At 65.6% G+C, this 54779-nt stretch carries 56 protein-coding genes and 6 tRNA genes (1 of these 62 running past the window's edge); 27 read left to right on the forward strand and 35 right to left on the reverse strand.

Annotated features, from left to right (window positions below; genetic code table 11):
- Positions 1-22: 22 nt before the first annotated feature.
- Both murA and ramA read right to left on the reverse strand, forming a co-directional pair.
- Positions 23-1282: a UDP-N-acetylglucosamine 1-carboxyvinyltransferase gene (gene murA, locus RIU96_RS00005; RefSeq protein WP_144317885.1), complete on the reverse strand. Its 1260-nt coding sequence runs from the start codon at positions 1280-1282 to the stop codon at positions 23-25.
- Positions 1283-1306: 24 nt separating this feature from the next.
- Positions 1307-2146, reverse strand: a complete 840-nt coding sequence (gene ramA, locus RIU96_RS00010; RefSeq protein ID WP_136648870.1) for an acetate metabolism transcriptional regulator RamA — start codon at positions 2144-2146, stop codon at positions 1307-1309.
- A gap of 286 nt (positions 2147-2432) precedes the next feature.
- On the opposite strand from ramA, the gene cysK reads away from it, so the two are divergent.
- Together cysK and epsC are read left to right on the forward strand one after the other, a co-directional pair.
- Positions 2433-3368 (forward strand): cysteine synthase A, encoded by a 936-nt coding sequence (cysK, locus tag RIU96_RS00015; protein ID WP_144317884.1) that lies wholly within the window; start codon positions 2433-2435, stop codon positions 3366-3368.
- Between the two features lie 116 nt (positions 3369-3484).
- The gene (gene epsC, locus RIU96_RS00020) at positions 3485-4084 is read left to right on the forward strand and encodes a serine O-acetyltransferase EpsC (RefSeq protein ID WP_136648872.1); all 600 of its coding nucleotides are present in this window, start codon (positions 3485-3487) and stop codon (positions 4082-4084) included.
- Between the two features lie 3 nt (positions 4085-4087).
- Here the strand turns inward: epsC and RIU96_RS00025 are convergent, their stop codons facing one another.
- From RIU96_RS00025 to RIU96_RS00045, 5 genes are all read right to left on the reverse strand, one after another.
- Entirely contained in the window at positions 4088-4375 is a 288-nt protein-coding gene (locus RIU96_RS00025; RefSeq protein WP_136648873.1) for a GNAT family N-acetyltransferase, read from the reverse strand.
- A 109-nt stretch (positions 4376-4484) separates the two neighbouring features.
- A tRNA-Phe gene (locus RIU96_RS00030) sits at positions 4485-4557 on the reverse strand.
- 29 nt (positions 4558-4586) lie between these two features.
- Positions 4587-4660: transfer RNA gene (locus RIU96_RS00035), tRNA-Asp, on the reverse strand.
- 165 nt (positions 4661-4825) lie between these two features.
- A tRNA-Asp gene (locus tag RIU96_RS00040) sits at positions 4826-4899 on the reverse strand.
- 32 nt (positions 4900-4931) lie between these two features.
- Positions 4932-5004 (reverse strand) — tRNA-Glu (locus tag RIU96_RS00045).
- A gap of 95 nt (positions 5005-5099) precedes the next feature.
- Here RIU96_RS00045 and RIU96_RS00050 point away from each other — a divergent pair.
- Both RIU96_RS00050 and RIU96_RS00055 read left to right on the forward strand, forming a co-directional pair.
- Positions 5100-5429 (forward strand): metal-sensitive transcriptional regulator, encoded by a 330-nt coding sequence (locus RIU96_RS00050; protein WP_144317883.1) that lies wholly within the window; start codon positions 5100-5102, stop codon positions 5427-5429.
- The gene (locus tag RIU96_RS00055) at positions 5429-6013 is read left to right on the forward strand and encodes a CG0192 family protein (RefSeq protein WP_144317882.1); all 585 of its coding nucleotides are present in this window, start codon (positions 5429-5431) and stop codon (positions 6011-6013) included. The genes RIU96_RS00050 and RIU96_RS00055 overlap by 1 nt, the downstream gene beginning before the upstream one ends.
- On the opposite strand, the gene RIU96_RS00060 is transcribed toward RIU96_RS00055, so the two are convergent.
- Positions 6010-6384, reverse strand: coding sequence for a YccF domain-containing protein (locus RIU96_RS00060; RefSeq protein WP_144317881.1), 375 nt, complete (start codon positions 6382-6384; stop codon positions 6010-6012). The genes RIU96_RS00055 and RIU96_RS00060 overlap by 4 nt on opposite strands.
- 77 nt (positions 6385-6461) lie before the next feature.
- Between RIU96_RS00060 and RIU96_RS00065 the strand changes: the two genes are divergently transcribed.
- The gene (locus RIU96_RS00065) at positions 6462-6941 is read left to right on the forward strand and encodes a hypothetical protein (protein ID WP_144740038.1); all 480 of its coding nucleotides are present in this window, start codon (positions 6462-6464) and stop codon (positions 6939-6941) included.
- 12 nt (positions 6942-6953) lie between these two features.
- A complete protein-coding gene (locus tag RIU96_RS00070) occupies positions 6954-7520 on the forward strand; it encodes a hypothetical protein (protein WP_311205011.1) in 567 nt (188 codons plus the stop codon).
- On the opposite strand, the gene RIU96_RS00075 is transcribed toward RIU96_RS00070, so the two are convergent.
- From RIU96_RS00075 to RIU96_RS00085, 3 genes are all read right to left on the reverse strand, one after another.
- Positions 7517-7933, reverse strand: a complete 417-nt coding sequence (locus tag RIU96_RS00075; RefSeq protein WP_311205012.1) for a hypothetical protein — start codon at positions 7931-7933, stop codon at positions 7517-7519. The two genes, RIU96_RS00070 and RIU96_RS00075, sit on opposite strands and share 4 nt — an antisense overlap.
- Before the next feature lie 108 nt (positions 7934-8041).
- Positions 8042-8114 (reverse strand) — tRNA-Lys (locus tag RIU96_RS00080).
- A 115-nt stretch (positions 8115-8229) separates the two neighbouring features.
- Complete coding sequence (locus tag RIU96_RS00085; RefSeq protein ID WP_136648879.1) at positions 8230-9738, reverse strand: succinyl-CoA:acetate CoA-transferase ScpC; 1509 nt, start codon at positions 9736-9738, stop codon at positions 8230-8232.
- A gap of 185 nt (positions 9739-9923) precedes the next feature.
- Between RIU96_RS00085 and dusB the strand changes: the two genes are divergently transcribed.
- Together dusB and RIU96_RS00095 are read left to right on the forward strand one after the other, a co-directional pair.
- Positions 9924-11093 (forward strand): tRNA dihydrouridine synthase DusB, encoded by a 1170-nt coding sequence (gene dusB / locus RIU96_RS00090; protein ID WP_311205013.1) that lies wholly within the window; start codon positions 9924-9926, stop codon positions 11091-11093.
- Positions 11094-11129: 36 nt separating this feature from the next.
- On the forward strand, positions 11130-11858 hold the full coding sequence (locus RIU96_RS00095) for a phosphate signaling complex PhoU family protein (protein ID WP_311205014.1): 729 nt from the start codon (positions 11130-11132) through the stop codon (positions 11856-11858).
- Positions 11859-11955: 97 nt separating this feature from the next.
- On the opposite strand, the gene pstB is transcribed toward RIU96_RS00095, so the two are convergent.
- From pstB to mshD, 5 genes are all read right to left on the reverse strand, one after another.
- Positions 11956-12729, reverse strand: a complete 774-nt coding sequence (pstB, locus tag RIU96_RS00100; protein ID WP_006840640.1) for a phosphate ABC transporter ATP-binding protein PstB — start codon at positions 12727-12729, stop codon at positions 11956-11958.
- Between the two features lie 41 nt (positions 12730-12770).
- The gene (gene pstA, locus RIU96_RS00105) at positions 12771-13781 is read right to left on the reverse strand and encodes a phosphate ABC transporter permease PstA (protein ID WP_186365393.1); all 1011 of its coding nucleotides are present in this window, start codon (positions 13779-13781) and stop codon (positions 12771-12773) included.
- Positions 13782-13796: 15 nt separating this feature from the next.
- On the reverse strand, positions 13797-14873 hold the full coding sequence (gene pstC / locus RIU96_RS00110) for a phosphate ABC transporter permease subunit PstC (protein ID WP_136648883.1): 1077 nt from the start codon (positions 14871-14873) through the stop codon (positions 13797-13799).
- Between the two features lie 177 nt (positions 14874-15050).
- Entirely contained in the window at positions 15051-16184 is a 1134-nt protein-coding gene (gene pstS / locus RIU96_RS00115; protein ID WP_311205015.1) for a phosphate ABC transporter substrate-binding protein PstS, read from the reverse strand.
- 202 nt (positions 16185-16386) lie between these two features.
- On the reverse strand, positions 16387-17277 hold the full coding sequence (gene mshD, locus RIU96_RS00120; RefSeq protein WP_311205016.1) for a mycothiol synthase: 891 nt from the start codon (positions 17275-17277) through the stop codon (positions 16387-16389).
- A 28-nt stretch (positions 17278-17305) separates the two neighbouring features.
- On the opposite strand from mshD, the gene RIU96_RS00125 reads away from it, so the two are divergent.
- Together RIU96_RS00125 and RIU96_RS00130 are read left to right on the forward strand one after the other, a co-directional pair.
- Positions 17306-18073 carry an LmeA family phospholipid-binding protein gene (locus tag RIU96_RS00125; RefSeq protein WP_311205017.1) on the forward strand — a complete coding sequence of 256 codons (768 nt, stop codon included), beginning with the start codon at positions 17306-17308 and terminating at the stop codon, positions 18071-18073.
- Positions 18074-18094: 21 nt separating this feature from the next.
- The gene (locus RIU96_RS00130; RefSeq protein ID WP_144779345.1) at positions 18095-18742 is read left to right on the forward strand and encodes a heme-binding beta-barrel domain-containing protein; all 648 of its coding nucleotides are present in this window, start codon (positions 18095-18097) and stop codon (positions 18740-18742) included.
- On the opposite strand, the gene RIU96_RS00135 is transcribed toward RIU96_RS00130, so the two are convergent.
- A complete protein-coding gene (locus RIU96_RS00135) occupies positions 18739-19653 on the reverse strand; it encodes an aminodeoxychorismate lyase (protein WP_186365996.1) in 915 nt (304 codons plus the stop codon). The genes RIU96_RS00130 and RIU96_RS00135 overlap by 4 nt on opposite strands.
- Before the next feature lie 22 nt (positions 19654-19675).
- On the opposite strand from RIU96_RS00135, the gene RIU96_RS00140 reads away from it, so the two are divergent.
- Positions 19676-20770 carry a CAF17-like 4Fe-4S cluster assembly/insertion protein YgfZ gene (locus tag RIU96_RS00140; protein ID WP_311205018.1) on the forward strand — a complete coding sequence of 365 codons (1095 nt, stop codon included), beginning with the start codon at positions 19676-19678 and terminating at the stop codon, positions 20768-20770.
- Between the two features lie 147 nt (positions 20771-20917).
- Positions 20918-21115 (forward strand): DUF3073 domain-containing protein, encoded by a 198-nt coding sequence (locus RIU96_RS00145; RefSeq protein WP_136648889.1) that lies wholly within the window; start codon positions 20918-20920, stop codon positions 21113-21115.
- Positions 21116-21180: 65 nt separating this feature from the next.
- On the opposite strand, the gene purM is transcribed toward RIU96_RS00145, so the two are convergent.
- Genes purM through RIU96_RS00160 form a run of 3 tightly spaced genes read right to left on the reverse strand, consistent with a single transcriptional unit; the run spans position 21181 to position 24164 of the window.
- Positions 21181-22260, reverse strand: coding sequence for a phosphoribosylformylglycinamidine cyclo-ligase (gene purM / locus RIU96_RS00150; protein ID WP_311205019.1), 1080 nt, complete (start codon positions 22258-22260; stop codon positions 21181-21183).
- 2 nt (positions 22261-22262) lie between these two features.
- Entirely contained in the window at positions 22263-23753 is a 1491-nt protein-coding gene (gene purF / locus RIU96_RS00155; RefSeq protein WP_311205020.1) for an amidophosphoribosyltransferase, read from the reverse strand.
- An 18-nt stretch (positions 23754-23771) separates the two neighbouring features.
- Positions 23772-24164 (reverse strand): sterol carrier family protein, encoded by a 393-nt coding sequence (locus RIU96_RS00160; RefSeq protein ID WP_311205021.1) that lies wholly within the window; start codon positions 24162-24164, stop codon positions 23772-23774.
- 25 nt (positions 24165-24189) lie between these two features.
- Between RIU96_RS00160 and RIU96_RS00165 the strand changes: the two genes are divergently transcribed.
- The gene (locus RIU96_RS00165) at positions 24190-25194 is read left to right on the forward strand and encodes an acyl-CoA thioesterase (protein WP_144317861.1); all 1005 of its coding nucleotides are present in this window, start codon (positions 24190-24192) and stop codon (positions 25192-25194) included.
- A gap of 5 nt (positions 25195-25199) precedes the next feature.
- On the opposite strand, the gene purL is transcribed toward RIU96_RS00165, so the two are convergent.
- The 3 genes from purL to purS are packed head-to-tail and all read right to left on the reverse strand — an operon-like array spanning position 25200 to position 28396.
- Positions 25200-27491, reverse strand: a complete 2292-nt coding sequence (gene purL / locus RIU96_RS00170; protein WP_136648894.1) for a phosphoribosylformylglycinamidine synthase subunit PurL — start codon at positions 27489-27491, stop codon at positions 25200-25202.
- Positions 27492-27497: 6 nt separating this feature from the next.
- The gene (gene purQ / locus RIU96_RS00175; protein ID WP_136648895.1) at positions 27498-28169 is read right to left on the reverse strand and encodes a phosphoribosylformylglycinamidine synthase subunit PurQ; all 672 of its coding nucleotides are present in this window, start codon (positions 28167-28169) and stop codon (positions 27498-27500) included.
- Positions 28166-28396, reverse strand: a complete 231-nt coding sequence (gene purS / locus RIU96_RS00180) for a phosphoribosylformylglycinamidine synthase subunit PurS (RefSeq protein WP_040422841.1) — start codon at positions 28394-28396, stop codon at positions 28166-28168. Before purS ends, purQ begins: the two co-directional genes overlap by 4 nt.
- 234 nt (positions 28397-28630) lie before the next feature.
- Between purS and RIU96_RS00185 the strand changes: the two genes are divergently transcribed.
- Complete coding sequence (locus tag RIU96_RS00185; RefSeq protein WP_311205022.1) at positions 28631-31303, forward strand: ExeM/NucH family extracellular endonuclease; 2673 nt, start codon at positions 28631-28633, stop codon at positions 31301-31303.
- A gap of 27 nt (positions 31304-31330) precedes the next feature.
- Here the strand turns inward: RIU96_RS00185 and RIU96_RS00190 are convergent, their stop codons facing one another.
- The 3 genes from RIU96_RS00190 to RIU96_RS00200 are packed head-to-tail and all read right to left on the reverse strand — an operon-like array spanning position 31331 to position 35085.
- Positions 31331-32011 carry a DUF2334 domain-containing protein gene (locus RIU96_RS00190; RefSeq protein ID WP_144740064.1) on the reverse strand — a complete coding sequence of 227 codons (681 nt, stop codon included), beginning with the start codon at positions 32009-32011 and terminating at the stop codon, positions 31331-31333.
- Positions 32012-32038: 27 nt separating this feature from the next.
- Positions 32039-34153: a S9 family peptidase gene (locus tag RIU96_RS00195; RefSeq protein ID WP_311205023.1), complete on the reverse strand. Its 2115-nt coding sequence runs from the start codon at positions 34151-34153 to the stop codon at positions 32039-32041.
- 26 nt (positions 34154-34179) lie between these two features.
- Positions 34180-35085: a phosphoribosylaminoimidazolesuccinocarboxamide synthase gene (locus RIU96_RS00200; protein ID WP_144317857.1), complete on the reverse strand. Its 906-nt coding sequence runs from the start codon at positions 35083-35085 to the stop codon at positions 34180-34182.
- A 101-nt stretch (positions 35086-35186) separates the two neighbouring features.
- Between RIU96_RS00200 and RIU96_RS00205 the strand changes: the two genes are divergently transcribed.
- On the forward strand, positions 35187-35888 hold the full coding sequence (locus RIU96_RS00205) for a hypothetical protein (RefSeq protein ID WP_144773159.1): 702 nt from the start codon (positions 35187-35189) through the stop codon (positions 35886-35888).
- A 9-nt stretch (positions 35889-35897) separates the two neighbouring features.
- On the opposite strand, the gene purB is transcribed toward RIU96_RS00205, so the two are convergent.
- Positions 35898-37313 carry an adenylosuccinate lyase gene (purB, locus tag RIU96_RS00210; RefSeq protein WP_375542963.1) on the reverse strand — a complete coding sequence of 472 codons (1416 nt, stop codon included), beginning with the start codon at positions 37311-37313 and terminating at the stop codon, positions 35898-35900.
- A gap of 145 nt (positions 37314-37458) precedes the next feature.
- On the opposite strand from purB, the gene RIU96_RS00215 reads away from it, so the two are divergent.
- Entirely contained in the window at positions 37459-38916 is a 1458-nt protein-coding gene (locus tag RIU96_RS00215; protein WP_259898109.1) for an HNH endonuclease signature motif containing protein, read from the forward strand.
- 8 nt (positions 38917-38924) lie between these two features.
- Here the strand turns inward: RIU96_RS00215 and purD are convergent, their stop codons facing one another.
- Positions 38925-40172 carry a phosphoribosylamine--glycine ligase gene (gene purD, locus RIU96_RS00220; protein ID WP_259898110.1) on the reverse strand — a complete coding sequence of 416 codons (1248 nt, stop codon included), beginning with the start codon at positions 40170-40172 and terminating at the stop codon, positions 38925-38927.
- A gap of 31 nt (positions 40173-40203) precedes the next feature.
- Between purD and RIU96_RS00225 the strand changes: the two genes are divergently transcribed.
- A complete protein-coding gene (locus RIU96_RS00225; protein ID WP_136648904.1) occupies positions 40204-40626 on the forward strand; it encodes an HIT family protein in 423 nt (140 codons plus the stop codon).
- 378 nt (positions 40627-41004) lie between these two features.
- Here the strand turns inward: RIU96_RS00225 and RIU96_RS00230 are convergent, their stop codons facing one another.
- From RIU96_RS00230 to RIU96_RS00245, 4 genes are all read right to left on the reverse strand, one after another.
- Positions 41005-41343 (reverse strand): hypothetical protein, encoded by a 339-nt coding sequence (locus RIU96_RS00230; RefSeq protein WP_259898111.1) that lies wholly within the window; start codon positions 41341-41343, stop codon positions 41005-41007.
- Positions 41344-41399: 56 nt separating this feature from the next.
- Positions 41400-41726: a TipAS antibiotic-recognition domain-containing protein gene (locus RIU96_RS00235; RefSeq protein ID WP_246062838.1), complete on the reverse strand. Its 327-nt coding sequence runs from the start codon at positions 41724-41726 to the stop codon at positions 41400-41402.
- 78 nt (positions 41727-41804) lie between these two features.
- On the reverse strand, positions 41805-43187 hold the full coding sequence (locus tag RIU96_RS00240) for a sensor histidine kinase (protein ID WP_144317851.1): 1383 nt from the start codon (positions 43185-43187) through the stop codon (positions 41805-41807).
- Positions 43188-43191: 4 nt separating this feature from the next.
- Positions 43192-43899 (reverse strand): response regulator transcription factor, encoded by a 708-nt coding sequence (locus RIU96_RS00245; RefSeq protein WP_136648908.1) that lies wholly within the window; start codon positions 43897-43899, stop codon positions 43192-43194.
- Positions 43900-44013: 114 nt separating this feature from the next.
- Between RIU96_RS00245 and RIU96_RS00250 the strand changes: the two genes are divergently transcribed.
- A complete protein-coding gene (locus tag RIU96_RS00250) occupies positions 44014-45366 on the forward strand; it encodes an MFS transporter (RefSeq protein ID WP_311205024.1) in 1353 nt (450 codons plus the stop codon).
- Between the two features lie 4 nt (positions 45367-45370).
- On the opposite strand, the gene RIU96_RS00255 is transcribed toward RIU96_RS00250, so the two are convergent.
- Positions 45371-45446, reverse strand: a tRNA-Thr gene (locus RIU96_RS00255).
- Positions 45447-45671: 225 nt separating this feature from the next.
- On the opposite strand from RIU96_RS00255, the gene RIU96_RS00260 reads away from it, so the two are divergent.
- From RIU96_RS00260 to otsB, 5 genes are all read left to right on the forward strand, one after another.
- Positions 45672-47042: a threonine/serine exporter ThrE gene (locus tag RIU96_RS00260; protein ID WP_246062884.1), complete on the forward strand. Its 1371-nt coding sequence runs from the start codon at positions 45672-45674 to the stop codon at positions 47040-47042.
- A gap of 62 nt (positions 47043-47104) precedes the next feature.
- Positions 47105-47521, forward strand: a complete 417-nt coding sequence (locus RIU96_RS00265; protein ID WP_144823033.1) for a histone — start codon at positions 47105-47107, stop codon at positions 47519-47521.
- A gap of 9 nt (positions 47522-47530) precedes the next feature.
- On the forward strand, positions 47531-48817 hold the full coding sequence (locus RIU96_RS00270) for an alpha,alpha-trehalose-phosphate synthase (UDP-forming) (RefSeq protein WP_144317848.1): 1287 nt from the start codon (positions 47531-47533) through the stop codon (positions 48815-48817).
- Complete coding sequence (locus tag RIU96_RS00275) at positions 48814-49260, forward strand: hypothetical protein (RefSeq protein WP_144779357.1); 447 nt, start codon at positions 48814-48816, stop codon at positions 49258-49260. The genes RIU96_RS00270 and RIU96_RS00275 overlap by 4 nt, the downstream gene beginning before the upstream one ends.
- The gene (otsB, locus tag RIU96_RS00280; protein ID WP_311205025.1) at positions 49257-50015 is read left to right on the forward strand and encodes a trehalose-phosphatase; all 759 of its coding nucleotides are present in this window, start codon (positions 49257-49259) and stop codon (positions 50013-50015) included. Before RIU96_RS00275 ends, otsB begins: the two co-directional genes overlap by 4 nt.
- Here the strand turns inward: otsB and RIU96_RS00285 are convergent.
- Positions 49975-51048, reverse strand: coding sequence for a LacI family DNA-binding transcriptional regulator (locus tag RIU96_RS00285; RefSeq protein ID WP_259916753.1), 1074 nt, complete (start codon positions 51046-51048; stop codon positions 49975-49977). The two genes, otsB and RIU96_RS00285, sit on opposite strands and share 41 nt — an antisense overlap.
- 88 nt (positions 51049-51136) lie before the next feature.
- On the opposite strand from RIU96_RS00285, the gene RIU96_RS00290 reads away from it, so the two are divergent.
- Genes RIU96_RS00290 through RIU96_RS00305 form a run of 4 tightly spaced genes read left to right on the forward strand, consistent with a single transcriptional unit; the run spans position 51137 to position 54419 of the window.
- On the forward strand, positions 51137-52063 hold the full coding sequence (locus tag RIU96_RS00290; RefSeq protein ID WP_311205026.1) for a metal ABC transporter solute-binding protein, Zn/Mn family: 927 nt from the start codon (positions 51137-51139) through the stop codon (positions 52061-52063).
- A 14-nt stretch (positions 52064-52077) separates the two neighbouring features.
- Entirely contained in the window at positions 52078-52767 is a 690-nt protein-coding gene (locus tag RIU96_RS00295; RefSeq protein ID WP_006840603.1) for a metal ABC transporter ATP-binding protein, read from the forward strand.
- Complete coding sequence (locus tag RIU96_RS00300; protein WP_259810013.1) at positions 52767-53609, forward strand: metal ABC transporter permease; 843 nt, start codon at positions 52767-52769, stop codon at positions 53607-53609. The genes RIU96_RS00295 and RIU96_RS00300 overlap by 1 nt, the downstream gene beginning before the upstream one ends.
- 6 nt (positions 53610-53615) lie before the next feature.
- Positions 53616-54419, forward strand: a complete 804-nt coding sequence (locus tag RIU96_RS00305; RefSeq protein WP_144779367.1) for a CE1 family esterase — start codon at positions 53616-53618, stop codon at positions 54417-54419.
- Here the strand turns inward: RIU96_RS00305 and rlmB are convergent.
- Positions 54416-54779: the 3' portion of a 23S rRNA (guanosine(2251)-2'-O)-methyltransferase RlmB gene (gene rlmB, locus RIU96_RS00310; protein ID WP_144317841.1), read on the reverse strand. It continues 581 nt past the right edge of the window; only the last 364 of its 945 coding nucleotides appear in the window; its start codon lies off the right edge, out of view — the gene reads right to left on this strand; its stop codon occupies positions 54416-54418. The genes RIU96_RS00305 and rlmB overlap by 4 nt on opposite strands.

A 54779-nucleotide genomic window follows, 5' to 3' on the forward strand; every position in this document is an offset into this window, starting at 1 on the left:
CCCCCAGGCAAAACAGGGTTTTCTAGCGCCCCGATTCGCGCTGTACGTTCGCTCCTAAGGCCACAAGGTTCTCCACGAACCTGGGGTAGCCGCGGTCGATGTGGGCGACGTCGTGCACCGTGGTGACACCGTCTGCAACCAGTCCGGCAAGCACCAACCCTGCGCCGGCGCGGATGTCGGAGGCCCACACGTCCGTGGAAGACAGCGTGTCCACCCCGCGCAGCACAACGTGGTGCCCATCGACGTTGGCGTCGGCACCGAGGCGCAGCATCTCATCCACAAAGCGGAACCGGGCCTCGAAGACGTTCTCCGTAATCACGGACACACCGTCGGCAATCGAGGCGATACCGATTGCCATGGGCTGCAGGTCCGTGGGGAAGCCCGGGAAAGGAAGCGTCTGATAATCAACTGCCTTCGGGCGCTGATTTTGGCGGATCCGGAAGCCGTTGTCATAGGTCTCGATGTCCGCCCCCGCGGTTTTCAACTTCGACAGTGCCAGGTGGAGGTGGCGCGGGGCGATGTCGCCAACAGTGATGTCGCCCTGCGTCATCGCCGCGGCGTAGGCCCACGTGCCGGCAACAATGCGGTCACCCACCACGACGTGCTCGGTCGGCCGAAGCTTGTCCACGCCGTCAATGGTGATGGTGGAGCTGCCGGCTCCCGAAATGCGCGCGCCCATAGAGTTGAGCATGTCGCACAGGTCGACGATCTCAGGCTCGCGGGCGGCGTTTTCTAAGGTGGTGCGGCCGTCGGCAAGCGCTGCTGCGGTGACGATGTTCTCGGTCGCTCCCACGGATGGGAAGTCGAGCGAGATCGATGCTCCAGTGAGCCTCTCCGCGCGGGCGACGACAGCGCCGTGCTCAATGTGGGTGGTCGCGCCGAGCTTCTCCAGGCCGGATTGGTGCATGTCCAGGGGGCGCGAACCGATCGCGTCGCCGCCCGGCAGCGCGACGTAGGCCTCCTTGCACCGTGCGACCAGCGGGCCGAGGACGGCCACTGAGGCCCTGAACTGGCGCACCGCCTCGAAGTCGGCGTGCGGCGAGACAGCCGCGGGAGTGGTGATGCGGACCACGGGGCCGTCGATTTCTACGCCGCAGCCGAGGCCGACAAGGACGTCGCGCATCAGGGGGACGTCGAGGATTTCAGGGCAGTTGTGCAGGGTGGTTGTGCCCTCGGCCAGCAGCGCGGCCGCCATGAGCTTGAGCACGCTGTTCTTGGCGCCGTCGACACGCACGACGCCCTCGAGCCGAATACCACCGTGGACCAGAAATCGTTCTTTCACGGCCCCTAGCGTACAGAAACGCGGCTACGGCAGAGCGCCGATGCGGCGGGCGGCATTGACCGCCTCGTAGCGGGTATGCGCACCGAGCTTGCGCATCACGCTGCGCAGGTAGGACTTCACGGTTTCCGCGCCAATGCCCATTTCCTCGGCCGCCTCGACGTTGGTGTGGCCGAGTGCCACGCAGGAGAGCACGTCGAGCTCGCGGGCGGAGAGCTTAGTCGTCTGCTTGATCCGCACGGGCGACACCATCTGGTCGCACAGCTGCTCGAGGTCTTTGCGCAGGTCTTCGTCGGTGACGCGGTTAGCCAGCATGCGCAGCTTTGAGTGCGTGGAGCGCACTTGCTCCCACTCCGCGCTGTTCATCACTCGCCCAGCCTTGGCCGCGCCCTTGCCGCCGTCGGTTTGGCGCAGCGCGGCGTTGATGGCCAGGTCCTGCTCCAGACAGCGGGCGGTCATGGTGACCTCCTCGATCACCTTGTCGCCGAGGCGGACCGGCGAGTGCACGCCGACGTAGAGCACGCCGCGGATCTCGCGCTGCACGATCACTGGCACCGCGACGATCGAGTGCAGCCCCTCGTCCTGGATCTGGCGGTCGTACTCATGGGAGATGACGTTGGCGCGTGTGTAGTCAGAAATACCCACGGCCCTGCGGGTGGTGACAACGCGGCCACCGACGCCGGCGCCCGGTTCGATGACCAGGTTCTGCAGCGCCGGGGTACGCAGGCCGATCCACTGGGTGATCTGAATGCGGTTGTCGGCCAGGAGCGTTCCGTACATGGCCACGGGGATCCCGGTGGCAGTCTTCAACGTCGTAAGGGCGGCGCGGATTGCGTCGTCCTCGTCCCTGATCGTTTGAGCGTCCATCACATTCCTCACGGACCTCACCTAAGCATCTAGGCCCACCCGTGTGGGTGTCCCCGCCGGGGGGAGGTGTCCTGCCTCAAGTTGACGTATAACTGTCTGAAGCATATCGCACTTTTGGGGGTAGCCAAATTTCACAACGGTTACGGTGCCGTAGCGCCAATTCCCCCATACCGAGTGGTTCAAAGAGAACATACTGCTTTGTCTACCTAACGAGTGTATAATGGTCTACGATTGACAAAGGATCAGGGGAACCAACCCCCTAGACAAACACTTCGAAGGAGCAATCATGGCAAAGATCGCCGCTAACGTACTCGACCTTGTGGGCGGAACCCCGCTCGTTGAACTGCAGCGCGTGTCCAAGGACACCGGTGCCCGCGTGCTGGCCAAGCTGGAGTTTTACAACCCGGCTAACTCCGTCAAGGACCGCATCGGCAAGGCAATCGTCGAGGCCGCAGAGAAGTCCGGCGAGCTCAAGCCGGGCGGCACCATCGTCGAAGCCACCTCGGGCAACACCGGCATCGCACTCGCGCTCGCCGGCGCAGCCAAGGGCTACAAGGTAATCCTCACCATGCCGGAGACGATGTCCACCGAGCGCCGAGTCGTCCTGCGTGCCTTGGGAGCGCAGATCGAGCTGACCCCGGGCGCCGCCGGCATGAAGGGTGCTGTGGAGAAGGCCAACGAGATCGTCGAGAACACCGACAACGCGATCCTGGCCCGCCAGTTCGAGAACGAGGCCAACCCGCAGATGCACTACGAAACCACCGGCCCGGAAATCTTCAACGACACCGACGGTGAGATCGACATCCTTGTCGCAGGTGTCGGCACCGGCGGCACCATCTCGGGCGCCGGCAAGTACCTCAAGGAGAAGAAGTCGGACGTCAAGCTCGTCGCCGTCGAGCCCGCCGCTTCCCCTCTCCTGACCAAGGGCGAGGCCGGCCCGCACAAGATCCAGGGCATGGGCGCCAACTTCATCCCGGGCACCCTTAACCGCGAGATCGTCGACGAGATCATCACCGTCTCCAACGAAGACGCCTTCGCCGCGTCCCGCGAGCTCGCCCGCGAGGAGGGCATTCTCGGCGGCATCTCCACCGGCGCAAACCTCAAGGCCGCGCTCGAGGTCGCATCCCGCCCCGAAAACGCTGGCAAGACCATCGTGTTCATCGTCTGCGACTTCGGCGAGCGCTACATCTCCACCCCGCTCTACGAGGACATCCGCGACTAAGAGCCGCTTTTTCGCTTATCGACGCCCCTTCGCCGGGCGTCGATTTTCTTTTACTGTGAATCAAAAGCGTTGCGACCCTTCGGGCGTCGTCACGCGCGCTGATAAGCTCGAGCACCATGATAAAGGTGCTGAGAAGGATCACGGCGACGATCAAGGAAGACCTCGACAACGCCCGCCTGCACGACCCGGCCGCGCGCGGCGACGTGGAGAACGCCATCGTGTACTCGGGCCTGCACGCGATCTGGATCCACCGCGTGTGCCATTCGATGTGGAACAAGGGTTTCAAGGGCCCGGCGAGGGTGCTCGCGCAGTTCAACCGCTTCCTGACCGGCATCGAGATCCACCCCGGCGCCACCATCGGCCGGCGCTTCTTCATCGACCACGGGATGGGCATCGTCATCGGCGAGACCGCCGAAATCGGCGACGGCGTCATGCTCTACCACGGCGTCACCCTCGGCGGACAGGTGCTCACACAGACGAAACGCCACCCCACGATCGAGGACAACGTCACCATCGGGGCTGGCGCCAAGGTGCTCGGGCCCATCACCATCGGCGAGGGCTCCGCTGTGGGCGCGAACGCGGTGGTTACCAAGTCCGTTCCGCCCCACTCGATTGCCACCGGGGTCCCCGCGAAGCACCGCAAGCGGATGCAAGGCGAGAAGACGCACCTGGTCGACCCGGACCACTACGTCGACCCCGGCAGCTACATGATTTAACTGCTAGCTGGCGACGAGGTCGCGGTAACCTTCGTTCTTGCTCAGAAAGTGAGCCACCGCCGAGCAGGTCGGGATGATCTTTTTGCCGGCGGTGCGGGTGTCGTCAAGCGCATGCTGGATCAGGGGCGTCGACAAGCCCTGGCCGCGAAACTCGGGCTGGATCACGGTGTGGTTGAAATCGCGCACACCCTCGCCCGTCTCGCGAAATGCTGCGTACCCGGCGACCTTGTCGTCGACGAAAATCTCATAGCGGTTTTGGCCCTCGTTCAGCTTGACGGTCTGATCTGCCATGGTTTGATCCTTTCACTTGGGTGATGTGACACCCACCCTAGTGAACTCCGGCGCAGCGTGCCGTAAATGCAAACATCCCCTCCACCTAGGTGAAGGGGATGTGCAGGTGTGGCCAGAGCCAGGATCGAACTGGCGACCCCACACTTTTCAGGCGTGTGCTCTACCGACTGAGCTATCTGGCCGTAAACCGCCTCATCACAAAGCGATTCGGCGACCCTGACGGGACTTGAACCCGCGACCTCCGCCGTGACAGGGCGGCGCGCTAACCAACTGCGCCACAGGGCCAACTGTGTAATTTTCGCGCTCTTCCGCGACCCTCAAGACCGCGTTGTGCACGAGTGTTCACTCTACACAGAGCGCTTGAGCGAGCACAAATCGCCAGCTCTTCGCGCCTTTTGCCCGACAAACGAAAAACGGCCGAGGTGCTTCCTCGACCGTTTTTGTGTATTGCGACCCTGACGGGACTTGAACCCGCGACCTCCGCCGTGACAGGGCGGCGCGCTAACCAACTGCGCCACAGGGCCGTATTTATTTTGTTCGAACCGTGGGGCTCGAGTACCCCCAACGGGATTCGAACCCGTGTTGCCGCCGTGAAAGGGCGGAGTCCTAGGCCTCTAGACGATGGGGGCCAAGCGCACCAAAACAAAAGCGTTGAGGCAGCCCGATCATCATAAACCAGCGCGAGAACATGGAACAAACCTGCAGGCCATGTAGAGTTTCGGCCATGACTACTCCCGCCACCGAGCACAACCACGGCTACAGCCACGACAGGGACCGTTACTCCGCTCGCCTCAAGCGCATCGAGGGGCAAGTTCGCGGGTTGCAGCGCATGATCGAGTCCGACCAGTACTGCATTGACATCCTCACCCAGATCTCCGCGATCACCTCCGCGCTGGAAAACGTGGGGCTCTCGCTTCTCGACGAGCACCTCAAACACTGCGTCGCGGGGGCCGTTACCGGGGCCAGCGCTTCCGGCGACCAAGTAGCGGCCGACGCTGTGGACGCTAAGGTGGAGGAAGCAATGAAAGCAATCAAGAGAATGGTGAAAAGCTAATGGCTGAAGCAAAGATTTACGACGCAGAACTCAACCCCAGCAAAGACGAAATTGCCCAGAAGTACTCGCTGATTGCGAAGCAACTCGGCTCCTACCGCGCCGTCGACTCCGACGGCAAGGTAGGCATTGAAATTCTTGTAGGCGAAGACTCCGAGGGCAACCTCACGCAGCTCGGCCTGTCCTACCGCGAGGCCGGTGAGGCGCTTGACGACGAGTTGACCCCCATGACGCACTCCGAGCTCGGCGAGCGCTCCGTCGCACAGCTCACGGCCGATCCCGTCGCCGTGCGCGAAATTATTTCGTTGATCCTCACCGGCGGCCACGGCGCAGACTTCTCCACCGGCGAGCCCGTCTTCGACGTCTACGGCACGGGCACGAACCCGGACGCCAAGGTCACCTCCGTCGACGTTCAGGAGCACAACACCTACACCTCCCTCGGCGAGGTCGAGGTCGACGGCGAGGAGAAGAAGTTCCAGCTGCGCATCCAGAAGCGGGTCGTGCCGCAGCAGCGCGCGGCCGAGGACGAGCTGGCCCTGGTTAAGGAAGGCGATATCACGCTGATCCGCCTCGAGCTCTGGCGCTAGCTAACGATCTCCTTGCCAAACGGGAAGCAGGTCACCGGGATGAGCTTCAGGTTCGCCCAGGCCAGCGGGAGGCCGATGATGGTCAGAGCCTGCACCACCGCGGTGGCCACGTGGCCGAGGGCGAGCCACAGGCCAGCGACAACGAACCACACGACGTTGCCGATCGTGCTGGCCGCACCCGCATCCACTTGCACGACCTCGCGGCCAAACGGCCAGAGGACGTAATTGGCAATGCGGAACGACGCCACCCCGAACGGGATGGTGATGATGAAGATGCACGCGATCACCCCGGCGAGGATGTAAGCGATAAACAGCCAGATTCCCGCAGTGATCAGCCAAATGATATTGAGGATTAAACGAATCAGGCCCATATCCTCGACACTACTCGCAGCGCGCGGCCGGTGAATCCGGTTGCGCGCCCTTTCACCAGCGTGCGAGCCTAGATGGCATGGACGTGATCCCCCACTCGCACTTGGGCACCCCCGATAACCCCTCGCCCGCGGCCCACGACGCCGTCGCGGTCTGGGCTGCCGACGAGGCAGCTCAGTTCGGCCACGACGACCTCGCCTACTCCGCGCGGGAGCTGGCGGCGGTCTACGGTGACCAGGTGCGAGCGCAGCGCGCGATGCTACTCGCGTACGAGCACGACCGCTGCCTCGGTCTTGCGAACGTGGAGTTGCCTTTAGCCGACAACCGTCACATGATCGCGGTCGACTTCCGCCTGCGTCCCGAGGCCCACGGAGAGGGCGTGATGGATGCGCTTCTTGCCGCAATAGGCAACCACGCAGACGACGATCGCAGCACGCTTTTGTGCTGGACCCCGCCAACCCGGCTGTCCGACACCGGGTTGACGCCGAAAACGGGAACGGGGACACTTCCCCGCACCCCGAGTAACGATTGGTTTGCAGCGCGCGGGTTCGCTCTCTAGCAGGTTGAGCTCGTGAGCACGCTGCGCGTCGCCGACGTGGTTGAACGGGCGAATGAGGTGGCGGCGAAAAGCCCCGAGTACGACGTCGTCTCCTGGGTCGGCCCGACACCGGAGCGCTGGCGGGAAGCGATGGCGCTGCAACGGGCGTCGATGAGCACGGACGTGCCGCTCGGAGGCATCGACATGGAGCCGGAGGTCTGGGACATCGCACGTCTTCAAGAATTTGAGGCCGTCGAGCGAGCAATGGGCCGGTCGATAGTATGGACGATCGCCGTTGAGCGAGCTACCGGGGAGGTAGCTGCCCACACACTGATCGTGTGTCCGGAGGCTGGCCGCACCGACGTTGGCTTTCAGGGAGACACCCTGGTTCGCCCCGCCCACCAAGGGAAACGGCTTGGCTTGCGGGTAAAGGCCGCGAATCTGCGTCAGCTCGCCGACGCACACCCGGGCGTTGAACGCGTTTACACCTGGAACGCCGGAGAAAACCAGTGGATGCTGGCGATTAACAAGCAGCTCGGCTTCGCACCAACTGCGGCGGTGGGCTGTTGGCAGCGGGGCGTCGACAAGCGAGCGGATTAGTCCCACCAAAAGTCCCAGTCGTCCTGTCCCCTGCGCAAAACGGGCGAATAGTTGTCGACGCTATCCCAGCCTTGCTCCAGAATGTCGGGGGCGAACACGCACGCGGCGAGGCGCCGGAGGACAACTCCACCATCCGGCACGTCGTCCACCTGATCAGGGCTAGAGATCGTGCCTTCGACGACGAGCGGCCAGAAACCGAGCTGCGGGAACCTCCCTTTCAGATGTCGGGCGAGGTCCGCGAGCCTCGGGTCAGGATCGAGGTGAAATCCCGCCGTTACCTCGCGTCGCTCGGGCATGGAGACAACCCGGGGCAGGGGATGAAAGCCGGCGTCAGCGAGCAGCGACGCGAGCGCGTCTATGCTTCCGGGGTGTTGGCAGAACAGTTTCTGAGATGGGTGCGCGTCGCGGGGCACTGTTTCATTCCCCCAAAAACCAAGAAAAGTGCAGGGTGCACAAGGGGGTTTACCCTGCACCCCTCGGAAAAACCCCGCCTACGCTTCGTGGACAAACACGGTTAAAAGTGGGCCCTCCGGGGCTCGAACCCGGGACCTGCGGATTAAAAGTCCGTAGCTCTACCAACTGAGCTAAAGGCCCGACGCACACATGGTAGCGGGTCAGCACAGGCGGGTAGAAATCGGGCTGGCCCAATGCGCGCGCCCCGCTTTTACCGGTTTAGGTAAGCGGGGCGTCGAATAGCGAAGGCGAGCTTTTAGCCCTCGGTCTTCATGGTTCCGGTCTCGAGGGAGCGGATGTGGAAGTCGAAGGCGTGGCGCAGATCGTGCGGGGTCTGCTGGAACTTGGAATTCCCGGCGCGCTCAACGTACTCCTCGAGCAGCGGTCGGTAGGAGGGGTGCGCGATCGAGATCATCTTGGCCACGCGATCGCGCGGGGCCAGGCCGCGCAGGTCGGCCACGCCGTACTCGGTGACAAAGACCATTGCGTCGTGCTCGGTGTGGTCCACGTGCGAGACGAACGGGACGATCGCGGAGATCGCGCCGCCCTTCGCCTCCGAGGGGGAGATGAAGGAGGAGACGAACGCGTTACGGGTGAAGTCGCCGGAGCCACCCAGGGCGTTCATCAGGCGGGAGCCGTTGATGTGGGTCGAGTTGGCGTTGCCGTAGATGTCGGCCTCGATCAGGCCGTTGGTGGCGATCAGGCCGACGCGGCGGATCACCTCGGGGTGGTTCGAGATCGACTGCGGACGCAGGATGATGGAATCGCGGTAGCGCGACGCCTCGTTGTTCATCTTCTCCGCGTACTCCGGCGACAGGGAGAACGAGGTGGCGGAGGCGACGGTCATCTTGCCGGCGTCGATGAGATCGACCATGCCGTCCTGGATGACCTCGGTGTAGGCCTGGATGTTCTCGAACTTGGACTCCATCAGGCCCGCCATCACGGCGTTGGGCACATTGCCGACGCCCGACTGCATGACGTAGCGGTCGTAGGCGAGGCGGCCGGCCTTGACCTCGTTCTCGAGGAAGTCGAGGAAGTGGCCAGCGATCTGCTTGGAGACCTCATCGGGGGCCTTAAACGGAGCGTTGCGGTCCGGGGCGTCCGTCTCCACAATCGCGACGATCTTGGACTGGTCAACCTCGATGTAGGAGGTGCCGATGCGGTCGCCGGCGTTGGTAATCGGGACCGGGATGCGGTTCGGCAGCGGCGGCACGAGCCAGATGTCATGCATGCCCTCGAGTTCCTCCGACTGCCAGGAGTTGACCTCGATGATGATCTTCTTCGCGGCGTTGAGGAACTCCACGGAGTTGCCCACGGACGACGAAGGCACGATGTTGCCGTCCTCGGTGATGCGAACGGCCTCGACGATGGCGACGTCGAGGTCGCCGAAGAAGCCCTGCTCCACCATCATGCCCGAGTGGGAGAGGTGGAAGTCCTGGAACTTGATGGCGCCTTCGTTGATCTTGTTACGCAGCTGCGGGTCGGACTGGTAGGGCATGCGGTAGCGCAGCGCGTCCGCTTCGGCGAGGACGCCGTCGCACTCCGGTGCGGTCGACGCGCCGGTGAACAGATCGATGGCGTAGCCCTGGCCCTTATCGTGGGCCTCCTTCGCCTTTTGCGCGATCGCGCCCGGCAGGGCCTTGGGGTAGCCAGCACCGGTAAACCCGGACATGCCTACCTTGTCGCCGTGGTTGACGAACTGGACGGCCTCCTCAGCGGACATCACCTTGTCGCGCAGCCCGGCGTTAGCAATACGTTCAGTCATAGTTCAATCCCTCATTCGGTTTTTTGTTGGACTCTTTACGCCTCCACCATATGGGGAGTGCGGAAACAATGCTAGGCACTACTTTTCTTGTACTAAATTTTAGTGCAATAGGCAACGTCAAACGCTTTTCAGGGGGTGCTTCGAATTGGACTGTTACGCCACCTGCGTGGACAATGGTGCGTACTATGACTCAGGCACTCTCGGCACCACTCGCGCTGCGCATCGGGGATTTCACGCTCAACTCCCCCGTCATCCTCGCGCCCATGGCGGGAGTGACAAACATGCCGTTTCGCGTGCTCTGCCGCGAGATCGAGCAGGAACTGACCGGCACCTCGTCTGGGCTGTACGTCTGCGAGATGATCACGGCCCGAGCCCTCGTCGCACGCAACCAGAAGACCCTGCACATGACGACGTTCGCCGACGTTGAGACCCCGCGCTCCATGCAGCTCTACACCGTGGACCCGAAATTCACCTACGAGGCCGTGCGGATGATCGTCGAGGAAGATATCGCCGACCACGTCGACATGAACTTCGGCTGCCCCGTACCCAAGGTCACCCGCAAGGGCGGCGGTTCGGCGCTCCCCTACAAGCGCAGGCTCTACGCCAACATCGTCGCGGCAGCCGTGCGGGCCGCGGAGGGATCCGGCATTCCGATCACCGTGAAGTTCCGCATCGGCATTGACGACGCCCACCACACGCACCTTGACGCCGGGCGCATCGCCGCGGAGGAGGGCGCGGCAGCCGTCGCGCTGCACGCCCGCACCGCCGACCAGCGCTACTCCGGCCAGGCGCACTGGTCCGAGATCCGCCGACTTGTCGAGCACATGGAAGGCACCGGCGTCCCCGTCATCGGCAACGGCGATATCTTCGCCGCCGACGACGCCGCTAAGATGCTCGAGACCACCAACTGCCACGGGGTTGAAGTCGGCCGCGGTTGCTTGGGGCGGCCCTGGCTGTTCGCGCAGCTCGGCGCGCAACTGCGCGGGGAAGAGATCCCGTCAGAACCCACCCTCGGCGAGGTCGCCCGCATCATCTACCGCCACGCTGAGCTGCTTGCGCTTCACGACGGTGAGGAGCACGCGTGCCGGGATATCCGCAAGCACACCGGCTGGTACCTGCGCGGTTTTCCCGTCGGCGGCGAGTTCCGCAAGGACCTTGCCCGCGTTGCCTCACTAGCCGAACTCTCCGCTCTGCTGGACACCATCGCCGACTCCACCGAGCGCGCCGAGCACGCCGAGGATGCTCGCGGGCGCCAGGGCTCGTCATCGAAGGTCGCGCTGCCCGACGGTTGGCTCGACGACCCTGAGGACGACACTGTCCCGGAGGGCGCCGAGATGGACAGCAACGGCGGATAGCCCCGCGCGGTGGGTGGTGCTTGTAAGGTGAGCGATATGCGGACCAACTACAGGGAGCACCTGGACGCGTTCTCGCGCGACCTCATTGAGATGTGTCAGAGCGTCCGCGCGCTGATGGATAACGCCACCGTCGCGCTGCTGACACAAAGCCTTGATCACGCCGAGGACGCGCTGTCGTTTTCCGACGGCCTCGACGTGATCCGCCAGCGCTGCGAAACCCGCAGCATGCAGCTCCTCGCCCTCGAAAGCCCGGTTGCGTCCGACCTGCGGCAAGTTGTTTCGTCGATCTACATCGTCGAAGATTTCGAGCGCATGGGCGCGCTGGCGACCCACATTGCCAGGCTCGCCAGGTTGCGCCACCCCCACCCCGTTCTACCTGAGCCCATGGTGGTCCTGGTCGAGGAACTCGCGCGACTCGCCCACGAGCTGGGGTCGCAGACCGAGGACCTGCTTTACGCTCCCGACGCCGATGCCGCCGTGGGGCTGCGCAACGCCGACGACGAGGTTGACACGATGGCCAGCTACATCCTCAACGTTGTCACCAACCGGCACTGGGAGCATTCAACTCGCGAGGCCGTCGACCTCGCGCTTTTGTGCCGCTACTTCGAGCGCTACTCGGACCACTGCGTCAACGTCGCCGCTCGCACGGTCTTTTTGGTCACCGGGATGAAGCCGGAGGCCTACCTAGAGCATCGGCGATCCGGTGATAGCTTTGATATGGATGAGCGCTTCGCCGTTATCGAGCAGCGTTTCGACCGCACCTAGAAGAAGCACCTAGAAACAACGACACCCCGGCTGCCGCGCGCCCCATCCGTACGGGGCGGATGCGGCAACCGGGGTGGACTCGCGGTTGCTTTGGCGATTAGCCGAAGCGGCCTGCGATGTAGTCTTCGGTTTCCTTGCGCTCAGGGTTTTCGAAGATGGTCGTGGTGTCGTTGAACTCGATGAGCTGGCCCGGCTTGCCGGTTGCCTCAAGGGAGTAGAACGCGGTCTTGTCAGACACGCGCGCTGCCTGCTGCATGTTGTGGGTCACGATGACGATGGTGTACTGGTTTTTCAGCTCGTGGATCAGGTCCTCGACTGCCAGGGTCGAGATCGGGTCGAGAGCGGAGCAGGGCTCGTCCATGAGGAGAACCTCGGGGCGCACTGCGATCGCGCGGGCGATGCAGAGGCGCTGCTGCTGACCACCGGAGAGGCCGCCGCCCGGCTTGTCGAGGCGGTCCTTGACCTCTTCCCACAGGTTGGCGCCGCGCAGGGACTCCTCCGCGACCTCCTTGAGCTTCTTGCGGTCACGCTCACCGGAGAGCTTCAGGCCGGCAACGACGTTGTCCTCGATGGACATGGTCGGGAACGGGTTGGCCTTCTGGAACACCATGCCGACCGTGTTACGCACCGACACCGGGTCGATGTTCTTGCCGTAGATGTCGTTGCCATCGAGCAGGATCTCACCCTTGACGGATGCGCCGGGGATGACCTCGTGCATGCGGTTGAGGGTGCGCAGCACGGTGGACTTGCCGCAGCCGGACGGGCCGATGAAGGCGGTCACTGCCTGGGCAGGGATGTTCAGGTTGACGTTCTGCACGGCGTGGAAGTCGCCGTAGTAGATGTTGACGTCGTTGAGTACGAGCTTAGACATCAGTTTCCTCCTGGGAATGTTGGATTCGTGGGTGCGACGATTTACTTCTTGACCGAGAACTTCGAGGCGATGAGGCGCGCGATGATGTTGAGGGAGACGACCATAATCACGAGCGTCAGGGCGGCGCCCCACAGGCGGTCGTTGGCCGCACCCGTCGCGCCGGACTTCCACATGTCGAGCATGAACAGCGGCAGCGAGGACTGCGGCTGGTCGAACATGCCGAACCAGTTGGTCACCGGCGTGGAGCCGACGAGGATCAGCACCGGGGCGGACTCGCCCATGACGCGGGCCACGGCGAGCATGACGCCGGTGACAATGCCGGACAGGGCGGTCGGCAAGACGATGCGCGCGATGGTCTTCCACTTCGGAACACCCAGGGCGTACGAGGCTTCACGTAGATCCATGGGCACGACGCGAAGCATCTCCTCGGTGTTGCGCACCACGATCGGAACCATCAGCAGAATGAGCGCAAGCGACACGGCGAAACCGGAACGCTGCTGGCCGAGGACCGTGATCCACATGGCGTAGATGAACAGTGCGGCGACGATCGATGGGACACCGGAGAGGATGTCCACCATGAAGGTGGTGAGCTTACCCAGGCGGTTACCGTTGGAGTACTCCACCAGGTAGATCGCGGTGAAAATACCGATCGGAATGGAGAAGACCGAGGCGACCAAGGTTTGCATGATGGTGCCGGCAATAGCGTGGAGCGCTCCGCCGCCCTCGGCGCTGTTGCGCACGCCCAGCATGTCCTGGGTCCACCAGTCCACGCTGAAGACGGCGCCAGCGCCACGGGAGATAACCGTGAACAGCAGCCACATCAGTGGGATCAGTGCAATGATCATGCAGGCCCACATGAGCAAGCCCATGATCGAGTTCGTGGTCTTGCGGCCCGAGGAGATTTCGGTAAACGGGGTGCCGTCGCCGGACTCGCCGCGAGCAGGGGTGGTGGTAGCGGTAGCGACGGTCGAGGAACCCGTCGTGGTGCTACGGACAGTCGAAGCATCCACGGACGCGGAGTGGGAGCCGTTGTTTGGTACTGCGGTACTCATTGTGGCCTCTACCTCCTATTTCTTGTTGACGATCGCGCGGGCGATCGAGTTGACGACGAAGGTCAGGATGAACAGCACCAAACCGGCGGCGATGTAGGCGCCAGCACTGGTCGGGTTGTTGAACTCGGCAGACGCGTTAGCAATGTGGGTTGCGAACGTCGAGCCGCCGTCGAACAGCGATGCGCGGAACACCGGCGACGGCGAGACGACCATGTAGAGCGCCATGGTCTCACCGAGGGCGCGGCCGAGGCCGAGCATTGAACCTGCGATATAGCCGGACATACCGAACGGGAGGACCGTCATACGGATCACTTCCCAACGGGTTGCGCCCAACGCCAGAGCTGCCTCGATCTGGCCGGGAGGCGTCTGCACGAAGACCTCACGCGCGGTCGCGGCGATGACCGGGAGGATCATGATCGCGAGCACGATGCCACCGGTTAGCATGTTGCGGCCGGTGTAGTACGAGGGGGTGTTCGGGTACACCGCGAAGAGGAAGAACCCTCCAGCCCAGGAGTGGAGCCAGTTGTAGAACTGCCCGAGGAAGGGGCCGAGCACCTGCGCGCCCCAGAGGCCATAGACGATGGACGGCACCGCGGCAAGCATGTCCACGAGCGTGCCCAGTGGACGGACGAGGTTCTTCGGCGCGTAGTTGGACAGGAACAGCGCGATACCAAGCGCGATCGGCATCGCGATGATCAGCGCGATAAGGGAGATCGTAACCGTGGCGAAGAAGAGGTTCGGGATACCGAACTGCATCGCGTCCAGGTTCGACGTTTGCCACGGGCCGGTGTAGGTGAAGAAGCCCCAGAGGCCGCCTTCGTTACGCGCGAGCGGCGGGATAGCCTGCAGGAGCAGGAACAGGCCGATCGCGGCGATGATGACCGTAATCAGCGTTGCCGAAGCGGTGGAGAAAAATTGGAAAACTCGGTCGCCGGGGCGGATCACACCGGCGCCGCGTTGCGGGTCGCCTGTGTTCGGGGTGCCCTCCAAGGCGGGGTCTTGGCCCTTCTTAATGGGCGTGCCGGTAGAGCTCGGGATCACGGGATCTACCCTTGTCGCGTGGCCGTTACCAGGCAGTTCATTGTCAGCCATGTTCACGAATCCTTATTTATTGAATTGCAGCAGCAAAGTTTCAGCGTGTTTCTATGACATCTGTTAGTCATTGATTGCACATGTCTCGTTAACCGAGCCCATACATGGGTCTGCCCCCACTCGGCGGGGCCGCGAGGGGGCAGACGTTTTCCCTATTGAGGGGAAAGAACAGCTGTGTTAGCTGATGGCGTTGACAGCCTCGCGCAGGCGGTCAGCGTGTGCACCGGAGACCGGGATGAAGCCCTCGGAAGCGAGCTCCTCATCCTGGGAGTCGAGTGCGACGGTCAGGAAGTCCTTGACCATGTCGCGGGTCTGGTCGTCGTAACCAGCGGAGCAGACGATCTCGTAGGTGGTCAGGATCAGCGGGTAGGTGTCAGCACCGTCCATGGCGAAGAGCTTGGCTGCGTCGACGACCATGTTGTGGCCCTCGGTCTTGAACTCGAGGCCGTCGAGTGCGTTGCCCACAGTCTCCTCGTTGAGCTCAACCGGGCCGTTGCCGAAGTCGATGTTGGCAGCCTGGTCAGCGAAGCCAGCCTCGACGTAGGTGATCGCGCCCGGGATAGCCTTGACCTGCTCAGCAACACCGGTGGAGCCGTTGGCGCCAGCGCCGACAGCCTGCGGGAATGCCTTGCCGGAGCTCTCCCAGCGGCCGTCGGAGGCAGCGGAGAGGAACTTCTGGAAGTTGTCGGAGGTGCCGGACTCGTCGGAGCGGTAGATGACGGAGATGTTCTCGTCCGGCAGCTCGGCGCCCGGGTTAGCCTCGGCGATGGCCGGGTCGTTCCAAGAGGTGATGTCGCCCTTGAAGATGTCAACGAGGTTATCAACGGTGAGGTTGAGGTCCTCGACGCCGTCGAGGTTGTAAGCGATGGCAACCGGGCCGATGACCATCGGCAGGTGCCAAGCTTCGTTGCCGCCGCAGCGGTCAGCTGCCGACTGGACCTCGTCGTCCTTCAGCGGGGAGTCAGAACCTGCGAAAGCAGCCTGGTCACCGATGAAGTTCTTGACGCCAGCGCCAGAACCGGTTGCGTTGTACGCCAAGTTTGCACCCGGGACAGCCTCAGCGTAACGGGCGCCGAAGTAATCCATCGCGTTCTGCTGGGAGGTTGCACCCTCAGCGACGAGCTGACCCGTGGTGCCGGTCAGGTTGGAGTCACCAGCAGCGGCGTCGTTGGTGGCCGTATCTGCGTTGGTAGCTGCTGCGGTGGTGTCGTTGGTGGAAGCGTCGTTGGAGTCACCGCAAGCGACGAGGGATGCGGAGGATGCTGCGACGACACCTACGATGGCGGCGGTGCGCTTAAAGTTGCGAATCACGGGGTACCTTTCCGGTGCGAATTCAGATGAAGAGTTCGAGCATCGGATCCTGGTGGAAAGAGAAGCCCAACTGGATTTTCATGGTCCAGACAGACTTCATCCGATTACTCACACTTGGATAAGGTACGTGTCAACGGTTAACCGTTGGTGTCTAGCGCAATGAACAGTAGGTTAACTTTTGCGGATATTCACATCTCCGCAGCTAGGAGGCGTTTTGTTGGTACACAATATGCTTTTGCACTGTCAGGAACCCGAGATTTTCATACCGCGCCACCGCCGCACCGTTATCCGCCTCAACATACAGCTTGACCTCGGAGGATCCCTGGCCCACGAGGTGGTTCAGGCCGATCCTAAGCAGCGGATCTCCTAGCCCCTTTCGGCGGTAACTGGAATCTAACCCCACCACATAAACCTCACCTGTCACGTCCGGGTGCATCTTGGTCCAGTGGAAGCCCGCAAGGGAGTCACCCTCGTAGAGAAACCTCACCCCTTGCGGGTCAAACCACTCGGCCTCCATCCCGCGGTGCAGCCTGTCCAGATCCCAGCCGCCCTGTTCCGGGTGCCATTCGAACGCGTGATTGTTGGCGTCCAACCACGCCTGCTCAACCGTTTCTGTACCCCAGCGCTCTACCGCCTCGGAGTAGCCCAGATCACTAAACCCCTCAGGCAGCTCCACCTTCGCGGCCTCGCGCAGCTCATCGCCGTTAATCGCCATCACCAGCAGCTCACGGGTGACGCCAAGCCCACGGCTCTTCGCCAAGGCGCGAGCGGCCGGCAAGTCCCCGTGTGCCCACAGCCCGGCCTTCGGATTGCGCTCAAGGAGGACGTCGACAAGCTGCGTGCCGATGCCGCGGCCCCGGTGTTCAGGGTCAACGGCGAGCTCTGCGGAGTCGTCCGGGGCGAGCGCTGCGATGGCCACAAGGTCACCGTCGGGGCCCGTGCAGGCGAGGTGGGTGTGCTCCAGGCGGGCGTCGTCAAGCCCTGCGAGAAACTGCTCGGAAAACGCCGCGACCTTATCGTGAGTCTCGACCGTGGTCAGGAGGCTGCGGGCGGAGTCGCCGGGCAATGTCACTTCAGCAATCTTGTTCGTCATAACTTCAGGCTACGGTAGAAATAAAGGCATGAGTGTTCTCTCGCGCGTCCGCGGGATCAAAGTGGCCGCCACGATCACCGTCGTGGTGCTGGTCGTGGCTGCCGTGGCGCTGCTCGTGGACACGGCGGCGGCTTCGCGAGTCGAGCGCACCCTCGCCCTTCGCGCCAGCGCCGACGAAAGGCTCTCCGCCACCCCCGACGCTTACGTCGCGGGGTTCCCGTTTTCCCAGGTCGCGGTCACCAGTACGATCCCCCGGGTGTCCGTCTCCGCGCTCGACGCGACGGTTGAGGGCCTCGGCACGGTCAACACCACGGCGGAGGCCTTCGATATCGATATCGATGCTGAGGCCGCGTTCGCCGGAGAGTTCGCGGGCGCGTACGCCACCATGGTGCGGCGCAAAGTGCGCCTCGACGGTGTCGCGTTCGGCGAGCTGCTCGGCATGACCGACCTCGACATCGCCGACCCCTACAACATCTCTCCCTCGGGCGGCACGGCATCCGAAGCCCAACTCACCGGCACCGTCCCCGGCACGGACGCGCCCAGCACCGTGGTGGTCACCCTTCGCCTCGACGGTTCCACCTTCCAGATGCGGCCGAGCCTGCTTCTCGACGCCCCGCCCGGCGCCGAGGACAAGATCCTCGATGCCTACACCCTCGACCGCGACACCCGCGATCTGCCGCTGGGCGGGCCAGCGGACGCGGTCCTGCTCTCGGGGGGTTCGATCGAGTTTTTCCGCCAGCGCCTCAACGTCACCTTGAGCGATTCCGACCTCGCCCCGCTGCCGCCGGAGAGCTAGCCGGAGGGTAGCGTGGGGGCCATGAGCGAGACGCCGACATCGGATAACACTGCCCGCCTCGACGGCAGCGAGGCCGTCAACTTGGCCGCGGAGCAGTCGAAAAACACCGCCCACCGCAACATCCCCGGCCTCGGGTTCGAGGACTTCCCCCTGGCCGATGACACCGCCAACCTGCGCCAAGGCCCGTCGCTTCACGACGGCCTGCTCGCGCTCCTGCCGCTTGTCGGCGTGTGGTCGGGCCGCGGCCAGGCCAACGACGGCGGCGAAGAGTACGCCTTCGGCCAGCAGCTCGTGGTTTCCCACGACGGGGAGAACTACCTGCGCTTTGAGTCGCGCATCTGGCGCCTCGACGACGACGGCCAGCCGCAGGGCGCCGACCAGCGCGAGGTCGGCTTCTGGCGGATCTCGCTTTCCGACGAGATGGAGGTCACGCTGACCAACTCGCGCGGGCTGGTGGAAATCCTCTACGGGGAGCCGGTTAACGAACGCGCCTGGCAGGTCACCAGCGCGTCGACCATCGTCACGGCCACGGGCCCCGACAAGCACGGCCCCGGCAAGCGCCTCTACGGGCTGATGCCGAACAACAACCTGGGCTGGGTGGACGAGCGCGCCGTCGACGGCAAGATGGTGCCCTACATGTCGGCCGAGCTCACCCGCGTCGCCGGCTAGTCCAGCGCGGCGCGCACGAGAGCGCGGAACTCGCGCTCGCCCTCGGGCGTCGCCGCAAGCGGGCGCCCGTCAAGCTCGGTAACCCGAACTGCTTGGCGCACCGCGCTGACCAGCCACACCGACTCGGCCGCGAAGAGGTCCTCGAGGTACAGGTCCTTCGCCTTGCACCTGTACCCCAACGCGTCGGCGTGCTCGAAGATTGCCCGCTGGGTGGTGCCGGCCACGATGTCGGGCCCCGGGGCCGGGGTGCGCAGCTTTTTGTCCTTGCGCACGACGATCACACTCGACGTGGTCGCCTCGAGCACGCGCCCGTCTGTTGCGTCGACGTAGATCACCTCGTCGGCTCCGCGGGATGCGGCCCAGCGCAGCGCCGCCATCGACGCGGTGTAGTTCAGCGACTTCGCGCCCACCTTCAGCCACGGAGCCTCGTTCTCACCGTGGGCAAGGGTGTAGCCGCGCGGGGAGCTCAGCGCTGTGACCCCGGTTTCGCGCTGCCGGATGATCGACTCGTCGATGGGGCGCACCGTCAGCCAGGCCGTGGGCACACCGGTGCTTTCGCGACCACGCGTCATGGTCCAGACGCACTTCGCCTCGGAGCGCTCACCCTCGCCTTCACCGCGCTCGCGGTAGTAGTCCTCCACCGCCTGGCGCATCGCCCGAATCCAGCGGTCAACGCCCGGGTCAGGCAGGTCGAGCGCCTCGGCCGAGCGGCGGAACCGGCTGACGTGCTTGTCCACGTTCACGGGCTCGCCGCCGCGGATCAGCAGGGTTTCAAAGATCCCGTCGCCGCGGGTCACTCCCGCATCGTCCCAGAACACATGCGCCATGTTCGCGTTTTGCCTGCGGACAGAGCCTCCAAACGGTTCCACGAGGTAGATCACCGGCTGCGGAGGAATAAGCGAGGAGGCCATGATGCCCCATTATGCACGTAGGATGGGGCCTGTGGAAACTCCTAGCCAGTACCGTTCAGTCCTCCTTAACTCCCCCGGAGCGGCCGAGCTGCCCGAGGCGGAGACCTCGCTTATCGACGCCCACGGCGTCGCATGGCACTACGGCGACCCCCTCGGGGAGCAACGCGCCCTATCAAGCGGCCCAATCGTGATCGACCGCTCGCATCGCAGGGTCATCGCCGTCAGCGGCCCGGACGCGCCGACCTTCCTCAACAACCTTTTATCGCAGAAGCTTATCGACGCCCCCGAGGGGCTCGCGGCCTCCGCACTCGACCTCGACATCCAGGGCCACATCCTGCACCACGCCGACGTTGCCTACACCGACGGCGTCTACTACCTCGACGTGCCCGCCTACCAGTGTGAGACGCTACACTCCTTTTTGACCAAAATGGTGTTCTGGTCGGACGTTAAAGTTAATGACACCGACCTCGGCGTGATCACCGTGCTGGGTGAGGCGCCCGCCGTGGAGGGGGCAGCCGCCACCAGGACGCGTCCGTGGGGCGAGACGCAGCGCACCGACGTCCTTGTTGAGCGCGGCCGCGTTGGGGAGGTCGTCGATAAGCTGCGTGCTCAAGGGGTGAGGCTGTCAGGCCTAATGGCCTTCAGCGCGCTGCGCGTACGCGCCGGTGAGCCCGAGCTGCGCGCCGACCTGGATGAGAAATCCATCCCGCACGAAGCGCCCTCGCTGATCAACCGCGGCTCCCACATTGGCGCGGTGCACCTGGAGAAGGGCTGCTACCGGGGCCAGGAAACGGTCGCGCGCGTGGAAAACCTCGGCCGCTCACCGCGGCTTTTGGTCATGCTCCACCTCGACGGCTCCGCCCCCGTCGATCCGGTGCCGGGTGCGGAGATCACTCTTGCGGGCCGCCGCGTTGGGCGCCTCGGCACGGTCGTCCACGATGCGGACTACGGGCCCATCGCGCTGGCCTTGGTCAAGCGCTCCGCGCTCAACTCCGGCGACCTGGCGATCAGCGGCGAGGTCGAAGTCTCGACCGCCGTCGACCCTGATTCGCTGCCGCTCGACGAGGGCGAGAAGGCGGGGCGCAAGGCAGTCGAAAGGTTGAGATCCAACCAGTAGCTCCACCTATATCCCCAGGTTAAGGGGCGGTTAAGATTTTTCTTTCGTGACAGGCTATAGTGTCCCACAGGACTATATTGATACGAAAATGAGTGGCCACCCGCGGCAAGCGGGTCGCCCAATGAACCACCTCAAGGGGGTCACGCCATGGGTCGCGGACGCGCCAAAGCAAAGCAGACCAAGGTTGCTCGCCAGCTCAAGTACCAAACGCCTGAGATGGATCTCGATTCGCTCCAGCGCGAACTCGCAGGTCAGTCCCCGGCCCGGAGCTACAGCGATACCGATGACGAGGTGGATGACCGCTTCTCTGACTACCCCGACTGGGACGCAGACGGTCGCCGCTAGCCAGCTCTAATTTGCACGCACCCGCCCCCGGGTTAGAACTTCGGGGCGGGTGCGCTCGTATCTGACTAGAACTGCGGGTGGCTGCCCGACAGGACCGCGCGAGCGGTCTCACCCTCGCCGCTAGCACGCAGCTCGCCAATGACCCAGCTCTCGATGTGGCGAGCCGCGAGGATCGCGAGGGTACGGTCCCGGTCCTCCGGGGCGACGACGGCAACCATGCCCACACCCATGTTGAAGGTCTTCTCCATCTCCTCCTGGGCGACCTCGCCCACGGACTGGATGAAGCGGAAGATCGGCGACGGCGACCACGTGGCGCGGTTCATCTCCGCAACCTTGCCCTCGGGAATGATGCGCTCCATGTTGCCCACCAGCCCGCCACCGGTGACGTGGCAGAAGGTCCGTACCGAACACTCCGAAGCCAGGGCCAGGCAGTCCAGTGCGTAGATCTTCGTCGGCTCGAGCATTTCCTCGCCGAGCGTGCGGCCTAGCTCCTCGACGTAACCGTCGAGCGGCAGCCCGGCGCGCTCTAGGAGCACGTGGCGCGCCAGGGAGTAGCCGTTGGAGTGCAGGCCTGACGACGCCATCGCGATCACGACATCACCCTCGTGGACCCGATCGGGGCCCAGCAGCTCGTCGGCCTCGACCACGCCGACGGCGGTGGCGGAGACGTCGTAGTCATCCGGGTTCATCACCCCTGGGTGCTCTGCGGTCTCCCCGCCGAGCAGGGCGCAGCCCGCCTGAACGCAGCCCTCGGCGATACCTGCCACGATCTGGGCCACCTTTTCCGGCACGACCTTGCCAATGGCGATGTAGTCCTGCAGGAACAGCGGCTCGGCGCCGCAGACCACGAGGTCGTCGACGCACATTGCGACCAGGTCAATGCCGATCGTGTCGTGCTTATCCATCGCCTGTGCGACGGCGAGCTTGGTACCCACCCCGTCGGAGCCGGCGGCCAGCAGCGGCTCGCGGTACTTCCCCAGCGCGAACAGCCCGGCGAAGCCGCCCAGCCCGCCGCGCACCTCGGGGCGCGAGGCCCGCTTTGCTAACGGCGCGAACAGCTCGACCGCCTTGTCACCGGCCTCAATGGATACGCCCGCGGACGCGTACGAGACCGGGCCGGGCTCGGCGTTGTGGTTGGTCGTCATGGCTAGTGTTCACCTTTCTGCATGCGGCGGACGAGCTCGGCGTTGGAGTTGCCCTCCGGCAACCCCAGCGGGTAACTGCCCGTGAAGCAGGCGGTACAGAGATTGTCCGCAGGCTGCCTCGTGGACGCGATCATGTCGTCGGTGGACACAAACGCCAATGAATCTGCCCCGATCATAGTGCGGATCGAATCACGCGCCGCCTCGTCGTCGAACCCGCTGCCGTTATTAGCGATCAGCTCGCCCGGGCTGGCGAAGTCAATGCCATAGAAGCACGGCCACTTCACCGGCGGCGACGCGATGCGCACGTGCACCTCGGCCGCGCCCGCCTCGCGCAGCATCTTAATCAACTTGCGCTGCGTGTTGCCGCGCACAATGGAATCGTCGACCACGATCAGGCGCTTGCCCTCAATAATCTCGCGCACCGGGTTGAGCTTCAAGCGAAGCCCTAGCTGGCGCAGGGTGTCCGAGGGCTGGATGAAGGTACGGCCCACGTAGGCGTTCTTCATCAACCCCTGCTTGAACGGGATACCCGACTCCTCCGCGTAGCCAATTGCCGCGGGCGTGCCCGATTCCGGAACCGGCATCACCAGCTCACCCTCGACCGGGTCGACGTGGGACAAGCGCTTTCCAATCTCGATGCGCGTTGCGTGCACCGAACGAGACGCGATGACGGAGTCCGGGCGCGCCAGGTAGACGTACTCGAAGACGCAGAGCGCCTTCGGCGTCTCGGCGAAGCGCTCGGTGTGCACGCCGGTCTCGTCGATAGTAATCAGCTCGCCGGGTTCGACGTCGCGCACGTACGTTGCGCCGACGATGTCCAGGGCGCACGTCTCGGAGGCAATGACCCAGCCGCGCTCGAGCCGGCCCAGCGACAACGGGCGCACGCCGTGCGGGTCGCGCGCGGCGTAGAGCGTGTGCCCGTCTGTAAACATGAAGCAGAAGGCACCCTCGATGGTGGGCAGGAGGGTGCGGGCGGCGTCGAGAAGCGAGCTGTCGTCGCGGATCGCGTCGGTAAGCAGCGCGGAGACGACCGCGGTGTCCGAGGATGAGCCCTGGCCCTCCACGCCCTGCGGCGGAATCAGCTTGCGTTCAATCGCCCTGGCCTGCAGGTCCTGGTAGTTGGTCAGGTTGCCGTTGTGCGCCAGCGCCACATCCGTGCCGTTCGGCGAAGTCCGAAACATCGGCTGGACGTTTTCCCAGCTATCGCCACCGGTTGTGGAGTAGCGGGTATGGCCGACCGCGACGTCGCCCTGCAGGGCGTCCAAGATGGATTCATCAAATACCTGGGAGACAAGTCCCGTGTCCTTGAACACCACGATCTTCTCGTGGTCGCCCACTGCGATGCCCGCGCCCTCCTGGCCGCGGTGCTGCAGGGCGAAGAGCCCGAAATAGGCGAGTTTGGACACGTCCTCCCCGGGAGCCCACACGCCGAACACACCGCATTCGTCGTGGGGAATGTCCTCGTGAGTTTCCTGAGTACTCAAGGTTTGCACGTGCCCTACCTTAACGGATTACTCCACCTGTAGAGCAATCACGGGAAGCGCGCTCGCGATCTCCCCCGCGCGGGAACCCGAAGCCTCAATGCGGCCATCCGCGAGCGCCTCGGCGAAGGACTCAAGCCCGGTCGCTACCTTCAGCCACGTCTCCGGGTTCATCTCCACCACGTTCGGCGGTGTGCCGCGGGTGTGCCGCGGGCCGGAGACGCACTGCACCGCCACGAACGGCGGGACCCGAAGTTCGACCGCGTGGCCGGGGAGCTCGTCGGCAAGCGTGCGGGCCGTCGTGCGGCAGGCGTCGGCAAGCAGCGGGCGCTTTGGCGTTGCTGTGACCTCGCCGCGCAGCCACTCGGCCACCGCCTCGACCGCCAGCCGCGTGGTGTGGGGATCGCTCTTACGCGCACTCATGCGCCACATACTAGTGTGTTCAATCATGGAATCCCCCGTTGCTACGACGAAATCCCCCTTTGTCACCCTGCGCTTTATGGCCGCGCCTGACGACGTCATCCTTGCCGGCGCCCAGGGCGTATCCGGCGGGCGAGTCCTCGAATGGATCGACAAGGCCGCCTACGCCTGCGCCGTTCAATGGTCGGGAACCTACTGCGTTACCGCATACGTCGGGCACATCCACTTCACACGCCCCATCCCCTCCGGGCACCTTGTCGAGGTGCGCTCGCGCATCGCCATGACGGGGCGCACCTCCATGCACATTGTCAACGAGGTGCTCTCCGCCGACCCGCGCGAGGGCGTGTTTACCCGCGCCTGCGACTGCCTAGTCATCTTCGTGGCCAAAGACCCGAAGACGAACGAGACCATGCAGGTGCCCACCTTCGTGCCCTCGACGGACGAGGAAGAGCGAGTGCTCGACGCCGCGCTGTCGCGCATCGACCTGCGCAACGCCATCGAAGCGGAGATGAAGGGGCAGACCTACACCAACGATTCCACCGCCCCGCGCCTGATCCACCGGTTCCTGGCCAAGCCGACGGACATCAACTGGGGCGGCAAGGTCCACGGCGGCAGCGCGATGGAATGGATCGACGAGGCGGGCGTGGCCTGCACCATGGAGTGGTCCGGCGAGCGCACTGTTGCCGTGTACGCAGGCGGCATCCGCTTTAAAAAGCCGATCTCTATCGGCGACCTGGTCGAGGTTGACGCGCGTATCACGCGCACCGAGGCCCGCTCGATGAACCTGGTGATCCAGGTGCGCTCGGGCAACCCGCGCGGCGGCCGCGACGCGCTGACCCCCGCGATCCACGCGACGTTTACCTATGTCGGCGTCGATATCGACGGCGAGCCCCTAGCCGCACGCCAGTACACGCCGGTCACCGACGAGGACAAGCGGCTCTGGGAGCACACGAAGAAGCTCAAGGACCTGCGCCAAGAGTATGCCCCGATGCCGCTGGTGCGCCCCTTGGACGCCCAGCAGCGGCTGGACTAGCGGATCTAAACCGGGGCGTTCGGCGCCAGCGCGTGGTCGAACAGCCCCGGCAGGGTTGCACTCCACGCCTCGGCGAGCTGCGCGATCGACACTGTTTCGCCGGCCACGGTGATCTCCCCGGTTTCGTTCGTCGAGCCGAGGACGGCCACCGGAATGCCCGCTTCGGTCGCGCGCTGCACCGCGATGTCGAGGCGGTCGGCCGTCACGGCGACGAGCACACGCGAGGCGGACTCTGAAAACAGCGCGGTAAACGCGTCGTCGTGCACCCCGGTGACGTCCAGCTCCGCGCCCTTGCCGGAGCCGAGCAGCATCTCGAACACCGCCTGCGCCAGGCCACCTTCCGAGAGGTCGTGCGCTGCGGAGATGCCCTCGCTGTCGGCGAAGAACTCGGCGAGGCGCTGCTCATTGGCAAGGTCCACCTGCGGCGGCAGGCCGCTGAGCTTCTGGCCGGAGACCTCTTGCCACACCGATCCGCCGAACTCGTCGTGGGTTGCACCCAACAGAAGCAGCTTGAAGTCGCGCTGCACGGTGCTGTCGGCGGGATCCGGCAGCGCGTGCCCGATGGTCTGCTCGACGTTGTCAATCACGCCGAGGACGCCCACAACGGGCGTCGGCAGAATCGGGGTGTCGCCGGTCTGGTTGTAGAAGGACACGTTTCCGCCGGAGACGGGGATCCCCAGCTCCACGGCGCCGTCGGCTAACCCGTGAACGGCCTCGCGGAACTGCCACATCACGTCCGGATTCTCGGGGGAGCCGAAGTTCAGGCAGTTGGTGATCGCCACGGGGCGCGCCCCGGTGACAGCGACGTTGCGGTAGGCCTCGGCGAGCGCGAGGCGCGCGCCCATGTTCGGGTCGAGGAAGGTGTAGCGGCCCGAGGCGTCCGCAGACACGGCGACGCCGCGGTTGCTCTCCTCGTTGATGCGCAGCACGCCGGAGTTGGCGTACTTCGCCTGCACGGTGTTGCCGCGCACGTAGCGGTCGTACTGCTGGGTGATGAAGTCGCGCGAGCACAGCGCCGGGGAGGCGACGATGCGCAGCCACGCGTCGCCGAGTGCGACGGACTTGTCCACCTCGGCGGGCTGCTGCACGTCGTCCTGCCACGCGGGGCGGGCCCACGGGCGGTCGTAGACGGGGGCCTCGTCCGCGATGGTCGACGGCGGCGCGTCCACCACGACCTCGCCGTTGTGGGACACGACCAGGCGGTCCGCCTCACCGGTGACCTCGCCGATCACCGCGGCGTTGACGTCCCACTTCGCGCAGATTTCCATAAAGCGCTCGACGTTATTGGGCTCGACCACGGCGCACATGCGCTCCTGGGATTCGGAGGCGAGGATCTCCGCGCCGGTCATGTTCTCGGCGCGCAGCGGCACCGCGTCGAGGTCGACACGCATCCCGCCGTCGCCGGAGGCGGCCAACTCGGAGGTGGCGCACGCGAGGCCGGCCCCACCGAGATCCTGGATGCCCACGACCACGCCGGAGTGGTAGAGCTCGAGGCAGCACTCGATGAGCACCTTCTCCGCGAACGGGTCGCCGACCTGCACGGCCGGCAGCTTGCGCTCGGCGCCGTCCTCGAAAGACTCCGACGCGAGCACGGACACGCCGCCGATGCCGTCGAGCCCGGTGCGGGAGCCGAAGAGGATCACCTTGTTGCCGGACCCCGAGGCGAACGCGAGCTTGAGGTCTTCGACCTTGAGCGTGCCCACGCACAGCGCGTTGACCAGCGGGTTAGACGCGTAGGTCTCGTCGAACACCGTTTCGCCACCGATGTTGGGCAACCCCAAGCAGTTGCCGTAGCCGCCGATGCCCGCAATCACACCCGGCAAGACGCGCTTGGTGTCGGCCGCGTCGGCGGGGCCGAAGCGCAGCTGATCCATCACCGCAATCGGGCGCGCGCCCATGGCCATGATGTCGCGGACGATGCCGCCCACGCCCGTGGCCGCACCCTGGTAGGGCTCGATGAAGGAGGGGTGGTTATGCGATTCGACGCGGAAGGTCACCGCGTCACCGCCCCCAATGTCCACCACACCGGCGTTCTCACCGATGCCGGCCAGCAGCTTGGAGCCCATCTCCTCCGTCATGGTCTCACCGAAGTACCGCAGGTGCACCTTGGAGGACTTGTACGAGCAGTGCTCGGACCACATCACGGAGTACACGGTCAGCTCAGCGTCGGTGGGGCGGCGCCCGAGGATCTCGACGATGCGCTGGTACTCGTCGTCTTTTAAGCCCAGTTCGCGGTACGGCTGGGCGTGCTCAGGCGTCGCCTTCGCGTTGTCGACGGTGTCGTTGTGCACGGTCATCCTTAGTTACGCTCCGATCGAAGAGATGGCGGACAGAAACAGGCCGAGGCCGTCGACGGACGGGCCGGTTAGCGTCTCGATGGCGTGCTCCGGGTGCGGCATGAGCCCGACGATGCGCCCGGTTTCGTTGGTCACGCCCGCGATCGAGTTGATCGAGCCGTTGAAGTTGTCGGTGTAGCGGAAGACCACCCGGCCCTCGCCTTCCAAACGCTCGATGGTTTCGGGGTCAGCCTGGAAGCGACCCTCGCCGTGCTTGGCGGGGACGAAGATCTTGGAGCCCGACTCGAAGCCCGAGGTCCAGGCGGTGGTGTTGTTTTCCACCGTCAGGTACGTGTCGATGCAGTGAAACAACAGGTTTTGGTTGCGGGTCAGCGCTCCCGGCAGCAGGCCGGCCTCGGTGAGGATCTGGAAGCCGTTGCAAATCCCGAGAACCGGCATGCCCTTGTTCGCCGCGTCGATAACGGCGCCCATCATCGGCGCCTGCGCGGCAATCGCGCCGGAGCGCAGGTAGTCGCCGTAGGAGAAACCGCCGGGGACGACGACGGCGTCAACGCCAAAAAGGTCGCTGTCGGCGTGCCACAGCTCGACGGGCTTCGCCCCCGCGAGGCGTACGGCGCGCAGCGCGTCGACGTCGTCAAGCGTGCCCGGGAAAGTGATGACCCCGATGGAAGCCGTCATCGAACGACCTCGAAGTCCTCGATGACGGTGTTGGCGAGCAGGGTCTGTGCGACGCGCTCGAGCTCGGCGTCCGAGACGGAATCGTCGACCTCGATCTCAAATCGCTTGCCCTGGCGCACATCGGCGACGCCGCTCACCCCAATCCGGCCGAGCGCGCGCAGGACAGCCTGTCCCTGGGGATCAAGAATCTCTGCTTTCGGCATGACATTTACAACGACACGTGCCATGGGGAGTCCCTCGCTTTAGGTAGGTCATTAGACGCGCTCGAGTATATCGGACGCGCCGACACGCCCGAACTACCCGTTTCCCCGGTATTGAAAGCGGGGCGCGCCGCGAACTGTTACGCCTGGGTAAACGCGGGGAGAATTCTCACTTTTCACCCAGCGAACCCATAAGTACCGGGCTACTTTTACCGAGGAATTGTTATTCGCCTCCCCCGACTCACAAGCCAAGGACAACCGATGTCATTGATTCGCGCTCTGAGCACTGTTATCTCCATCGCCATCGCCGCCGGCACCGTCTCTGTCATCGCCCCGGGCGCGAGTGCCGCGCCCGACGGCTCCGGAATCGTCATTAACGAGGTCTACGGCGGGGGTGGCAACAATGGCTCGGTCTACTCCAACGACTTCGTCGAGCTGTTTAACCCGACGGCCTCGCCTATCGACGTCACGGGCTGGACCATTGAGCAGCGCTCCGCCGCCAACAACGTTGGTCAACGCGCCACGCTTTCCGGCTCCGTCCCTGCCCGCGGCTATCTCCTTGTCCAGGGCGCGAAGGGCAACGCCCAGACCGGTGCCCTGCCAACCCCGGACAACACCTCCGGGATGACCTTCTCCGGCACCGACGCTGTCGCAGCGCTTCTCGACGCCTCCGGGACCACCGTCGACCTCGTGGGCTGGGGCAAAGCCACTGCTTACGAGGGTAGCCCCGCAAAGGCAACCTCGAACGCCACCTCCGTTCAACGCAAGAGCGAGGGCGTGGACACGGACAACAACGCCGCCGACTTTGTCGTGGCCGCTCCGACGCCGAAGAACTCCGCGTCGGCGGGCCCTGTAGATCCGGTTGACCCCGTGGATCCCGTCGACCCGGTTGATCCGGTAGATCCGGTTGACCCCGTCGAGCCCGGCGCGGTGACCCCGATCGCTGACATCCAGGGCACCGGCGACGTCTCCCCGCTCAGCGGGCAGAACGTGGTTACCGAAGGCGTCGTCACGGCGGTGTACAACGAGGGCGGCAAGAACGGCTTCTACCTGCAGACCGCAGCTTCCGGCACCGAGGAGAAGAAGCCGGGCGATGCTTCCGACGGCATCTTCGTCTACATGGGTTCACGCACCGACTACCCCGCGATCGGCGCCTCGGTGCGCGTCGCGGGCGGCGTCAGCGAGTTCTACACCGTGACCCAGATCACTGCATCGGCCATCACCGCGCTGGAGGCGCCGCTGGCCGCTCCGGCCGCGATCGAAATCCCCACCCTGCCGGCCGGCAACGAGGCCCGCGAGCCCTACGAGGGCATGCTCGTGCGCCCAGTGGGCGACTACACCGTGACCAACAACTACTCGCTGAACTCCTTCGGCGAGGTGGGCCTCGCCCCCGGCGCGTCCGCGCACCGCACCCCCACCGACGTGGTGCTGCCCGGAGCGGAGGCCAACGCGCTCCAGGCGAAGCAGGACGCCGAGGTTGTCTACCTTGACGACGGCCGCACGCGCAACTACCTCAACAACGACTCCTCCACCCCGCTGCCCTACCTGGTGACGTCGGACCAGGGGATCAAGTCGCTGCGCGCCGGCGACCAGGTCGATTTCCAGACCGACGTCGTCGTCGATTTCTCGCACAACTTCTGGCGCTTCCAACCGCTGGAGCCGATCACCGGCAAGAACGCGGCCGACGAGTTGCCGATTGCGTGGCAGGACTCGCGCGCGGCGACCCTTGAGGTTCCGGCTTCCGTGCGCGGTGAGTACTCCATCGCGTCGTTTAACGTGCTCAACTACTTCACCACCCTGGGCGAGGACGTCGCTGGCTGCAGCGCCTACACCGACATCTACGGCAACGGCGTGTCCGCGCGCGATTGCAAGGTGCGCGGCGCGTACTCGCAAGCAGCGTTCGAGGACCAGCAAGCGAAGATCGTCGACGCCATCAACCGCCTGGATGTCAGCGTTCTCGGCCTCGAGGAAATCGAAAACACCTACGCCGTCACCGGCGATGTCGCACGCCGCGATGAGGCTCTGCGCACGCTTGTCGACGCCCTCAACGCCGCCGGCGGCAACTGGGCATTCGTGGAGTCTCCGACTGAGCTGGGCACCGACGAAGACGTGATCCGCGTGGCGTTCATTTACAACAAGGCCGAGGTGGAGCCGGTTGGCGAATCGCGCATCTTCGACGACCCCGCGTTCACCGGCACCGCGCGCCAGCCTCTGGCCCAGGAGTTCAAGCCGGTTGGCGCGGACGACTCCAAGAGCTTCGTGGCGATTGTCAACCACTTCAAATCCAAGGGGTCCGTCGCGAACGGCGATGCGGACACCGGCGACGGCCAGGGTAACAACGCTCAGGTGCGCGTCGCGCAGTCCACGGCCCTGATCGACGCGCTCAAGGAACAGGACGACTGGGCCAACAAGCCGACCTTCATCGTGGGCGACCTGAACTCCTACTCCAGGGAGGACGCCGTGCGCTACCTCGAGCAGGAGGGCTTTAGCAACATCGCTTCTCGACGCGAGTTCGATAACGCCTCCTACCAGTTCGCTGGCCAGCTCGGCTCACTCGACCACGTGATGGGCAACGAGGCCGCAATGAAGCTGGTCAAGGACGCGGCGGTGTGGAACATCAACGCCGACGAATCCGTCGCCTTCGAGTACTCCCGCCGCAACTACAACGTGCAGGACTTCTTCGAGGCCGACAATCCCTTCCGCTCCTCCGACCACGACCCGGTCAAGGTCGGGTTCGGCTTCGACGCCTCGGCGCCGACTGACCCGGTCGACCCGGTTGCCCCGGTTGAGCCGCCCGTCGCGGCCGGCAGCAGCATCGGCGGCATCTTGGGTGCCCTGCTGGTGGGCACCGGGCTGGTTGCGCTGATCTCGGCGCTGGTAAACATGCTGTTCCCGGACGCGGTGCAGTCCATTCTCTCCCGCTTCGGGCTGTAGGGGCGAGCGGGGCTCGAAAGGGGCCCGCTAGGCCCGGAAGGCGCGGTAGTCGGCAGGCTCCGCGCCTTCTTCGATGGCCGCGGTAGCGGCGTTGAGGAAGTCGCGGCGCACCTTTTTGTTGTCAAGCTCGCGGCCGGAGACAGACAGGCGGATGATGTTGCCCTTCGCCGCGCCACGCTCGGCGGCTCGGATGATGTTGCGTCGCCACCACTTGGCCGCGCCGAAGCCCTCGCCGACGGACAGGTTGCGGCATTGGTAAAACATGCCCGTGTCCGTCTGGTGCAGGCCGCTTGTCGACGCCACCAGCAAGAACCCGAGGTCCGGCAGCACCTCGAGGGTGCCCTCGGACAGCCGCCAGCGCGGGGGCGCGAAAATGTTGAAGGAGAACCCGAGCGATTCCATCTGCCGCGTCGCCCCGGTCAGGCGCAGGCGCGCCTCGTGCGCGCCGAGCGTGGCGAACTCCGCCCGGCGCCCCTGCGCGGGCTGGTCGAAGCCGTTGAGGATCAGTGCCCTGTCCGCCTCGCGCTGCGCGAGCAGCCACTTGCGCGTCTTCTTGTCCTTGGCCAGGTGCCACTTCTTGTCGATGTGCGGCGCGACCAGCAGGGAGACGGGGATCTCGGCGGCGTCGAGGTCGTCGGTGAGGCGAACAACGTCGTCTAGAGTGTCGTCGAAAATTGACGACACGGAGACGAGAACGTGGCCGGGCATAGCCGCAATTATCGCACAGTCGACCCGTTAGCGCGCATCAGCTCCGGACTTGTCCAGCACCCACGCGTACTCGAACGCGGTCTGCTTCCACTGCGCGTAGCGCCCCGAAACCCCGCCGTGCCCGGCGGACATTTCCGTCTTGAGCAAGAACTCCCCACCGGTGGCCGTGTCGCGCAGCTTGGCGATCCACTTCGCCGGCTCCACATACAGCACGCGGGTGTCATTAAGGCTGGTCACGGCCAGGATGTCGGGGTAGTCTATCGCCTCGACGTTTTCGAACGGCGCGTAGGAGGCGATGTAGTCGTAGGCCTCCGGGTCGTGGTACGGGTCGCCCCACTCCTCCCACTCCGTCACGGTCAGCGGCAGCTCCGGCATGAGGATGGAGGTGAGCGGGTCGACGAACGGCACGATGGCGAGGATGCCCGCGAACTTATCGGGTGCCATGTTCGCCACCGCGCCCATGAGCAGCCCGCCGGCGGAGCCGCCCTCGGCGACGAGCTGCCCGTAGGTGGTCACGCCGCTCTGAACAAGCGCGTCGGCGCAAGCGAGGAAGTCGGTAAACGTGTTGCGCTTGGACATCATCTTGCCGTTGTCGTACCACAGCCGGCCCATCTCGCCGCCGCCGCGCACGTGCGCGCACGCCCACACCATCCCGCGATCCAGCAGGCTCAGCCGCGCAACGGAGAACGCCGGGTCGATCGAGTGCTCGTACGAGCCATAACCGTACAACAGCGTGGGCAGCGGCTTATCGACGCCCACATCAACGCGCCTCACCACCGACACCGGCACCTGCGTGCCGTCCTCGGCCGTCGCCCAGATCCGCTCCGCCACGTACTCGGCGGGGTCGTAACCACCCTCGACTTCTTGCTGCTTGAGCAGGGTGAACTCCCCGTCGGCGACAGTGTAGTCCAGCACCTGCGCGGGCTGGGTGAACGATGTGTAGCTGAGCCGCACGACCGGGGCGTCCCATTCGGGGTTGCCGCCGAGGCTCACGGTATAGAGCCCCTCATTGAACTCGAGCTCGGTGAACTCCCCGATGCCGCCAGCGGTGAGATCGGCCACGGCGAGGCGGCCGATGCCTCCGGCGCGGTAGCTGAGGAAGAGGAAGTCACGGTAGGAGTCGGTGCCCTCGATGCGGCGGGAGTCGTCGTGCGGTGCGACGTCGTCAAGCTCGCTCAAGTCGGCGAGTTGATCGATCGGGCAGGTGCCCACCGCGAAGTTGGGGCCCGTCGCATTGTGGGTGACCACCCACTTCTCCTCGCCGCCGGGCGCGATGAAGTCCACGTCGTACTCCACGCCGTCTTGGCGCGGCCACAGCATGCGGAACTCGCCGGTGGGGTTGTCGAAGTCGAGGACGTGGAACTCGCTGGTGCTCTTCGAGCTCGAGACGATGTAGAGGAAGCGCTCGGCGCGGTCCGCACCGACGCCGACGTTGAAGCGCTCGTCGGGCTCCTCGTAGACCAGCACGTCGGCGGACTCGGGGGTGCCGAGCGTGTGGCGCCACACCTGGTGGGGGCGCCAGGCGTCGTCGACACGCACGTAGAAGATGTGCTCCTCGCCCGCCCACACTGCGCCGTAGAAGATGTCGGTTAGGGTGTCGTCGTAAAGCGAGCCCGTCTCCAAGTCTTTGACGCGCAGCTCGAAGCGCTCGTCGCCCGAGGTGTCAAAGGAGTAGGCCAACAGGCGGCCCGAGGGGGACACGCGGGAGGCACCGAGGGAGAAGAACTCGTGGTCAGCTGCGAGCTCGTTGATGTCGAGCAACACCTGCTCGCCGGGCAGCGGGGAGCCGTCCTCAGGCACGCGAGGCGGCGTCCACGGCTGCTCGCGCTCGGCGGCGACGCGGCAGGAAATGCCGTAGTCCTTGCCCTCGACCGTGCGGCCGTAGTACCACCAGCCGCCCTGGCGCGACGGGACGGACATGTCGGTCTCTTTGACCCTGCCCTTAATCTCGCCGTAAATGGCATCCGTCAGCGGCTGCAGGTGTCCGGTCAGGGACTCGGTGTACGCGTTCTCGGCCTCAAGGTAGCTCAGCGTTTCCGGGCTGGCCTTATCGCGCATCCACTCGTAGTTGTCCACCACATCGCGCCCGTGGAACGAGCGGGTGATCGGGTGTTTTGGGGCGTGCGGGGCTGATTTACTCATACCCGCCGAGTGTAGCGACCGAATTCTTAGGCGTTGGCGCCCGGCCAGTGGCTGAACTTCTCCCCGCTCAGGCGCTCGTAGGCCTCAATGTAGCGGTCGCGGGTCGCCTCAACGACAGAACCCGGCAGCTCGGGCGGCTCCAACCCGCTCGACGGGTCCCAGCCCGACTTCGGCCCGGTGAGCCAGTTGCGCACGTACTGCTTGTCAAAGCTGGGCTGCACGCGGCCCTCCTCGTAGGAGTCCGCGGGCCAGTAGCGCGAGGAGTCGGGGGTGAGCACCTCGTCGGCAAGCACGAGCTCACCCTTGGCGTCGAGGCCGAACTCGAGCTTCGTGTCGGCGAGGATGATGCCGCGGGTCTGCGCGTAGGTGGCGGCGGTGGTGTAGACCGCCAGGGTGGCGTCACGAAGCTTTTCGGCGAGCTCCGCACCCAGCTTGTTGGACACGTACGAAAACGAAACGTTCTCGTCGTGATCGCCCTGCTCCGCCTTCGTCGCGGGGGTAAAGATCGGTTCGGGCAGCTTCGACGCCTCCACCAGGCCCTGCGGCAGCGGCACGGCGCACACTCGCCCCGTAGCGTCGTACTCCTTCTTGCCGGAGCCAGTGAGGTAGCCACGCGCCACGCACTCAAACGGGATCATCTCCAGCTTCCTCACCACGTGCGCCCGGCCTAGGACCTCCTCCGGGATGCGCTCATCCTCCACCGGGCCAGCCAGGTGGTTGGGCATGCCCAGCTCGCGGCCCAGCAGGTCGAAGAAGAACGTGCTCGTCGCCGTGAGGATTCGGCCCTTGTCCGGAATTTCCGGCTCGAGGGAGTAGTCGAATGCCGAAATGCGGTCGGTGGCCATCATCAGCAAAGTGTCGCTGTCCACCTGGTAAATCTCGCGGACCTTGCCACCAGAAAGGTGAGCGTAATCGGATAACTCAGGGCGCATGGTGTGCAAGTGTAGTCCCGCAGCGCGCGTGGGCGAATCGCGCGAGGGCGCGCAGGTGGGCGCGCGCGGAAAACTGCAGGCGATAGCCTAATCTAGAGGCCATGAAACGACGCACCGCAGCACTCGGCTTAGCGTTAGTGGCCCAGGCGGCAGCGCTGAGCGCCTGCGCCCCAAGCGAGGCGGATAGCAGTGCCGCAGCCGGTCACAGTGCGGAAACGCTCACCGAGCTGCCGGGCATGCCGGACGACTTCACCCCCACCGAGGGCGGCGAAGCGCTTGAATTCGGAGAGACCGCCCACGTTGTCACCACCGGCTTCGACACAGGCCAGCCCGTGTACTTTGACGTCACCGTGGAAAAACCGAAAAAGCTCACGTCCGCCGAAGTTGAGGAGAACATCGGCCAGGACCCCGGCGAGATCGGGTTGCCCGAGCCTGAGGAGGGCGAAGATCCCCCGCAGCCGGAGCGCTACGACAGCTTCACCTGCTTCATCGTCACCTTCACGCCCGTCGCGGTCGGCGAGGGCAACTACTCCGTCTCTCTGCCGTGGTTCAAGATCCTTGACCCGGGCGGGCTCAACGCCAACTTCGTCGAGCGCGGCGACAACGCCTACTGTGGCGTCAACCCTGACGACGAGGTCCCCGCGTTCACGGGGGACATGGAGGAAGGGCGCGAATACAAGCGCGCCATTGTTACGTGGACCGGCGCCACGGCCCCCGGGATCGTGGGCACGGCCGTCGAGCTCAACACCGTGCAGAGCCCGAAGAACAGCGCTCAGCCCTGGCAGTCGATTACTTGGAAGTAGCGCCGCGTTCTACAGGATCTCGCCCGGGGTGTAGGAGGCGGCGCTGGGGTGGGCGTCGATAAGCAGCTGAATGCGGGCGAGGACGCCGTCGACTTGGGACTCTGCGGCGCCGATGAAGGCGTGGCGGTCCGCGAGCGCGGCGTCAAGCCCGGCGCGATCGAGCGGGAGGCGCTCGTCACGCGCGAGGCGCTCGATGAGGTTCTGCTCGGCGCCGGTTTCGCGCATGTCCAGCGCCATCGCCACCGCGTGCTCCTTGATCACCTCGTGCGCGGTTTCGCGGCCAACGCCGGCGCGCACCGCCGCCATGAGGATGCGGGTCGTGGCCAGAAACGGCAGGTAGCGGTCCAGTTCGCGGTTGATCATCGCGGGGAACGCCCCGAACTCGTCGAGGACGGTGAGGAAGGTTTCGAGCTGGCCGTCGATGGCAAAGAACGCGTCCGGCAGCGCGACGCGGCGCACGACCGAGCAGAACACGTCGCCCTCGTTCCACTGCTGGCCGGCGAGGTCCGCGACCATGGTGAGGTAGCCGCGCAGGATTACCTGGAAGCCGCCGACGCGCTCGCAGGAGCGCGCGTTCATCTTGTGCGGCATCGCCGAAGAGCCGACCTGGCCCTCCTTGAAGCCCTCGGTGACCGTCTCGTTGCCGGCCATCAGCCTGATCGTCGTGGCCAGGCTCGACGGGCCCGCGCCGAGCTGGACCAGCGCGGAGACAACATCGAAGTCAAGCGAGCGGGGGTACACCTGTCCGACGGAGTCGAAAATGCGCTCAAACCCCAGGTGGGAGGCGATTTCGGTCTCCAGTTCGCGGAGCTTGGCTTCGTCGCCGCCCATCAGGTCGAGCATGTCCTGGGCGGTTCCCATCGGGCCCTTGACGCCGCGCAGCGGGTAGCTGGCCAAGACCTGTTCGATGCGCTCGGTGGCGATGAGGATCTCGTCCGCGGCCGAGGCGAAACGCTTGCCCAGGGTGGTCGCCTGCGCCGCGACGTTGTGGGAGCGGCCCGCCATGACCAGCGATTTGTACTGCTCAGCGCGGTTGCCGATTGCCTTGAGCAGCGCGACGGCCTTGTTGCGCACGAGCTCGAGCGAGCGGTAGATCTGCAGCTGCTCCACGTTTTCCGTCAGGTCGCGGCTGGTCATCCCCTTGTGGATGTGCTCGTGTCCGGCGAGCTCGTTGAACTCTTCGATCCTGGCCTTCACATCGTGGCGGGTGACCCTTTCGCGCGCGGCGATGCTGTCCAGGTCAACGTCGTCGATGACCCTTTCATAGGCGGAAATTGCCTCGTCCGGGATGTCGACGCCGAGGCCCTGCTGGGCCCTCATCACGGCGATCCAGAGCTGGCGCTCCAGCACGATCTTGTGCTCGGCGCTCCACAGCGACGCCATGTCGGGCGATGCGTAGCGGTTGGACAGGACGTTGGGGTTCATCGGCTTTTCAGACACGGCTTCGATTATTCCACGACGCGTGGTCAAGGACGGCCTGAGCAGGAGTTTCGAATGCGTGTTCCCCCGATTGGGGGTAGGTGTCCGAGGCGTTTTTAGACTAAGGGCAGTTACGAAAGGAGGGGTCATCATGAGAACACTCACATCGCTTGTCGACGCCATCGCCGACGCCATGAACGAGCTCAGCTCGCTTTTCGACGACCCCTCCACGCTCACCTTCGACTCAACCCGCGCCGATATGGAGCGCCTCGAGAAATCATTGAATCAGAAAGGCCTCGTCGACGCTTCATTCGCCTACCTGTGCGAGCGTGACGGTGCTGGGCGCAGCGTGGGGGCGACATACGCCAACGACTACCTTGAAAAGGCCCTCGACCTCTCGCGCGCCGAAGCTTCCCGCAGGCTCCAGCGCGGGCGGGATCTGTTCGCGCCCCCTGCAGATGATGCGGAGTCGGAGCCGGCCTTCGACTTTGGCGCTCCCCCGCATCGGGGCGAAACCGCCGATCCCGGCAAACAGCAGAAGAAGGCGCGTGATGACGCGCGCGGCATCGGGCCCGACAAGCAGGCAGCCATTGACAACGAACTGCGCGCCCTGTCGAAGGAGGCCTCGAAGGAGCGTCCCTCCATCCTCGCCCAGGCCCTTGCGGAAGCCGCTGGGCGCAGCGTGAGCGACCTCCGCAAGTTCGTGCGCAGGCTCGTAGATCGCGCCAACCTGGCCCTCAAACCAGCAGCGGACCCCAACGCGGGCTTTTCCTCGCGCGGCGTCAGGGCATCGCGCAAGAAATCCGACGGGACCTTCGACGTCACAGCGACAATGACGGCCGGCGACTGGGCGCTGCTCAAGGCGCTCCTCGACTCGGACTCGGCCCCGGGGTCCAACATCAGCGCGGACTCCAAGGAGGATTACCGCACACCGACCCAGCGCCGCTACGACCAGCTCTGGCGAATCCTCACCCAATTCGAGAACGACCGGCAGGTGAAAAACCGCGGCGCGGCCTCCGTCGTGCTCGCCATCACGCTCGACGACCTCGCCGACGCCGACTGGCACACAACGTTTATGACCAACACTGGTGTCGAGGTCGGCTGCTTCGACCTAGTGCGTCTCGGCATGGGTGACACGAAGGACTTCATCCTCCACATCGACAGGGTCACCGGGGAGCCCATCGCGTTGGGCTCCACTCGTCTGGCCAGCGTCGAGCAGCGCATCGCGATGCTCGCAATTCAGGGAGTGTGCGCCTGGACCGGCTGCGACGTGCCCATGTCGGAAACCGAGATGCACCACATACTGGCCTACATCCAAGGCGGGAAAACCGATTTGGCAAACTTAGCCGGATTATGTCGGCGGCACCACTCGTGGAACAACGACTACCGAGACGGTCGAGGCGGCAAATCCCACGTGGCAAAGTGCCCGGATACAGGACGGATCGCGGTCGTCGCACCCGACGGTACGGTATCCTTCAACGACACCGTTTCGTACCACCAATCGCCAGGTGCGAAACTACGGCAACGGGACCACAAGATTGAATCCCGCCAAGCCCCCGACCCGCCAATGTTCCACCCGCCGCAGCGGCGTAGGCGCACGCCTGCCTAGAAGTAACGCTAGAGGGAGATTGCTCCCTCAATCGCCGCGCGCGCAATGTCCTTTCGGTAGAACGCGCCCTGCAGCTCAACGCCCTCGAGCTGCGCGTACGCCGTCTCGACAGCCCCCGCAAGGGTGCCCCCCACGCCCAAAGCGTTGAGAACCCGCCCGCCGTTGGAGACGTACACCCCGTCGCGCGAGGCGGTGCCCGCGTGCAGCACCTTTGTCGGATCATCGAGGTTATCCCCGCTCAGCGCGTCGCCCGCGCGCGGCGACTCGGGGTACCCCTCGGCGGCGAGCACGATCGTCGCAGCGTAACCCTTGGTCCAGCTCAGCGGGCCGAGCTGCGCCAGTGTTCCGGTAGCAACGGCGTTGAGGGCGTCGGCAAGCGGCGTTTCAAGCAGCGCGAGCACGGCCTGCGTTTCCGGGTCACCGAAGCGGGCGTTGAACTCCACCACCGCGGGCCCCTCCGGGCCCCACGCGAGGCCTGCGTAGAGCAAGCCCTGGTAAGGAATGCCGCGCGCCACCATCTCGCGCGCCACCGGCTCAACCACCTCGGCGACGATGCGCGACACCCCATCAGCTGGCAGCCAGGGAAGCGGCGTGTAGGCGCCCATCCCGCCGGTGTTCGGTCCCAAGTCACCGTCGTATGCGCGCTTGTGGTCCTGCGCAGGCAGCAGCGGCACGACCGTCTCCCCGTCGACCAGGCAGAACAGCGACACCTCCGGGCCTTCGAGGAAGGACTCCAAAAGCACAGGGTTGCCGGCCTCGATCACGGCGCGGGCGTGCGCGGCGGCGGCCTCGCGGTCGTCGGTGACCACCACGCCCTTGCCCCCGGCGAGCCCGTCGTCCTTGACCACGTAGTGCGGGCCGTAGCCGTCGAGCGCCGCGTCGATCTCATCGAGGGCGGTAACCTGCGTCGCGGACGCGGTAAACACCCCGGCCGAAGCCATCACGTCTTTCGCGAACGCCTTCGAGCCCTCCAGCTGGGCCGCCGCCTGGGACGGGCCAAACACGTTGAAACCGGCCTCGCACAGCACGTCGGACACCCCCGCGACGAGCGGGATCTCCGGGCCAATGACCACGAGCTCCGCGTCTACCTCGCGGGCGAGCTGAGTGACGGCTTCCGGCGAGGCCGCGTCGACGGCGTGCACCTGCGCAAGCCGCGCCATCCCGGCGTTGCCCGGCGCGACGAAGAGGTCGTGGCCCTTTAGGCCTTTGAGCAGGGCGTGTTCGCGGCCGCCCGAGCCGATTACGAGGATGCGCATGCACCCCAATCTACAGGTAGCCTTGGGGAGCATGAGCACCGTGTTTACCAAAATCATCAACGGGGACATCCCGGGCCGCTTCGTCTACCGCGACGACACCGTGGCCGCGTTTTTGACCATCGAGCCCATCGCCTACGGGCACACGCTGATCGTGCCGGTGGCCGAGGTAGACAAGTGGACCGACCTCGACCCGGCCACATGGGCGCACATGAATGATCTGGCCCAGAAGATCGGGGGCGCCGTCATCGACGCCTTCGGCTCCTCGCGCGCCGGCTACCTCATCGCTGGTTTCGAGGTGCCCCACGCCCACATCCACGTCTTCCCCGCCGACGACATGAGCGGCTACAGCCTGGCCAACGTCATGCGCGCCGAACAGACGGACCCCGAGAAGATGGACGAGGCCGCCGCCGCGCTGCGCGAGCGCCTCGGCGTGGGTGAGGATGGCCGCGCCTAACTACCAGGCCGGATTGTTCACGTCGACGCGGCATTCACGTCGCTCGCTACAGACTGGAAAGAATACGCTCGTGTGACGCCAGGTCCTCGGTGGTGTGTACGACGGCAGTGGAGTCCGAGACGAGGAACACCATGCCACCGGCGTCCTCGTTGATTGATTCAAGAGGCGAGCTGGCCGGCTGCCCATCAGCCCGGCGGTAAATTCGCCAACCGCCTGTGAGACGGTGAGCACTAAATTCTCCGACCTTGATCATGGGGTTCCCCGGGATATCGTTGTGCCGGGAGTATCGTGCATACAGCCAGTGGGCCCCTGTGGCGCTAAAAGGGCTGTCGAGCAGCTCTGCATCGATTGGGTTGACTCTGTGCGCGGTAGCGCGCGTCAGCAAGCGATCGATGACGCTCCACTCAGCATCTTCGTCGGGCCAAAGAAATGTGTGGCTGAAGCCCTGCTGCTGCTCGTTGTACACCAGAATCCAGGTCCGCCACGGGCCTTTCTCGCCGTCCTGGGTGATTTCGCGCCAGGAAGCGTGAGGATCCCGTCGAACTTAAAAATTTGGACGGCTGATTGAGAGTCGTCGAAGCTAGCAACGGTGATAAAGCCCTGCCACGGCCGCTTCTCCTGCAAAACTGGATCCACCAGCAGCGCCTTCTCCACAAAGCGGAGAATCGAAGAGGCATCGCCGAGGTCAAGGTCGTCGGCGGGGTTGTGGTCAGTCATAACATCTTTCCTTTGGAACCCATCAGCAAGTACATCCAGCCTTCGCCCAAACGTAACTACCAAGCCGGATTCTTCACGTCGAGGCCCTCGGCCGCGGCCTGGGCTTCGACGAGTTCCAGAAGGTAGTCCTGCTGCCCGCCGTACACCGCGCCGAAACGCTCGTCGGCAACGTACATGCGCGCGAGAATCAGCTGCCGCGAGGCAGTGACCTCATACCACTCGCTTATCGACGCCCGGTGCCGACGCAGCAACTCGCCCTGGGGCGACGCCCACGGTGGCGTTGGTGGGGGCGTCGAAAAGCGATGCGATCTCGCCCAGCGCCCAAGGTCTGCGTCGGAATAGATGCGGTAGGTGCCGTCGCACGCGGGTTCCCAGTGCCGCAACGCTTTGGGTGTGGCACCGAGCCAGCTGGTTGCTTCGCTGATGGCATGCATGGTGACTGCGGGGGCAGGGTCAAGGGTTTAGACCATCGGCAGCGACAAGGTAAACGTTGAGCCCTCGCCGGGCGCGGTGCGCACCGAGATCGCGCCGCCGTGGGCCTCGATGATCGATTTGGTAATAGCCAGGCCCAGGCCGGACCCGCCGCCGGACGCGCGGTTGCGGGAGGCGTCGGCGCGGTAGAAGCGCTCGAAGATGTGCTCGGCGTCTTCCGGTGACATGCCAACGCCCGTGTCGGCGACGTCAATGAATACCTTGTCCAGGTTCTCGCGCAGCGTGATCGTCACCTCGCTGTCGCTGCCGCCGTGCTTGAAGGCGTTGCTGACCAGGTTGAGCATGACCTGGTGGAGGCGATCCGGGTCGCCTTTGACCATGGGCACGTTCAGCGCTTCGTTGTTGACGTTGAGCACGCGGCCGGGGAAGGCGGCGCGGGCGGTGGAGCGCACTGAGGAGACGACCTCGAACATGTCGACCTCGCGGGCGTCGAGACGCGCGCCCTCGGCGCGGGTTAAGGCAAGCAGGTCCTCGACCAGCAGCTTCATGCGGCCGGACTCCTCGTCGATTTTCGACAGCACCATGTCGGGGTCGTCGACCATGCCGGTGCGGTACAGCTCGGTGTAGCCGCGCACGCTGGTTAGCGGCGTGCGTAGCTCGTGGGAGGCGTCGCCGACGAAGCGGCGCATCTGCTCCTCCTTGGCGCGCGACTCCTCCACGGACTCCTGGAGCTGGCCCACCATGGTGTTGACCGCGTACGACAGTTTGCCCACCTCGGTCTCGCGCGACCAGGCCGGCACGCGCCGTTCCATGTCGCCGTCGGCAATCGCCAGCGCGGTTTGCTCGACCTCGCGCAGCGGGGCGAGGGCGCGGCGGATGAAGAAGTTGCCCGCGAACCCGATGCAGATCACGGTCAAGGTTCCGATTCCTGCAGAGACGATAGCCAAGGAGGCGAGCATGCGGTGCTCGGCCTCGAGCGACTTGGCGACGAATTCAATGGAACCGTCGTCGTTGGCTATCGCCATCGCGCGCCACTCGATATCACCGCCGGATCCCGGCAGGGAGTCAACCGTCTGGGCGTGAAAGCCCTCAAGCTCGCTGAAATCTGGTTGGCTCGCCGCGTACGAACCGTAATAGTAGTAGCCCGGCAGCTGCGGGTAGCGCACGGCCTGGCGGAACTCGCTCGGCGCGCCCATCGACGGCCACGGGGTGGCCTGGCCTACCCACGTGTCCAAGCCTTCGCGCAGCTGATCATCCGCCCGCTGGTAGAGCAGGCCACGCATCAAGGCGTACACCGCGACTGAGCTCAAGGCCATGCCGAGGATGGTGATGAGCAGCACGATCGCCAACAGACGCTTCTGCAGCGGGATTTGGCTGGTCGGCGTCTGCGTGGAGAGGTGGGGGCGGATCATAAACCTACTGGCGCGGGGTGCGCAGCACGTAGCCGACGCCGCGGACGGTGTGGATCAGCGGCACGTCGCCGGTGTCCACCTTGCGGCGCAGGTAGGAGATGTAGGACTCGACGACGTTGCCGTCGCCGCCGAAGTCGTAATGCCACACGTTGTCGAGGATCTTCGCCTTGGACAGCACCACCTCGGCGTTGAGCATGAGGTAGCGCAGCAGGTTGAACTCGGTCGGCGACAGGTCGATGATCTCGCCGCTCTTGGTCACCTCGTGGGTGTCGTCGTTAAGCGTCAGGTCGGCGTAGCGCAGGGTCGAGTCGGAGTCGGCGTCGTCGGTGACGTGCCCGCGGCGCAGGATCACGCGCAGGCGGGTGATGACCTCTTCCAAGCTGAACGGCTTGGTCACGTAGTCGTCGGCGCCGATGGTCAGGCCGTGGATCCGGTCCTCCACCGCGTCTTTTGCGGTGAGGAAGAGCACGGGGCCGTCGAGCCCGTCGGCACGCAGCTTGGACAGCAGCTCGAAGCCGTCCATCCCGGGCATCATCACGTCCAGGATGTAGGCGTCGGGGCGGAACTCGCGTGCGACCTTAAGCGCCTCGGCACCGGAGTTGACGCTTTCGACCTCGAAACCCTGGAAGCGCAGGGAGACGGTGAGTAGTTCGACAATGTTCGGCTCGTCGTCGACGACCAGGACCTTAACGCCCTCGTTCATGTCAGGCATGAGTATTTTCCTCCAACGGTAGTGTCTGGGGACCAGTAAACCCACCTTCCCTGAACGTTTCCTGTACGCCCTCTGAAGGGAGATTCCTTTTTCCCCACCCGTATACTCCGTGCAATGCGTTGGTTGTTGCTCAGCATCCTCTCCACCGGCCTTCTACTCATCGGGCTAGACAACTCCATCCTCTACACGGCACTGCCCACCATCAGCGCCGAGCTCGGGGCCGACGAGGCCCAGGGGCTGTGGATCATCAACGCCTACCCGCTCGTGGTGGCGGGGCTGATGCTGGGCACCGGTACCCTCGGCGACAAGGTGGGCCACGCGCGCATGTTCGCCACGGGGCTGGTCATCTTCGGGGTGGCCTCACTGTGCTGCGCCTACGCCCCCACGCCGGAGCTGCTCATCGCCGCGCGCGGCGCGCTCGGCCTCGGCGCGGCTGTGATGATGCCGGCCACGCTCGCGCTGGTGCAGCAAACGTTTACCAACGAGCGCGAGCGCAACACGGCGATCGGCATCTGGGCCTCCGTGGCCACCGTGGGCGCGGCGGCCGGCCCGCTCGTCGGCGGGTTCCTGCTCGAGCACTTCTGGTGGGGCTCCATCTTCCTAGTCAACGTCCCCATCGTCGCGGCCGCCCTGGTGGCGCTTGCTCTCCTGCGCCCCGCGAACCACCCCTACTCCCTGGCGCGTTGGGACGCGGTATCGACGCTGCTGAGCATCCTCACGCTGACCGGGTTCACGCTGGTGATCAAGGGCCACCTGCTCGCAGCGGTGCCGGCGGGGCTCGGGGCGTGGCTGTTTGTGCGTCGACAAGCGAGGCTCGAGCACCCGCTATTGACATTCGACATCTTCCGCAACCGCATCTTCAGCGGCGGCGTCGTCGCGGCGGGCTTCGCGCTGACCGGGCTCGCCGCCGTGGAGCTTTTGACCACCCAACGCTTCCAAATCGTCGCAGGCTACAGCCCGCTCGAGGCGGGCGCGATCATCTCGGCGGTCGTCGTGGCGTCGCTGCCGTCGTCGATTATCGGCGGGATGGTGCTGCACCGCGTCGGGTTCCTGCCGCTGATCAGCGGCGGGCTGTTCGTCGCCGCGCTCGGCACCCTCGTGGCGGCGCTGAGCGTGCACACGCTCGCCGTCTTCCTCACCGCGATGCTGTTCGTCGGCGCGGGCATCGGGGCGGTCGGCGGCGTCGCGTCGACCGCGATCGTCGGCTCAGCGCCGCCGCACCGCGAGGGCATGGCCGCGAGCGTGGAGGAGATCTCGTTCGAGCTCGGCGCGCTCACCGGCGTGGCATTACTGGGCACCCTCATGAGCGCCACTCGCGCGCGTTACGACGCCCCCACCACGCACCCGCTTACCGCCTACGACATGGCGTACTCCACCGTGCTGACGATCGCCGCCGGGATCCTTCTGGCCAGCGCGATCGCGTGCGCCTGGCTGTTTCGCGGCAACCCGAAGAGCCCGGCGCGTTAGCTCATGGAGCTGGAGACGAGACTTGAACTCGCAACCTACGCATTACAAGTGCGTTGCGCTACCGATTGCGCCACTCCAGCAGTGCGGCTGATTCTACACGGCGCCCGGTGGCGGCAAGCCCGCGGGTGCGACATTTTCTACCGCAGGCTACGGTGTCGGATGTGGTAGACGCGTTGAGAAGGCTCCGGGAGAGCCTGGGCAGCAATCGCAGGGGTGTCGCGACGATCGACGACGTGCGCACCTCCCCTCCCCCGTCCGTGCTCGCGCCCGTCGATCTGACGGACCCGGCGCAGGTCGCAGCCGTGATGACCATCGCGGCGCGCATCGGGTCCATCCTGATCGCCAACGGCACGACCAGCTCGGACGCGCGCGCGTCGATCCATACGGTGACCTCGTCGTACGGCCTGCACTACTGCCACATCGACATCACGGTCAACACCATGACCATCCACACCATCATCGGCGTCAACCGCCGCACCCCGGTCAGCGTGTTCCGCGTGGTCAACGACATGTCGGAGAACTACCACAAGCTCCAGGAAGTCGACCGCCTGATCCGCTCGATCCGCTCCGGCGCCACCCCGCCCGAGGTCGCGGAGAAGATCCTCGACGACATCGAACGCCGCCACATCCCCTACCGCAACCTGCGCTTTCTGCTCGGCTGGGCGGTGATGGGCGCCGCCATTGCAACGCTTTTGGGCGGGGACTTCTTTATGGCCGGCCTCGGCGGGCTGACGGCGTTTCTCATCATGGGCATCAACAAGGTGCTCTCGCGCAACGACCTGCCCTACTTCTTCCACTGCGTCCTCGGCGGCACCCTGGCGACGCTGCCGGCCGTTCTGTTCTACAACTTCTCGGCCCAGCTCGGGATCACGATCGTGCCCAGCCAGGTCATCGCCACCGGCATCGTCGTCCTGCTCGCGGGCCTCACGCTCGTGCAATCGCTTCTCGACGGCATCACCGGCGCCCCCGTCACCGCCTCAGCGCGGTTCTTCCAAACGCTTCTGTTCACCGGAGGCATCGTCGCCGGCGTCGCCACGGGAATCTCGCTCGGCGAGATGCTGGGCATCCAACTTCCGCCGCTGGAGACGATGCTGGGCGCGCCCACCTTCAGCTCCGCGCTGGCGCGTGTCCTCGGCGGCACCATTGCCGCCGCCGCGTTCGCGGTGACCTGCTTCGCCGAGAAACCGGCCGTGCTGGTCTCAGCCGCCACCGCGTTCGCCGGCTCAGCCATGTACTACGTCTTTCTCCTCCCACTGGGCACAGGAAGGCTCATGGCCACCGCGGCGTGCGCGATCGTCGTCGGGCTTGCCGGTGGCCTGATCGCCCGCTTTTTCATGATCAACCCGGTGATCACCGCCGTGGCCGGGGTGACGCCCTTCCTCCCCGGTTCCGGGGTGTACCGCGGCATGTACGCGATCATGAACGAGCAGCTTGTTGTCGGCATGACCAACCTGATCGTGGCGGTGGGAACGTGCATGGCGCTGGCCGGCGGCGTCGTCTTCGGCGAGTGGATGGCGCGCCGCATCCGCCGCCCGCGCCTGTTCAACCCCTACAGCGCGTTCAGGCGCGCCGGGCGGCTGACCTTCGAGCAGATCCGCCGCGCGGAGTCCGCGGCCCGGCGCGCGACCCGACCCAAGCGCGGCGGGTCCACGAAGCTCACGCACCCTCCCACATGACAGCCGCGGTGGCGTAGAATAGTGTTTTTGACGTCGCACCCCGGATGAAGGAGACACCTGCAGTGCCACCCAAGATCACCGATTCTCGCCCCTCCCCCGAAGCCATCCACGCGGTTGAGGAGCAGACGGCGGCGGATGCCCGCCGGATCGTGGCCACCTACGCGGACGACTTCTTCGACGGCGTGACCCTGATGTCCATGCTCGGTGTCGAGCCGCAGGGCTTCGTGTACAAGAAGTACGCCGAGGAGCGCGAAGCCGAGGCCGAGACGGACGAGGCCCCGGCAGCAGCGGCGAAGAAGACCACGAAAAAGGCCGCTAAGAAGACTGCCAAGAAGGCCGCGAAAAAGACCGCGAAGAAAGCCACCAAGAAGGCAACCAAAAAGGCCGCCAAGAAGACAGTGAAGAAGGCCACGAAGAAGGCGACCAAGAAGGCTGCGAAGAAGGCGACGTCCTCCTCCGCCGCCGGCGACGAGGCCTAAGCGCGGGCCATGGCTGGGGACAACAAGTTCGTCGTTGTCGCCAACCGGCTGCCGGTTGACCGCACCGAGTCGGGCTGGCAGGCGTCCCCCGGGGGCCTGGTCGCGGCGCTGGCTCCCGTGTTGCGCGCCCACGCCGGCTGCTGGGTCGGTTGGCCCGGCGAGCCGGACGCGCGCGTGGAGCCGTTCGAGTTCGAGGGCATCTCGCTGCACCCGGTGGCGCTGAGCCGCTGGGATTTCGAGAACTTCTACGAGGGGTTTTCCAACTCCACCCTGTGGCCCCTCTACCACGACCTGATTGTCACCCCGCAGTACGTGGCGCAGTGGTGGGAGGCCTACGAGACGGTAAACGCTACCTTCGCCGCCGCGGTCGCGTCCGTTGCCGCCCACGGTGCGACGGTGTGGGTGCAGGACTACCAGCTCCAGCTCGTGCCGGGCATGCTGAAGCGCTCCCGCCCCGACCTGAAGATCGGGTTTTTCCTGCACATCCCCTTCCCCTCGCCCGACCTGTTCAAGCAGTTGCCGTGGCGCGAGGAGATCACCCGCGGCCTCGAAGGCTGCGACCTGGTGGGGTTCCAGCGCGAGGAGGACGAAGCGAACTTCCGCGCCCTGGTCGGCGACGCCGGGCCGCGCACGGGGACGTTTCCCATCTCGATCGACCCGGCGGCGATTGTGCCCGGCGCGCGGGAGGACGTCGTCACGCTGCGCGAAAAGCTGGGCAACCCGCGCACGCTCATGCTCGGCGTCGACCGCATGGACTACACCAAAGGGATCCTGCAGCGCCTCCTCGCCGTCGAGAAGCTGCTGGAAAAGGGCCTGCTTGACGACGTCGCCGTGGTCCAGCTCGCCACCCCTTCGCGCGAGCGCATCGAGCACTACCGGCAGACGCGCCGCGACGTGGAGGAAGCCGTGGGCAGGATCAACGGCCGTTTCGGCCGGGTCGGGTGGCCCGTGGTCCACTACATCCACCGCCCGGTGCCAAAGAAGGACCTGGGCACCTACTACGCCGCGGCCGACGTCATGCTGGTCACCCCGTTCAAGGACGGGATGAACCTGGTGGCCAAGGAGTACGTCTCCTGCCACCCGCTAGGCGACGGAGCGTTGGTGCTCTCCGAGTTCGCGGGCGCCGCAGTGGAGCTACACCGGGCGTATCTGTGCAACCCCTTCGACCTGGAATCTATCGAGCAGGCGATCCTGTCGGCTCTAGGTGGCGACGCCAACGCGATGCGGGCGATGCACGCGCGCGTGACCGAGCACGACGTCGCGCGGTGGGCGCGAACCTTCCTGGAGGCGCTGTGAGGAAAGCCGCCCTCGCCGCCTTCGCCTCAGCCGCGCTCACCTTGGGCGGCTGCGCCGGCGACGCCGACACCACCGGGCTCAGCGGAGCCACCTGGCAGGTCGTGGCGCTGTACACCGACCCCGGCACCCCGGGCGGGTTGCCCGCCGACGCGGCGGGGAGGGCGTCGCTACGCATCGCGGGCGATTCCATGAACGCGATGACGGGCTGCGCTCCCCTGCGCGCGAAGGTGGAGCAGACGAGCGAGCGGCTCACGCTTGTCGACGTCGAAGTCGCCGACGCCGACGGCTGCATCGGTGGCTCCCGCTACGTGCACGACACGCTGACCTCGCTGTTGACCCCCGGAGCGGCGTTCGACGTGCGCAAACTCAACGACAAGGAGGCAACCCTCACCGTCGTGTCGGATGCGATCGACAGGCCCTCGATCAGGGTGATGGCGCTGTGACGGCCGGCCACCGCGCGCTTGCGGACGAGATTGAGCGCATCGCGCGCGCCGACACGCTGCTGGTGTGCCTCGACTTCGACGGCACGATCTGCGAGCTCGGCCCGGACGCCTACGCGGTGACCCCCAACCCCGAGGCGCTGCGCGCCGCGCGAACGCTGATGGCGCTGCCGGGCACCCAGGTCGCCGTGCTGTCGGGCCGCCACCTCGAGGGGCTGCGCCGCGTCGTTGGGCTGGAGAAACCGGTGGTGCTCGTCGGCTCCCACGGCGCGGAGACGACCGCTAGCGCCCCGCAGCTTGCCCCCGCCGACCGCGCATACCTCGATGACATCGCGCGCCAGCTCGAGGCCATCGCGACCCCGCCGGCCTTCGTGGAGTCCAAGCCCTACCAGCGCGTCATCCACGTCGCCGCGCTCGCAGAGACCGACCCCGAGCTGGCGGAGGATATCCTCGCCCGCGCCCGCGCCCTGGCAACACCCGGGCGCCCGGTGCTCAGCGGCCACAACATCGTGGAGTTCTCCGCGATCGAAGTGACCAAAGGGTCGTGGCTGCGCGAGCACAAGAAGGACTTCGCGGCCACCCTCTTCGCCGGCGACGACACCACCGACGAGACGGCGCTGCGCGCCCTCGGCCCCGCCGACCTGGGCATCAAGGTCGGGCCGAAGCCGACGGTGGCCACACACCGGGTCGCGGGCGTGGACGAGATGGCGCAGGTGCTTACGCGTCTCGCCGAGGCGCGGCGACAGTCCGCCCTGTGATAAAGCGCGTCGGCAGGATCTCGCGCGGGGTGGCTGCGGGGCTCGGGGTGGGGGCGTCGATAAGCGAGCGCAGCATCGAACCGGCCGCCTCGCCCTTGGCGACGTTCGGCTGATCGACGGTGGTCAGCCCTAGGTTGAGGGCGGATTCGATGCCATCGAAGCCGGTCACGGACAGCTCGTGGGGGATCCGCGCGCCGCAGTGGTCGAACACGCCGAGCGCCATCGAGTCGGTGGTGCACAGCGCGGCGGTGAGGTCGGGGTGGGCGCCGATGAGCTCGGCCGCGCCGTCGGCCGCGCTTAACCGGTCGTTGAAGTGGCGGGCGACGATCGGCACGTCGGTGATCCCGGCGGCGTCGAACACGTCGAGCGCGCCGGACACGCGGGCGCGCTGCACGTGGAGGTCGGCCTGGGCAAGCTCCTCGCGGCGCACGTGCCCGTTGCGAGGTGTGCTGAACAGGCGCTTGGCCAGGATCCCGATGCGGGTGTGGCCGGCGGCGACAAGCGCCTGCGCTGCCGGGGTGATCGCGGCGGCGTCATCGATGCCGACGTACGCCACGCCCTCGTCCGCGGGCTGGTCGCACACCACCACGGGCAGGCCGCGCTCGCGCGCAGCCGCGAGGTGCGGGTCGCCGGCGGGCACCGAGTAGACCACGAAGCCGTCGACAATCGCGCTCGTGATCGGGGTGGGGTTGTTCTCACCGGGCCCGGCGGGAATCAGGGTGAGCGAGAAATCGGTCTGGCGGGCCAGCCCGGCGAGGAAATCGACGCTGGCTCGGTCCTCGAAGGCGTAGTGCAGGTGCTCGGTGAGCACGACGCCAACCGCACCGGCCCGGCGGGTGCGCAGCGAGCGGGCGGTTGGGTTCGGGCCCGCGTAGCCCCGCTTCGCTGCAGCGGCGAGGATGCGCGAGCGCAGCTCGTCGGAAAGCTGATCCGGGCGGTTGTAGGCGTTGGACACCGTGGTGCGCGACACCCCCACCTCGGCGGCGATGGACGCCAGAGTGCTGTTTTTGGCGGGGCGGGACCGAGGTGACATGGCTGCTATTGTAGGCACGCCGCGGGCCAGCAACGCTCTCACCTGCACGGAATTGAAATCGCTTTTCATTAGTGCTTGAATAGTTGACATGATCGGTACCAAGTCCCTGCGCGCTGGCGCAGCCGTTTTCGCAACGTCCCTCTTCCTCGCGTCCTGCTCCACCGGCGGGACCGACACCACCACCGCAGCCTCGGGCACTCCGGCCGAGGCCGCGGCAGACACCGTTGTCGCCACGACAAACGTCTGGGCGGATGTCGCCGGCTCCGTGCTCGGCGAGGCCGTGCCCGCGGTGATCTCCAACCCTGCCACCGACCCGCACGACTTCGAGCCTGCCGCCGCCGACCTGGCCAAGGTCACCCAGGCGAAGGTCCTCGTTGCCAACGGCGGCACCTACGACAACGCGATCTACACCGCCGCCGACCCCGCCAACGTGATCAGCGCCCTGCCGCTGTCAAGCGAGGAGCACGACCACGAGCACGAGCACGAGGGTGAGCACGCGGGCCACGACCACGCCCACGACGAAAACGAACACATCTGGTACGACACCACGGTCGTGCGCGAAGTCGCTGACAAGCTGGCAAAGGCCGCGGAAGACAACGGCGTGCAGGCGGATACCGCGGAGCTGAACAAGCGCCTCGATGACGTCGACGCCAAGCTTGATGCGCTGCCCGTCGCGCGCATCGCGCAGACCCACCCGATTGCGGATTCGATCGTGGAGAACTCCGCGCTCGAGGACGTCACCCCCGAGGACTACCGCCAGGCCACGCTCAACCACACCGAGCCGTCAAGCGCGGCTGTCGCGGAGCTGATCACGCAGCTGGAAAGCGGCAAGGTGGACCTGCTGATCAATAACCCCCAGACCCCGTCCGCACTGACCGACCGCATCCTCGCCGCCGCCGAGCAGAATGACGTCCCCGTCGTCGACATCGCGGAGACCCCTCAGGCGGGCGTCGGCTTCTTCGACTACCTTGACGAGATCGCGAACACGTTGACCGATAAGCTCGCCAATCTTTAGGTAACATTCCCGAAGTGATTGCGCGGCTATCCGGACTTTCCGCCGAGCCCCTCTGGTCAGAAATCGATCTAGAGATCAACCAGGGCGAGTTCATCGCGGTGCTCGGCCCTAACGGGTCGGGTAAATCAACCCTGCTCAATACCATGCTCGGCATCCGCCGCCCGACGAGCGGAACCGTCGAGCTGCCCGAGCGCGTCGGTTTTATCCCGCAGCAGCGGATGTTCCCGCCGCACATGCCAGTCCGCGCGCGCGATGTAGTTTCCCTCACGCTGCGCCACGGGGTGGTGACAAAGCGCGCCGCGAGCCGCGCCGAAGTCGACGCCGCGCTCGCCAACGTCGGCGCGTCCCACCTCGCCAACGCCCGCGTGGGCATCCTTTCAGGCGGCCAGCAGCAATTGGTGCGCCAGGCCCAGGCCTTCGCCAATAACCCCGAGCTCGTGCTTGCCGACGAGCCCCTGCTCTCGCTCGACGCCTCCCGCCAACGCGAAACGGTGCGTCGGCTAGCGGCGTCACCCGCGGCGATCGTGATGGTGACCCACTCGATCGACCCCGTGCTCGAGGTCGTCGACAAGGTGCTCTACCTCGGCCCCAACGGCCATGTCGTCGGCCCGGCGCATGAGGTGCTACGCACGGACGTGCTCAGCGAGCTCTACGGCACGCGTGTTGATGTCGTTACCGTGCGCGGGAGAACGGTGATCGTCTAATGCAGCAGTTCATCGCGCAGACGGCGCACCTGTTGTCGTTTGATTTTGTCATCGCCTCGCTGATCGCGTGCGCGCTGTTGGGGTTCCTCTCCGGCGTGCTCGCGCCCCTGGTGGTGATCCGCCAAATGGCGTTCGCCGTGCACGCCACCTCCGAGCTGGCGCTGATGGGCGCGGCAATCGCACTGGTCGCCAGCGTGAACTTGTCGCTCGGCGCGGTGGCGGGATCGGTCACGGCTGCGATCGTGTTTGTCATGCTGGGCCTTCGCGGCGGCAACGATTCCGCAGTGGGCGCGGTGATGAGCTTCGGCATGGGAGTTTCCGTGCTGTGCATCTACCTCTACCCCGGCAACTCCACGGTGGCGCTCGGCCTGCTCACCGGCCAGGTCGCCGGGGTGAGCAACATGAACCTGGTCGTGCTCGCCGTCTCAACGCTGATCATCCTGGTCGCGATCGCCGTGCTGTGGCGCCCGCTCATGTTCGCCTCGGTGGACCCGGCGATGGCCGCGGCGACGGGCGTGCGAGTGAGCTTCTTCGCCGTCGCGTTCGGCGTGCTGCTCGGCATCGCCTCCGCCCAGGCGGTCCAGGTCGTCGGAGCGCTGCTGGTGATGTCGCTTCTGATTACCCCGGGCGCGTCCGCGGTGGCGATCACGGACAACCCGGTCGCCGCGATCGTCTGGTCGGTGGTCTTCGCCCAGGCAGCGGCCGTCGGCGGCCTGATCTTCTCCCTGGCACCCGGCATCCCGATCAGCGTGACCGTGGCGTTTATCTCCTTCGGCATCTACATCCTGTGCCGCCTGGTGGAGCGCGTCCGCGTCTCGCGGCTACAGAAGATGGACGCTTAAAGACCCATGGCAGTTTCGCGCCGCACGCTGGAGCACCAGGGCCGCCAGCGCCGCTACACAGAAGTCACCGGCGACAACCCCGCGCCCAAGACCGAGACGCTCGTGCTGTTTCTGCACGGCTCGCTGCAGTCGGGAAGCGTGGCGCGCAACTTCACGGCGCACACCTTCGACGCCCTCGCCACGGACTCGACCACGGTGCTCTACCCCGACGGGGTGGGGCGCCACTTCAACGACCTGCGGCGCGGTTTTAGCGAATCGGCGCGCACGCTCGGCGTCGACGACGTCGGTTTCCTTCTCCAACTCATCGCCGCCTACGACCCGGCGCGCGTGATTGGCTGCGGCTTCTCCAACGGCGGCCAGATGCTTTTGCGCATGCTGTGCGAGGCCCCGTCTACGCTCGCGGGCGTGGCGCTGTTCGGTTCCGCCGCGCCCACCGACGACAACATGATCTGCTCCACCGAGCGCTGGGTCCCCACCCCGATTCTGAGCGTCCAGGGCACCGCGGACCCGATCGTCCCCTACGACGGCGGGCTGGCGGGCATCTCCGAGTTCAACCGCGGGAAAGCACGTTCGGCGCTCGACTCCGCTCGCTTTTTCGCCCGGCTTAACGACGCGGGCGAGCACTCGACGACCCGGCCCGTCGAGGGGGTGCGCGTCGATAGATTCACAGGCGCAGCACCGGTCGAGCTGTGGTCGATTGAGGGCATGGGCCACCTCGTGCCCGCCCCGAAGCGCCTCGATGAGCGCCTCGGCCCCGGCACCGACCATGTCGTCGGCGCGCAGCTGGTCCGGGAGTTCTTCGCGCTCTAGTTCGCGGCGGCGCGGCGCTGGCGGGCGAACTCGCTGAGCACAACGCCCGCGGCAACGGAGGCGTTGAGCGACTCCACCCAACCCTCGGTGGGGATGGACATGAGCACGTCGCAGTTCTCGCGCACCAGGCGCGAGATGCCCTTGCCCTCGGAGCCGACGACGATGACCACCGGGTCCGTGCCGCCGTCGAAGGTGTCGAGCGTGTGATCGCCGCCCGCGTCAAGCCCAACGACCATGTAGCCGTTGTCCTTGAACTCCTTGATCGTGCGGGTGATGTTGACGGCCTTCGCCACTGGCAACCGCGCCGCCGTACCGGCCGAGGTGCGCCACGCCACGCCCGTGACCTGCGCGGAACGACGC

Origin of the sequence: Corynebacterium sp. Z-1, assembly GCF_031844665.1 — a bacterium.
GTDB classification, from domain to species: Bacteria; Actinomycetota; Actinomycetes; order Mycobacteriales; family Mycobacteriaceae; genus Corynebacterium; species Corynebacterium sanguinis.

What these genes read in the sequence shown, in the direction of transcription:
- ramA (WP_136648870.1), bottom strand. Translation starts at nt 2,146, where the DNA reads ATGGACGCTCAAACGATCAGGGACGAGGACGACGCAATCCGCGCCGCC.
- cysK (WP_144317884.1), top strand. Translation starts at nt 2,433, where the DNA reads ATGGCAAAGATCGCCGCTAACGTACTCGACCTTGTGGGCGGAACCCCG.
- epsC (WP_136648872.1), top strand. Translation starts at nt 3,485, where the DNA reads ATGATAAAGGTGCTGAGAAGGATCACGGCGACGATCAAGGAAGACCTC.
- RIU96_RS00025 (WP_136648873.1), bottom strand. Translation starts at nt 4,375, where the DNA reads ATGGCAGATCAGACCGTCAAGCTGAACGAGGGCCAAAACCGCTATGAG.
- RIU96_RS00050 (WP_144317883.1), top strand. Translation starts at nt 5,100, where the DNA reads ATGACTACTCCCGCCACCGAGCACAACCACGGCTACAGCCACGACAGG.
- RIU96_RS00055 (WP_144317882.1), top strand. Translation starts at nt 5,429, where the DNA reads ATGGCTGAAGCAAAGATTTACGACGCAGAACTCAACCCCAGCAAAGAC.
- RIU96_RS00060 (WP_144317881.1), bottom strand. Translation starts at nt 6,384, where the DNA reads ATGGGCCTGATTCGTTTAATCCTCAATATCATTTGGCTGATCACTGCG.
- RIU96_RS00065 (WP_144740038.1), top strand. Translation starts at nt 6,462, where the DNA reads ATGGACGTGATCCCCCACTCGCACTTGGGCACCCCCGATAACCCCTCG.
- RIU96_RS00085 (WP_136648879.1), bottom strand. Translation starts at nt 9,738, where the DNA reads ATGACTGAACGTATTGCTAACGCCGGGCTGCGCGACAAGGTGATGTCC.
- dusB (WP_311205013.1), top strand. Translation starts at nt 9,924, where the DNA reads ATGACTCAGGCACTCTCGGCACCACTCGCGCTGCGCATCGGGGATTTC.
- RIU96_RS00095 (WP_311205014.1), top strand. Translation starts at nt 11,130, where the DNA reads ATGCGGACCAACTACAGGGAGCACCTGGACGCGTTCTCGCGCGACCTC.
- pstB (WP_006840640.1), bottom strand. Translation starts at nt 12,729, where the DNA reads ATGTCTAAGCTCGTACTCAACGACGTCAACATCTACTACGGCGACTTC.
- pstA (WP_186365393.1), bottom strand. Translation starts at nt 13,781, where the DNA reads ATGAGTACCGCAGTACCAAACAACGGCTCCCACTCCGCGTCCGTGGAT.
- pstC (WP_136648883.1), bottom strand. Translation starts at nt 14,873, where the DNA reads ATGGCTGACAATGAACTGCCTGGTAACGGCCACGCGACAAGGGTAGAT.
- mshD (WP_311205016.1), bottom strand. Translation starts at nt 17,277, where the DNA reads ATGACGAACAAGATTGCTGAAGTGACATTGCCCGGCGACTCCGCCCGC.
- RIU96_RS00125 (WP_311205017.1), top strand. Translation starts at nt 17,306, where the DNA reads ATGAGTGTTCTCTCGCGCGTCCGCGGGATCAAAGTGGCCGCCACGATC.
- RIU96_RS00130 (WP_144779345.1), top strand. Translation starts at nt 18,095, where the DNA reads ATGAGCGAGACGCCGACATCGGATAACACTGCCCGCCTCGACGGCAGC.
- RIU96_RS00135 (WP_186365996.1), bottom strand. Translation starts at nt 19,653, where the DNA reads ATGGCCTCCTCGCTTATTCCTCCGCAGCCGGTGATCTACCTCGTGGAA.
- RIU96_RS00140 (WP_311205018.1), top strand. Translation starts at nt 19,676, where the DNA reads ATGGGGCCTGTGGAAACTCCTAGCCAGTACCGTTCAGTCCTCCTTAAC.
- RIU96_RS00145 (WP_136648889.1), top strand. Translation starts at nt 20,918, where the DNA reads ATGGGTCGCGGACGCGCCAAAGCAAAGCAGACCAAGGTTGCTCGCCAG.
- purM (WP_311205019.1), bottom strand. Translation starts at nt 22,260, where the DNA reads ATGACGACCAACCACAACGCCGAGCCCGGCCCGGTCTCGTACGCGTCC.
- RIU96_RS00160 (WP_311205021.1), bottom strand. Translation starts at nt 24,164, where the DNA reads ATGAGTGCGCGTAAGAGCGATCCCCACACCACGCGGCTGGCGGTCGAG.
- RIU96_RS00165 (WP_144317861.1), top strand. Translation starts at nt 24,190, where the DNA reads ATGGAATCCCCCGTTGCTACGACGAAATCCCCCTTTGTCACCCTGCGC.
- purL (WP_136648894.1), bottom strand. Translation starts at nt 27,491, where the DNA reads ATGACCGTGCACAACGACACCGTCGACAACGCGAAGGCGACGCCTGAG.
- purQ (WP_136648895.1), bottom strand. Translation starts at nt 28,169, where the DNA reads ATGACGGCTTCCATCGGGGTCATCACTTTCCCGGGCACGCTTGACGAC.
- purS (WP_040422841.1), bottom strand. Translation starts at nt 28,396, where the DNA reads ATGGCACGTGTCGTTGTAAATGTCATGCCGAAAGCAGAGATTCTTGAT.
- RIU96_RS00185 (WP_311205022.1), top strand. Translation starts at nt 28,631, where the DNA reads ATGTCATTGATTCGCGCTCTGAGCACTGTTATCTCCATCGCCATCGCC.
- RIU96_RS00190 (WP_144740064.1), bottom strand. Translation starts at nt 32,011, where the DNA reads ATGCCCGGCCACGTTCTCGTCTCCGTGTCGTCAATTTTCGACGACACT.
- RIU96_RS00195 (WP_311205023.1), bottom strand. Translation starts at nt 34,153, where the DNA reads ATGAGTAAATCAGCCCCGCACGCCCCAAAACACCCGATCACCCGCTCG.
- RIU96_RS00200 (WP_144317857.1), bottom strand. Translation starts at nt 35,085, where the DNA reads ATGCGCCCTGAGTTATCCGATTACGCTCACCTTTCTGGTGGCAAGGTC.
- RIU96_RS00205 (WP_144773159.1), top strand. Translation starts at nt 35,187, where the DNA reads ATGAAACGACGCACCGCAGCACTCGGCTTAGCGTTAGTGGCCCAGGCG.
- purB (WP_375542963.1), bottom strand. Translation starts at nt 37,313, where the DNA reads ATGAACCCCAACGTCCTGTCCAACCGCTACGCATCGCCCGACATGGCG.
- RIU96_RS00215 (WP_259898109.1), top strand. Translation starts at nt 37,459, where the DNA reads ATGAGAACACTCACATCGCTTGTCGACGCCATCGCCGACGCCATGAAC.
- purD (WP_259898110.1), bottom strand. Translation starts at nt 40,172, where the DNA reads ATGCGCATCCTCGTAATCGGCTCGGGCGGCCGCGAACACGCCCTGCTC.
- RIU96_RS00225 (WP_136648904.1), top strand. Translation starts at nt 40,204, where the DNA reads ATGAGCACCGTGTTTACCAAAATCATCAACGGGGACATCCCGGGCCGC.
- RIU96_RS00230 (WP_259898111.1), bottom strand. Translation starts at nt 41,343, where the DNA reads ATGACTGACCACAACCCCGCCGACGACCTTGACCTCGGCGATGCCTCT.
- RIU96_RS00240 (WP_144317851.1), bottom strand. Translation starts at nt 43,187, where the DNA reads ATGATCCGCCCCCACCTCTCCACGCAGACGCCGACCAGCCAAATCCCG.
- RIU96_RS00245 (WP_136648908.1), bottom strand. Translation starts at nt 43,899, where the DNA reads ATGCCTGACATGAACGAGGGCGTTAAGGTCCTGGTCGTCGACGACGAG.
- RIU96_RS00250 (WP_311205024.1), top strand. Translation starts at nt 44,014, where the DNA reads ATGCGTTGGTTGTTGCTCAGCATCCTCTCCACCGGCCTTCTACTCATC.
- RIU96_RS00260 (WP_246062884.1), top strand. Translation starts at nt 45,672, where the DNA reads ATGACCATCGCGGCGCGCATCGGGTCCATCCTGATCGCCAACGGCACG.
- RIU96_RS00270 (WP_144317848.1), top strand. Translation starts at nt 47,531, where the DNA reads ATGGCTGGGGACAACAAGTTCGTCGTTGTCGCCAACCGGCTGCCGGTT.
- RIU96_RS00285 (WP_259916753.1), bottom strand. Translation starts at nt 51,048, where the DNA reads ATGTCACCTCGGTCCCGCCCCGCCAAAAACAGCACTCTGGCGTCCATC.
- RIU96_RS00290 (WP_311205026.1), top strand. Translation starts at nt 51,137, where the DNA reads ATGATCGGTACCAAGTCCCTGCGCGCTGGCGCAGCCGTTTTCGCAACG.
- RIU96_RS00300 (WP_259810013.1), top strand. Translation starts at nt 52,767, where the DNA reads ATGCAGCAGTTCATCGCGCAGACGGCGCACCTGTTGTCGTTTGATTTT.
- RIU96_RS00305 (WP_144779367.1), top strand. Translation starts at nt 53,616, where the DNA reads ATGGCAGTTTCGCGCCGCACGCTGGAGCACCAGGGCCGCCAGCGCCGC.